At 67.9% G+C, this 54,326-nt stretch carries 55 protein-coding genes and 4 pseudogenes (1 of these 59 only partly in view); 20 read left to right on the forward strand and 39 right to left on the reverse strand.

Annotation, left to right across the window (positions count from 1 at the left end; all coding sequences use genetic code 11):
• From AQJ27_RS26560 to AQJ27_RS26625, 14 genes are all read right to left on the reverse strand, one after another.
• On the reverse strand, positions 1-893 hold the 5' portion of the coding sequence (locus AQJ27_RS26560; protein ID WP_067373905.1) for a tyrosine-type recombinase/integrase. It extends 613 nt beyond the left edge of the window; the window shows 893 of its 1,506 coding nt (coding positions 1-893); the start codon lies at positions 891-893; its stop codon lies beyond the left edge, outside the window.
• A 692-nt stretch (positions 894-1,585) separates the two neighbouring features.
• A complete protein-coding gene (locus AQJ27_RS26565) occupies positions 1,586-3,133 on the reverse strand; it encodes a YfjI family protein (protein WP_067373908.1) in 1,548 nt (515 codons plus the stop codon).
• Positions 3,130-3,492 (reverse strand): hypothetical protein, encoded by a 363-nt coding sequence (locus tag AQJ27_RS57415; RefSeq protein ID WP_067373909.1) that lies wholly within the window; start codon positions 3,490-3,492, stop codon positions 3,130-3,132. Before AQJ27_RS57415 ends, AQJ27_RS26565 begins: the two co-directional genes overlap by 4 nt.
• A complete protein-coding gene (locus AQJ27_RS26575; RefSeq protein ID WP_067373912.1) occupies positions 3,489-4,403 on the reverse strand; it encodes a bifunctional DNA primase/polymerase in 915 nt (304 codons plus the stop codon). The genes AQJ27_RS57415 and AQJ27_RS26575 overlap by 4 nt, the downstream gene beginning before the upstream one ends.
• A 90-nt stretch (positions 4,404-4,493) precedes the next feature.
• Positions 4,494-5,054, reverse strand: a complete 561-nt coding sequence (locus AQJ27_RS26580) for a hypothetical protein (RefSeq protein ID WP_067373915.1) — start codon at positions 5,052-5,054, stop codon at positions 4,494-4,496.
• A gap of 19 nt (positions 5,055-5,073) precedes the next feature.
• The gene (locus tag AQJ27_RS26585) at positions 5,074-5,541 is read right to left on the reverse strand and encodes a hypothetical protein (protein WP_067373918.1); all 468 of its coding nucleotides are present in this window, start codon (positions 5,539-5,541) and stop codon (positions 5,074-5,076) included.
• Between the two features lie 204 nt (positions 5,542-5,745).
• On the reverse strand, positions 5,746-7,875 hold the full coding sequence (locus AQJ27_RS26590; RefSeq protein WP_067373921.1) for a cell division protein FtsK: 2,130 nt from the start codon (positions 7,873-7,875) through the stop codon (positions 5,746-5,748).
• A 106-nt stretch (positions 7,876-7,981) separates the two neighbouring features.
• Positions 7,982-8,299 carry a hypothetical protein gene (locus AQJ27_RS26595; protein ID WP_067373925.1) on the reverse strand — a complete coding sequence of 106 codons (318 nt, stop codon included), beginning with the start codon at positions 8,297-8,299 and terminating at the stop codon, positions 7,982-7,984.
• 2 nt (positions 8,300-8,301) lie between these two features.
• A complete protein-coding gene (locus AQJ27_RS26600; RefSeq protein ID WP_067373928.1) occupies positions 8,302-8,487 on the reverse strand; it encodes a hypothetical protein in 186 nt (61 codons plus the stop codon).
• Positions 8,487-8,888, reverse strand: a complete 402-nt coding sequence (locus AQJ27_RS26605; protein WP_067373931.1) for an RRQRL motif-containing zinc-binding protein — start codon at positions 8,886-8,888, stop codon at positions 8,487-8,489. The genes AQJ27_RS26600 and AQJ27_RS26605 overlap by 1 nt, the downstream gene beginning before the upstream one ends.
• On the reverse strand, positions 8,888-9,751 hold the full coding sequence (locus AQJ27_RS26610) for a protein spdB (protein WP_067373934.1): 864 nt from the start codon (positions 9,749-9,751) through the stop codon (positions 8,888-8,890). Before AQJ27_RS26610 ends, AQJ27_RS26605 begins: the two co-directional genes overlap by 1 nt.
• Positions 9,748-10,014 (reverse strand): DUF6284 family protein, encoded by a 267-nt coding sequence (locus AQJ27_RS26615; protein ID WP_067373936.1) that lies wholly within the window; start codon positions 10,012-10,014, stop codon positions 9,748-9,750. Before AQJ27_RS26615 ends, AQJ27_RS26610 begins: the two co-directional genes overlap by 4 nt.
• A 186-nt stretch (positions 10,015-10,200) precedes the next feature.
• Positions 10,201-10,419, reverse strand: a complete 219-nt coding sequence (locus tag AQJ27_RS26620; protein ID WP_067373939.1) for a hypothetical protein — start codon at positions 10,417-10,419, stop codon at positions 10,201-10,203.
• 115 nt (positions 10,420-10,534) lie between these two features.
• Positions 10,535-10,918 (reverse strand): RapZ C-terminal domain-containing protein, encoded by a 384-nt coding sequence (locus AQJ27_RS26625; protein WP_067373942.1) that lies wholly within the window; start codon positions 10,916-10,918, stop codon positions 10,535-10,537.
• Positions 10,919-11,416: 498 nt separating this feature from the next.
• Between AQJ27_RS26625 and AQJ27_RS26630 the strand changes: the two genes are divergently transcribed.
• Together AQJ27_RS26630 and AQJ27_RS26635 are read left to right on the forward strand one after the other, a co-directional pair.
• The gene (locus tag AQJ27_RS26630) at positions 11,417-12,184 is read left to right on the forward strand and encodes a GntR family transcriptional regulator (protein ID WP_067373945.1); all 768 of its coding nucleotides are present in this window, start codon (positions 11,417-11,419) and stop codon (positions 12,182-12,184) included.
• Positions 12,181-12,750 carry a GNAT family N-acetyltransferase gene (locus AQJ27_RS26635; protein WP_067373948.1) on the forward strand — a complete coding sequence of 190 codons (570 nt, stop codon included), beginning with the start codon at positions 12,181-12,183 and terminating at the stop codon, positions 12,748-12,750. The genes AQJ27_RS26630 and AQJ27_RS26635 overlap by 4 nt, the downstream gene beginning before the upstream one ends.
• Positions 12,751-12,868: 118 nt before the next feature.
• Here AQJ27_RS26635 and AQJ27_RS52540 read toward each other — a convergent pair whose 3' ends face one another.
• From AQJ27_RS52540 to AQJ27_RS26675, 10 genes and pseudogenes are all read right to left on the reverse strand, one after another.
• A complete protein-coding gene (locus AQJ27_RS52540) occupies positions 12,869-14,749 on the reverse strand; it encodes a S8 family peptidase (protein WP_159064397.1) in 1,881 nt (626 codons plus the stop codon).
• Between the two features lie 351 nt (positions 14,750-15,100).
• Positions 15,101-16,237 (reverse strand): AAA family ATPase, encoded by a 1,137-nt coding sequence (locus AQJ27_RS26640; RefSeq protein ID WP_201264351.1) that lies wholly within the window; start codon positions 16,235-16,237, stop codon positions 15,101-15,103.
• Positions 16,238-16,774: 537 nt separating this feature from the next.
• Entirely contained in the window at positions 16,775-18,451 is a 1,677-nt protein-coding gene (locus tag AQJ27_RS26645; protein ID WP_067374388.1) for an HNH endonuclease, read from the reverse strand.
• Positions 18,452-18,666: 215 nt separating this feature from the next.
• A complete protein-coding gene (locus AQJ27_RS26650; protein WP_067373951.1) occupies positions 18,667-19,959 on the reverse strand; it encodes a hypothetical protein in 1,293 nt (430 codons plus the stop codon).
• A gap of 392 nt (positions 19,960-20,351) precedes the next feature.
• Entirely contained in the window at positions 20,352-21,533 is a 1,182-nt protein-coding gene (locus AQJ27_RS26655) for a site-specific integrase (RefSeq protein WP_067373955.1), read from the reverse strand.
• A 73-nt stretch (positions 21,534-21,606) separates the two neighbouring features.
• On the reverse strand, positions 21,607-21,816 hold the full coding sequence (locus tag AQJ27_RS26660; RefSeq protein ID WP_067373957.1) for a helix-turn-helix domain-containing protein: 210 nt from the start codon (positions 21,814-21,816) through the stop codon (positions 21,607-21,609).
• Between the two features lie 181 nt (positions 21,817-21,997).
• A complete protein-coding gene (locus tag AQJ27_RS26665) occupies positions 21,998-23,152 on the reverse strand; it encodes a DUF3631 domain-containing protein (protein ID WP_067373960.1) in 1,155 nt (384 codons plus the stop codon).
• A complete protein-coding gene (locus AQJ27_RS58825; RefSeq protein ID WP_235613628.1) occupies positions 23,149-23,502 on the reverse strand; it encodes a hypothetical protein in 354 nt (117 codons plus the stop codon). Before AQJ27_RS58825 ends, AQJ27_RS26665 begins: the two co-directional genes overlap by 4 nt.
• Positions 23,499-24,392: a bifunctional DNA primase/polymerase gene (locus AQJ27_RS26670; RefSeq protein WP_067374390.1), complete on the reverse strand. Its 894-nt coding sequence runs from the start codon at positions 24,390-24,392 to the stop codon at positions 23,499-23,501. Before AQJ27_RS26670 ends, AQJ27_RS58825 begins: the two co-directional genes overlap by 4 nt.
• Positions 24,389-25,207: pseudogene (locus tag AQJ27_RS26675) on the reverse strand (DNA cytosine methyltransferase); the annotation flags it as partial. The pseudogene AQJ27_RS26675 and the gene AQJ27_RS26670, both read right to left, overlap by 4 nt.
• Before the next feature lie 550 nt (positions 25,208-25,757).
• On the opposite strand from AQJ27_RS26675, the gene AQJ27_RS26680 reads away from it, so the two are divergent.
• A complete protein-coding gene (locus tag AQJ27_RS26680) occupies positions 25,758-26,360 on the forward strand; it encodes a hypothetical protein (RefSeq protein WP_208948607.1) in 603 nt (200 codons plus the stop codon).
• Between the two features lie 15 nt (positions 26,361-26,375).
• Positions 26,376-26,873 (forward strand): hypothetical protein, encoded by a 498-nt coding sequence (locus tag AQJ27_RS56475; protein ID WP_159064398.1) that lies wholly within the window; start codon positions 26,376-26,378, stop codon positions 26,871-26,873.
• A gap of 468 nt (positions 26,874-27,341) precedes the next feature.
• On the opposite strand, the pseudogene AQJ27_RS58830 reads toward AQJ27_RS56475, so the two are convergent.
• From AQJ27_RS58830 to AQJ27_RS26695, 4 genes and pseudogenes are all read right to left on the reverse strand, one after another.
• A pseudogene (locus AQJ27_RS58830) lies at positions 27,342-28,394 on the reverse strand (site-specific integrase).
• Positions 28,394-28,546 (reverse strand): annotated as a pseudogene (locus tag AQJ27_RS58835) (helix-turn-helix domain-containing protein). The pseudogenes AQJ27_RS58830 and AQJ27_RS58835 overlap by 1 nt, the downstream one beginning before the upstream one ends.
• A gap of 50 nt (positions 28,547-28,596) precedes the next feature.
• Positions 28,597-28,893 (reverse strand): annotated as a pseudogene (locus AQJ27_RS26690) (replication initiator); the annotation flags it as partial.
• A gap of 28 nt (positions 28,894-28,921) precedes the next feature.
• Positions 28,922-29,200 (reverse strand): hypothetical protein, encoded by a 279-nt coding sequence (locus AQJ27_RS26695; RefSeq protein ID WP_067373969.1) that lies wholly within the window; start codon positions 29,198-29,200, stop codon positions 28,922-28,924.
• A gap of 152 nt (positions 29,201-29,352) precedes the next feature.
• Between AQJ27_RS26695 and AQJ27_RS26700 the strand changes: the two genes are divergently transcribed.
• Complete coding sequence (locus tag AQJ27_RS26700; protein WP_096240036.1) at positions 29,353-29,601, forward strand: hypothetical protein; 249 nt, start codon at positions 29,353-29,355, stop codon at positions 29,599-29,601.
• Positions 29,602-29,785: 184 nt separating this feature from the next.
• Here AQJ27_RS26700 and AQJ27_RS26705 read toward each other — a convergent pair whose 3' ends face one another.
• Positions 29,786-30,010 carry a hypothetical protein gene (locus AQJ27_RS26705; RefSeq protein WP_067373976.1) on the reverse strand — a complete coding sequence of 75 codons (225 nt, stop codon included), beginning with the start codon at positions 30,008-30,010 and terminating at the stop codon, positions 29,786-29,788.
• A 350-nt stretch (positions 30,011-30,360) separates the two neighbouring features.
• Here AQJ27_RS26705 and AQJ27_RS26710 point away from each other — a divergent pair, with 350 nt between their 5' ends.
• From AQJ27_RS26710 to AQJ27_RS26720, 3 genes are all read left to right on the forward strand, one after another.
• Positions 30,361-30,651 (forward strand): hypothetical protein, encoded by a 291-nt coding sequence (locus AQJ27_RS26710; RefSeq protein ID WP_067373979.1) that lies wholly within the window; start codon positions 30,361-30,363, stop codon positions 30,649-30,651.
• A 303-nt stretch (positions 30,652-30,954) separates the two neighbouring features.
• Positions 30,955-31,515 (forward strand): hypothetical protein, encoded by a 561-nt coding sequence (locus AQJ27_RS26715; protein ID WP_067373982.1) that lies wholly within the window; start codon positions 30,955-30,957, stop codon positions 31,513-31,515.
• A complete protein-coding gene (locus tag AQJ27_RS26720; protein WP_067374392.1) occupies positions 31,512-31,715 on the forward strand; it encodes a DUF4291 family protein in 204 nt (67 codons plus the stop codon). The genes AQJ27_RS26715 and AQJ27_RS26720 overlap by 4 nt, the downstream gene beginning before the upstream one ends.
• Before the next feature lie 27 nt (positions 31,716-31,742).
• Here the strand turns inward: AQJ27_RS26720 and AQJ27_RS26725 are convergent, their stop codons facing one another.
• Positions 31,743-31,952, reverse strand: coding sequence for a hypothetical protein (locus tag AQJ27_RS26725; protein ID WP_159064399.1), 210 nt, complete (start codon positions 31,950-31,952; stop codon positions 31,743-31,745).
• 62 nt (positions 31,953-32,014) lie between these two features.
• Positions 32,015-32,638, reverse strand: a complete 624-nt coding sequence (locus AQJ27_RS26730; RefSeq protein WP_067373987.1) for a TetR/AcrR family transcriptional regulator — start codon at positions 32,636-32,638, stop codon at positions 32,015-32,017.
• Positions 32,639-32,771: 133 nt separating this feature from the next.
• Between AQJ27_RS26730 and AQJ27_RS26735 the strand changes: the two genes are divergently transcribed.
• The 4 genes from AQJ27_RS26735 to AQJ27_RS26750 all read left to right on the forward strand — a co-directional run bounded on the left by AQJ27_RS26735 (position 32,772) and on the right by AQJ27_RS26750 (position 35,921).
• A complete protein-coding gene (locus AQJ27_RS26735; RefSeq protein ID WP_067373990.1) occupies positions 32,772-33,680 on the forward strand; it encodes an alpha/beta fold hydrolase in 909 nt (302 codons plus the stop codon).
• A gap of 160 nt (positions 33,681-33,840) precedes the next feature.
• Positions 33,841-34,161, forward strand: a complete 321-nt coding sequence (locus AQJ27_RS58840; RefSeq protein ID WP_235613633.1) for a DUF4291 family protein — start codon at positions 33,841-33,843, stop codon at positions 34,159-34,161.
• Between the two features lie 798 nt (positions 34,162-34,959).
• Positions 34,960-35,229: a hypothetical protein gene (locus AQJ27_RS26745; protein ID WP_067373996.1), complete on the forward strand. Its 270-nt coding sequence runs from the start codon at positions 34,960-34,962 to the stop codon at positions 35,227-35,229.
• A 311-nt stretch (positions 35,230-35,540) separates the two neighbouring features.
• The gene (locus AQJ27_RS26750) at positions 35,541-35,921 is read left to right on the forward strand and encodes a hypothetical protein (protein ID WP_067373999.1); all 381 of its coding nucleotides are present in this window, start codon (positions 35,541-35,543) and stop codon (positions 35,919-35,921) included.
• 116 nt (positions 35,922-36,037) lie between these two features.
• Here the strand turns inward: AQJ27_RS26750 and AQJ27_RS26755 are convergent, their stop codons facing one another.
• Together AQJ27_RS26755 and AQJ27_RS26760 are read right to left on the reverse strand one after the other, a co-directional pair.
• Positions 36,038-37,312 carry a glycoside hydrolase family 3 N-terminal domain-containing protein gene (locus tag AQJ27_RS26755; protein WP_159064400.1) on the reverse strand — a complete coding sequence of 425 codons (1,275 nt, stop codon included), beginning with the start codon at positions 37,310-37,312 and terminating at the stop codon, positions 36,038-36,040.
• A gap of 457 nt (positions 37,313-37,769) precedes the next feature.
• Positions 37,770-37,958 carry an MBL fold metallo-hydrolase gene (locus AQJ27_RS26760; RefSeq protein ID WP_067374005.1) on the reverse strand — a complete coding sequence of 63 codons (189 nt, stop codon included), beginning with the start codon at positions 37,956-37,958 and terminating at the stop codon, positions 37,770-37,772.
• 438 nt (positions 37,959-38,396) lie between these two features.
• Here AQJ27_RS26760 and AQJ27_RS26765 point away from each other — a divergent pair, with 438 nt between their 5' ends.
• The 3 genes from AQJ27_RS26765 (at position 38,397) to AQJ27_RS26775 (ending at position 41,421) form a co-directional block, all read left to right on the forward strand.
• Positions 38,397-38,804, forward strand: a complete 408-nt coding sequence (locus AQJ27_RS26765) for an SCO4402 family protein (protein WP_201264350.1) — start codon at positions 38,397-38,399, stop codon at positions 38,802-38,804.
• 118 nt (positions 38,805-38,922) lie between these two features.
• The gene (locus AQJ27_RS26770) at positions 38,923-39,354 is read left to right on the forward strand and encodes a (2Fe-2S) ferredoxin domain-containing protein (RefSeq protein WP_235613627.1); all 432 of its coding nucleotides are present in this window, start codon (positions 38,923-38,925) and stop codon (positions 39,352-39,354) included.
• Between the two features lie 111 nt (positions 39,355-39,465).
• Positions 39,466-41,421, forward strand: a complete 1,956-nt coding sequence (locus tag AQJ27_RS26775) for an NAD(P)-binding protein (RefSeq protein ID WP_067374395.1) — start codon at positions 39,466-39,468, stop codon at positions 41,419-41,421.
• A gap of 467 nt (positions 41,422-41,888) precedes the next feature.
• Here the strand turns inward: AQJ27_RS26775 and AQJ27_RS26780 are convergent, their stop codons facing one another.
• Positions 41,889-43,769: a S9 family peptidase gene (locus tag AQJ27_RS26780; protein WP_067374014.1), complete on the reverse strand. Its 1,881-nt coding sequence runs from the start codon at positions 43,767-43,769 to the stop codon at positions 41,889-41,891.
• A 152-nt stretch (positions 43,770-43,921) separates the two neighbouring features.
• On the opposite strand from AQJ27_RS26780, the gene AQJ27_RS26785 reads away from it, so the two are divergent.
• Entirely contained in the window at positions 43,922-44,830 is a 909-nt protein-coding gene (locus tag AQJ27_RS26785; protein ID WP_079065271.1) for an SURF1 family protein, read from the forward strand.
• Here the strand turns inward: AQJ27_RS26785 and AQJ27_RS26790 are convergent.
• Both AQJ27_RS26790 and AQJ27_RS26795 read right to left on the reverse strand, forming a co-directional pair.
• A complete protein-coding gene (locus AQJ27_RS26790) occupies positions 44,800-46,098 on the reverse strand; it encodes a hypothetical protein (protein WP_341866097.1) in 1,299 nt (432 codons plus the stop codon). The genes AQJ27_RS26785 and AQJ27_RS26790 overlap by 31 nt on opposite strands.
• Positions 46,095-46,763, reverse strand: coding sequence for a SigE family RNA polymerase sigma factor (locus AQJ27_RS26795; protein ID WP_079065272.1), 669 nt, complete (start codon positions 46,761-46,763; stop codon positions 46,095-46,097). The genes AQJ27_RS26790 and AQJ27_RS26795 overlap by 4 nt, the downstream gene beginning before the upstream one ends.
• Positions 46,764-47,372: 609 nt before the next feature.
• Between AQJ27_RS26795 and AQJ27_RS26800 the strand changes: the two genes are divergently transcribed.
• A complete protein-coding gene (locus AQJ27_RS26800) occupies positions 47,373-47,897 on the forward strand; it encodes a cytidine/deoxycytidylate deaminase family protein (RefSeq protein WP_235613626.1) in 525 nt (174 codons plus the stop codon).
• Between the two features lie 50 nt (positions 47,898-47,947).
• Here the strand turns inward: AQJ27_RS26800 and AQJ27_RS26805 are convergent, their stop codons facing one another.
• Together AQJ27_RS26805 and AQJ27_RS26810 are read right to left on the reverse strand one after the other, a co-directional pair.
• Entirely contained in the window at positions 47,948-49,006 is a 1,059-nt protein-coding gene (locus AQJ27_RS26805) for an aspartate-semialdehyde dehydrogenase (protein ID WP_067374016.1), read from the reverse strand.
• A 34-nt stretch (positions 49,007-49,040) separates the two neighbouring features.
• Positions 49,041-50,318, reverse strand: a complete 1,278-nt coding sequence (locus AQJ27_RS26810) for an aspartate kinase (RefSeq protein WP_067374019.1) — start codon at positions 50,316-50,318, stop codon at positions 49,041-49,043.
• 310 nt (positions 50,319-50,628) lie between these two features.
• On the opposite strand from AQJ27_RS26810, the gene AQJ27_RS26815 reads away from it, so the two are divergent.
• Positions 50,629-51,486 carry a response regulator transcription factor gene (locus tag AQJ27_RS26815; protein WP_067374022.1) on the forward strand — a complete coding sequence of 286 codons (858 nt, stop codon included), beginning with the start codon at positions 50,629-50,631 and terminating at the stop codon, positions 51,484-51,486.
• Positions 51,483-52,778, forward strand: a complete 1,296-nt coding sequence (locus AQJ27_RS26820) for a sensor histidine kinase (protein ID WP_067374025.1) — start codon at positions 51,483-51,485, stop codon at positions 52,776-52,778. Before AQJ27_RS26815 ends, AQJ27_RS26820 begins: the two co-directional genes overlap by 4 nt.
• Here the strand turns inward: AQJ27_RS26820 and AQJ27_RS26825 are convergent.
• Positions 52,744-53,244, reverse strand: a complete 501-nt coding sequence (locus tag AQJ27_RS26825; protein WP_067374028.1) for an SgcJ/EcaC family oxidoreductase — start codon at positions 53,242-53,244, stop codon at positions 52,744-52,746. The two genes, AQJ27_RS26820 and AQJ27_RS26825, sit on opposite strands and share 35 nt — an antisense overlap.
• A 223-nt stretch (positions 53,245-53,467) precedes the next feature.
• Here AQJ27_RS26825 and AQJ27_RS26830 point away from each other — a divergent pair, with 223 nt between their 5' ends.
• Positions 53,468-54,178 (forward strand): sulfite exporter TauE/SafE family protein, encoded by a 711-nt coding sequence (locus AQJ27_RS26830; protein ID WP_067374403.1) that lies wholly within the window; start codon positions 53,468-53,470, stop codon positions 54,176-54,178.
• The last annotated feature ends 148 nt before the right edge of the window (positions 54,179-54,326 follow it).

Raw genomic sequence — 54,326 nt, forward strand, 5'->3', positions numbered from 1 at the left:
CGACTTACGGACCCGTTGGCGGTTCCATGTCCGCGGAAGACGTAGGCCAGTCCGTGGCACTCGCAAGGCTTTGATCTCGTCCGGGCGATGTGGCTGGCAAGGAGCGAGGCGAGGAAGTCCGGAGTGTCGATGTCACGGTAGGAGTCGTCCTTGGGCGGGCAGCGGTGCAGTTCACCGGTGTCCAGTTCGTAGAGCTGCCACTCCACGCGGATGCTCTTCGGCCGGACGAACTCGGGCTCAAGGCCAACGATCTCCCCCCAGCGCATACCGGTGTAGCCCTTGACGATGCCGGCAACAAACTCGTCGTCGCGGCCGGACAGCAGCGCCATTCTCTCGGCGAGCAGCAGAATGCCGAGTGCGGTCGTGACCGCCTTCTCCGGGCCACGGTTACGTGAGCGCCCAGCACGCTTACCTCGTCCGCGGCGCTTGGTTGCCGGATTGGAGTCGCGCAGCCCCTCGTCAACAGCGTCAGCAAGGATCAGGTGCAGTGTCGCCCGCCACGTCTTGACGCTGGATGCCGCATAAGGCACCGCGCGTTCGTGCTTCTCCCAGGCGGCAATGTCGGTGCTCAGGATGTCAGCAACGGCGGAATCCTCGAATGCGGGGAGCAAGTGCTCTTCGATGTGCCGCCGGTAGTTCTGCATGGTGGATGCCGCCAAGTCCTGTGCGGCATACCAGCGGTTGACGTAGGCACCGAAGGTGATCCGCTCGCGAGGCGCCTTCTTCGTTCCGGCCAACAGCTTCGCTTCTTCGGCGTCAGCCGCCTTCTTTGCCGCAGCCTTGGTCCGGAAGCGGATGGCATCGCCATCGGCATCGCGGACAGTGGCGTACTTGCCAGGCGCGAGCTTGTACCTGCCGCGCCAGTAGCTGCCGAGGCTCTCGGCATAACCCACCTTGTTCTCCTATGAACGGGCGTGCCGCCCGGCTGGAGGGCCGAGCGGCACACGGAATCAGGCTGCGCTGGCCTGCGATTGGGCGCCTAGCGCCCTGCGCGGGGTCCTTGCCTTCAAGGAAGTGACGGACGCCGCCGTTGTGGTCGCCCTGCGGCGTGGTGCTTGTTTTGCTGGGGCAGGAGCGTCACGGCTTTCGGCGGGACGGCTCTCGAAGATGCGCATGATCTCGGCGAAATGCTCGGCCGTGAACCGGTAGCTCCCAGCCGGCTTGGTGAAGGGGATGCGTCCCCTTCGAGCTTGCTCCTTCACCCACCACTCCGAGCAGTGGAGGGCCTTGGCGATGTCGCTCGGGAGGTAGACAGGAGGAAGAGCCGGGGGTTCCAGTCGCGGAGCAGTGCTCATGTGGCGGTGACTCCTCACGAGGAAGCGGGATCCGCTGACAGAACTGACAGAACCTCGCCGGTAAGCCGTTGACCTGCGGTTTTGATGGGTTCTGGATCTTTGACAGAACTGAATTAAAACCTGACAGAACCTCGGCGGACGGGGTTCTGTCACAGGACGCCCGGCGGTGCTGTCGGGGGTTCTGTCGAGTTTTAATTCAGTTCTGTCAAAACCGCGCTCACGGTCGTTCGTGCAGGTCAACGGCTTGCACGGGGGGTTGTGTCAGTTCTGTCAGCGGTCTGGGGGTTGTGTCAGGCTCCGCGCGCGATGCGGGGGTGGGTCTCGTAGCGGGGCGAGGGCGGTCGACCGCCGCGACCGGTGCGCGGGGGCGGTGGCTGCTGACGGATCCAGCCGTGTTCTTCGAGCAGAGACAGGGCGGGGTCCAGGTCGCCGATGGCGGGGAACTCTGCCCGGCGCAGCATCCGGAACAGCTCGCGCTTGGTGAACTGCGCGGGGTTGCTGGAGACGAGCTGCGCGAGGACGGTCACCGCGGATTCGTGGGCGGGGTCGGCGCTCATGACGCTGAACACGTCCAGGGCGTGCGCGGTGAAGTAGACGCCCAGCTCGGTAGCGGCGGCCATGGTCGACGCCTCGATGGGCTTGTGCCACCCGTCCTCGGGGTGAGCGGCGAGGTGCAGCAGTCCGGCGATGCGGGCCACGGCGCCGTCCCGCTTGGACGCCCATTTCACGATCGGCGCGAAACTCCCGTCCGGACCAAGACGCGACTCGGTGACCTTCTGAAAGGCCAGGAGGACCGCGTCGGCTTCCGGGGTGAGCTGGATGAGGGCGGGGTCGGTCCAGTCCGCCAGAGCGAGCGTCAGACCCGCCAAGTGCTTGGCGTAGGTGGCGGCCACCTGCTCGTCCAGCAGGGCGGGTGTCAGGCTGCGGTAACCGACCAAGGACAGGGGCTTGGAGTAGAGGAAGCGTGCGAGGAGCCCGCGGCCGTCGGCTCCGTCGATGCGGCTGAGTGCGTCCAGGACTTCCGGCTGGACCGCCAGGCCGATCGTGACCGCCGGTGAGTCGACGTGCTGGGCACTGCGGCCCTGCCGGTTGACCCGGAGCATGTCTCCCGCGTGGCCCTTGAGGAACATGCCCATGTTGGGCTTGCCGGTGTAGCGCCCGGCGATGATGTCGAACAGCTCCCCCTCGGCACTCAGGCAGGAGATGCGCCCGCCCTGCTCGTCCAGGAGCGTCCCGACGTTTTCCGGCGTCACGTCGTCCGCGACGAGTTGCGGTTCGGCGGGAACCCTCATCTTGTCCGCGTCCTGGGCCAGTTGGACGGCTTCGGCGGTAAGGGTGTCGCGGTGTTCGGGCTCCGCGCTGGCCGCCTTGCCTGCGGCTTTCTCTGCTGCGGACTTGGCCAGCCGTGCCAGGGTCTCCGCCTCCGCCCTCACGGGTCCGGAGAGTTCGATGAGGGCCTTCTCCGCATCGAGCAGCGGTTGAACCATGAGGTCGAAGACGGCGGACTTGCGGTTGCCGGGGGGCAGAGCGATGGCGGTGTAGATGTTCACGGGCTCCCGCCAGTGACCGCGTACGCACACCTTGACCCGCCCGCCGGCGGCGGTGGCGAGGACCGCCAGGGCCAGGCATCCGGCGAGGTCCGCCGGGGTCTGGGTCTCCTCGGCGACACCGCGCACCATGTTGCCCAGCCAGGCGGGAAAAACTTCCACGGGGAACTCCGGGAGGGGTGGGCGGGTCCGGAGGGGTACGGGCTCGTCCCAGGCAGGGCCGGTGATCTGCTCGGGTTCGATGTGCTCGAACCCTTCCCACAGATCCGCGCCTGCGTCGTTGGTCGTCATGCGACGGTCCTGCCTTCCGACGTGGAGTTCAACAGCGGGCATGCGGTGCGGTGTTCGCCATGAGCGGCGATCAGTTGCAGGACGGCGGCACGGCCGATGGCCTGGCGCTCGTAGCCGCAGGTGCACCAGGAACGTGCGGAGGGGGTGATGCCCCAGGACGGCGGCGCGACGATGTGGAGCCAGGCCACGGGGCGGCGCCCGTCGCCCGGGTGCGGGTCAGGGCGAACAGCAATGGGGACGCCTTCGGCGACGCCCTTCGGCTCGCCCGCGGCCGGTGTGTCCACAGGCTGTGGAGCGGCGTGCGGCGTGGCGGCGGTGGGGGTGATGCTCTTCAGAGGGGGGCGGGAGGGGGCGGTCATGCCGCATCCCGCCGGCGCTGGTTGTGGGCGATGGACCAGTCCAGTGCGCTGCGGAGGGTGGCGCGGCACTGGGACCGCGGCAGTCCCACCGCCTCGCCTGCCTCCTGAAGAGCCTGCTCTACCTCGTGCCGGGGGAGATCGCCCCACGCGATGAAGCGCCCCATGGCTCGCGCCGCCCGGAACAACCTCGCTTCGCGCTGGCCGAGTTGGGCCCCGGAGACGTTGCGGACTTCATTGCCGAGCGCGGTGTCTGCATATCGGAGGGATTGTGCCGTTACGGGCATTGAGGGCGTCTGTACGGGCTTGGGGGCCGGTTTCAGGATGCTCAGCAGCCACGAGGGCAGAGAGGCCAACACAGGGCCGCTGATGGCTTCGTAGGGTCCGGCGGGGGTGGTGCTGCCCGCGGCGACGACGTAGCCGCCCCACGATCGGGTGTCGACCAACGAGGCAATGGTTCCTGCTGTGTTGGCGAGTCGCACCCCGGACGGCGCAGCGAAGTACAGATGGTGGCCGCCGCTCGCGGTCCGGGTGCGATAGGTGTCGGGGACTGCGTGACCGGTGCGCTCGCAGAGCGCCCCAAAGGTCGCCGCGCCGTCAGGCGCGTCCCCATTGCTGTGGTCCTTGGGCATGTCGAGGTCGACGACCAGCAGCCCAGAAGGACCAGTGGCGATACCGACGTTGAACGCGCCCGTGGCCCAGGTGGCGCGGATGCGGTCCGGGTCGGTCGTGGCCCGCTGTTCCCACTTGCGGTGGCCTCCCGCGCACGCTCCGGTGCGCGGGCAGGTGGCTTCCCCGTGGAGGGCCGGGCGCTTGGTGCCGGGGCGGAGCGGGAAGACGTGCCAGCCGCGGCCGGCGGCGTTCAGGGCAGCGGCGAGTAAGGCCTCTCGCCGATTGTCGGTCGGTTGCGTCATGCTGGAGACCTCCAACAGGTCTGTAGTGGGCTGGTTGGCAAGGGCGACCCCGAGTTCTTTGGCGAGAGGTGGGGGTCGCCCTTGGCGTAGCTACTGGTTGTCGGACCAGCGGGCGTATTCCTGGCGGACGTAGCCGCGCGGGTGGGCGAGCGTGGCCGGGTGCTCCGGCCCGTACGGGGCGCCGCTGTAGTCGCCCTCGGTGTCCTGGTCGATCTCGATGAGCTGGCGAGCGGCATGGGCCGCGATCTCGTCCGTTCCGTTGCGGACGCCGTCAGCCTCGTGCTCCAGCGCAATGCGGTCCAGCAGGGCGGCTTTGCGGAGCCAGTACTCACGGTCCACGTCGTCCCCGTGCGGGCTCTCGGTCGCCGTCCTGGCCGTGGAAGCGGTCCACGCGATCTCGTAGGTGATGCCGGGGGCGGTGGCGTAGGCGTCTTCCGGCGCTGGCCATGCCGTCGGCCCTGCCTCGGTCGTCTCGGGGGTGTCGTTGAGCAGTGCGGCGGGGTCGGGGTGGAAGGCTTTGGTGTAGAGGCGGACGCGGTGGCCGTTGTGGGCGGGGCGGCGCTGGATGGGGTCGCATTCGAACGCGGCGGTCAACGCGCGGGTGATGTCCTGCTCGTCGGCGGGGTCGCAGATGATGCGGATGTCGAACACGGTTCTCCTCTGGGGGTGTTCAGCCGTGGAAGTGGTTGCGCTTGATGACGGCTTTGCGGATGTTGACCGTGGTGGCGCCTCGGTGGCCGCTCGCGCCGAAGACCTGCACGGCGACCCAGCCGCCGAAGATGACCGCGGCGAGAACGATGAGCTGGTGGATCAGCGCGGCGAGTGCGGCGATGAACGTGGTCAGCAGGACCAGCCCGCCGCACACGGCGCCGAACCCGATGCCCCCGAGCGCGATGTTCACCGCCGCGCGGGAGATGGTCGGCTTGGCGGCGACCGGTTCGGGCTTGGCGGGCTCGATGGCGTAGCCGGTGACGACGCGTCCGTCCGGGAGGACGACGGACGCGACCGCCGGCACGGTGTGCGGCTGGACGGGGGTGAGGGGCGCTGCGTACGGCGCCACGGTGGGGGCGATCGGGGTGGGATGGTGGACTTCCGGGGCCCGTACGGCGGGCGTCCGGTCGGTGGGTTCGGGGTACATGCGGAATCCCTTCCGGTGCTCGGTTGGGGAGGCAGGGACACCCCCTACCGGGGTGGGTGTGGAGGGGGTTTTCGGGGGGTGACCTGGGGCGCCTCCCCGCCTCCCCGAAACGGTGTTTTCGCTGATCAACGTAGGGGAGGCGGTCCGGGGAGGGGGTTGGGGAGTTCTCCCCGCCTCCCCGGGCCGGACGGCCTTGCCTCCCCGCTACTCGGCGGCGGAAGCGGAACCCTCGGCGTCGCGGTTGGCGAGCGCTCGCAGGACGTGATCGCGGTGGACGACCATGACCCCGTGCGACTTTTTCGGCTCCTCGCCGTGCTCCTCCAACAGGCTCTTGAGCCGGTCGTTGGTCCACTGGTCGCCGTAGGTGCTCGGGTCCAGGGCGTGCAGCCGCTTCAGTACCTCGTTGGTCCGCAGCCGGGGCGCGTCGCCGAGGACGGCGGCGACGTCGGCGAGCGCGTCGCGCTCCTCGCCCCGGTCGACCGCGCGCAGGGTGGCGACGCCGTCGCGCAGGGCCTTGGCCCGTGCGGCGATCTCGGCGGCCGGCTCGTCGTCGATGAAGTGGGTCCGCACCGTGATGGACGCCTGCCCCGCCGGAATGGCGATCCCGTCGGAGGCGACCACAAGGGTTCCCTTGTCCAGACCCTGACGCAGCAGGTGCGGAGCGGCGCCGGCGTTGACGGCCTTGGCACCGAGCGCCATCTCAGCTTGAGACTCGGTTCCCACCACGAGGGAGGCGCGGGTGTGGGCACCCTCGCGGACCAGCTTGGGAAGGTTCTGGTCGGTGGGGTCCTGCGTTCCCTGCCACATCAGCACGTCGACCGCACGGCCCTGGTTGTGGATCTCACGGACGGCCATGAAGTACCGGGACGTCGCCTTGGACCCGCCGTAGGGGCGGCCGTCCTCGCCCTTGGCCGGGCACATGAACGCCTTCTGTGCTTCGTCCACCAACACGATCAGCGGCGGGAAGACGATGCTCGGGTCCTTGCGGCGCGCCTCGATCCGCCGGTTCATCTCCTCCACCGCGTCCTCGGCCATCTCGGTCGCCTGGATGCAGTGGTTGTCGGCAGGGCCCTCGATCAGGACTTCGGCGATGCCGTCGAACGGGGCCCAGTCGCCGATGCCCTTCAGGTCGGCGATCCAGAACTGCACGGAGCGGTCCAGTGCCAGCCACAGGGCGAGCGCGCGCAGGGCGGCGGTCTTGCCCTGGTTGGACAGGCCCGTGACCAGCAGGTGCCGCTGATACAGGCTGATCGCGGCGGCGTCGCCGCGCAGGTCCTGCCCCCACGGGGCCTTACCGGTCTTGTAGTTCGCGGTCATCGTCTCGTCGGTGACCAGCGGAGAGGGGCCGATCGGCTCATCCAGCGCCCCGGAATCGGCGATCCACAGCCGGACCGTGCGGGCGGCCTCAGGGATGGTGATGAACACCTCGTGCTCGTGCCGGGTGAGGTTCTCGGCGAGCTTGCGGCGCTTGGCCTGCACCTCGTTCGTCGCCACCCCGGAGGGCAGCGTGACGTCGACTTCCACGCCGCATCCGGCGATCCGGATCGGGCCCAGCATGGAGGCGCCGGCGTCGCCCATCTCCTTGATGGCGTTGCGCAGCGCGGGCACCCCGAGGTCGCGCAGGGCCTTGACGACGATCGAGGGGGTGATCGGCTCGCCCTCGCCGTTGCGGACGTTGGCAGGCAGCGCCCATTGGGGGGCGGCTTGCTGCTTGCTGCCGACGGTCCACAGGGCGAGCAGGGCGAGGAACGGGCCGATCGTGAGCGCAGGCCCCCATACGACCTGCACGATCCAGATGAGCAGGGCAATGAAGTCGATGGTCGCCCGGAGCGGGGTGATGACGTCGGTGACGTCGTGGTTGTTGATGGCCATCACCACTCCGAGCGCGACCAGCACTCCGATGCTCACCCCGGTGCCGACGGCAATGCCCTTGGCGGCCTCTACGGGCGAGTGCAGCAGGTCCATGCGGCGGTGGTGGCGGGCGGCGCGGAAGCGCTGCAACCGCTCCTCCCACTCCTCGGCCGCTTCCAGGTTCCCCGCGACTTCCGCCGTACGGATCATGCGCTCGTAGCGGGCACCGGTCTTGCCGTCCCAGGCGCGGCGGGCCACGATCCGGCCCCCGTTGAACGTGTAGAGGCCATGCCGTGCCACCGCCCGAACCGTCGTCTTCGTGGTCTCGTGCGTGACCGCGCTCTTGACCTTCCGGCCGGAGCGCACCCACAGCGGGACCGGGGGCGCCGGCGGGGCGTCGGGCACGACGGTCAGCACCGTGGGCGCCGCGGGGTCGGTCGGGGGGTCGGTGGGCTTGTGGAGGTGAACGACGTTCTCAGACATGCTGAGGGTGCTCCTGACTGCCCCTTTGGGGCGGGAGTTGTGGAGGGCGCCGGGGTGGCCGTGTCCGTGGCAGGGGGCGGTCACCCCGGCGGGTTGTGCGGGCTGGTCAGAACCAGCGGGAAGACTTCTTGGTGGCCTTGGCGCGGGCGGCCTCGGTGATGAGGCGCTGGCGCTCGCCGTGCAGGGCGGTCAGTTCCGCGTTCAGCCGCATCTCGGCGGCGGACCCGGTGGTGTCCATCTGCTCCTCGGCGTGGCTGGTGCTGCGGCCGCGGGAGGCGCGGTAGGCGCCGCCGGCCAGGGCGCGGGCCATGGCGCGGCGTTCCGAGCCGTTCAGCGGCCACCACTCGCCCCGGCGGACGGCTTCCAGCTTCTTCTGGGTCTGCTGGATCTCGCGGTCCAGACGGCGGATGTCGGAGTTGGCCATGGTCATCCCTTCCGGGGGTAGGTGTGGCCGGCGGGCGGCTGGTCGCACCGGTTGGCGTACAGGGCGCGGGCAACGGTCTGTTCGAACTGGTCCGGCTCGCGGTCGGGGGGCAGGGAGTCACCGAGGGCGGTCATCAGGCCTACGGTGCGGGCGCAGTCGTCGGTGGCGGTCTCACGGCGGACGCTCATCAGGCCCCCGTCCGGGCGGAGTCGTGGCTGTCGGGGTGGGCGCACAGCACGCACATGCCGAGCGAGCGCGGCATGCAGTAGCTGTAGGTGAGGCGGCATTTGGGGCAGGTGCGGCGGGCGAGCATCGCCAGCGCGAGCGCGCCCCATTTGCGGGAGGTCATCGGGCGCACGGGCTTGGCGAGGTCGATGCGGTAGAGGTAGGCGACCCGGACGTTTCCGGCGCGCCGGTTGATGCGCATGACCTGCGCCGCGATCGGCTGACCGCCCGGACGCAGCCCCCGGGCCCGTAACTGTCGGCGGGTGGCCAACTGGTCGTCGTCGGGGGCGAACTTCCAGGGGTAGGTGGGGATGCCGTAGCGGGCGCCGGACGGGTCGAAGCACTTGCCGAACGCGGCGGACATCAGGCGACCACGCGCTTCCACGCGGCCCGCAGGCGGACCTCGGATGCGGAGTGGCCGGATGCGCGGAAGCGGGTGGCCATCTCGCGGTAGGACAGGGCGGGGGTTTCGCTGTGGCGGATCTCGTCGACGAGCGCGTCGAGTGCTTCGTCGGTGAGGGCGGGCGCCGCGTCCAGGCTGAACGCGGATACCGGGTCGGTGGGTCCCCAGACGGGCAGTTGCCAGCGGGGTGTGACGTCGGGTGTGACGCGGTTCGTCACGCTGGTCAGTGCCCTGCCGGTGTCCTCACCGTCCCGTGCCGTCTCCAGCGTCGACCACGCGTCGGCGAGCGTGTTCGCGGTCTTTGCCTGGACGCGTGCGACGCGGGCGCCAGCCTCCGTCACGGCCGTCAGCCGGGTCTCTTCGGTGGTGGCTTCGGCTCGCAGTCGGGCGCGGGCCACGGCGGCTTCGTCGCGGGCTTCCTGCTGGATTCCGCGGATCGCTCCGAGGGCGTTGGGGGTGAGTGCGGTCCGTTCCCACAGTCCGTGGACCAGCCAGAGGGCCTTGGCTGCGATGGGCAGCCAGGCCACGGCCAGCCATGCGCCGGCGGACGCCTCTGCGGTGAGTGCGTGCGCTACGAGGACGCCGGCGGCGATCAGGCCGAAGGACCAGCCGACTCCGGTGACGGCGTGGCTGTGGTCGCCTTGGGCTGCGAGGCGGCGTTCGTAGGCGAGGGTGGCCAGCCATCCGCCGTCGATGCCGAGACCGACGACCAGGGCGACGGGCCACGGCATCGCCGTGCCCAGCCACATCACCACCACGGCCAGGGTGAGGACCATGGACACGGCCGTCATCGCGACGGCGGGCAGCACGGTCTTGGCTTTCACGCCGCGCCCCCGAGCGTCTCGTCGGTGGTGCGGTTGGCGAGGATGCGGTACTCGGTGAGCACCCGGGCGAGGGCGCGGCGCACACGGCGGGTGTCGACCTCGTTCGGGGTGTGGTCCATGGCGATGATCTGCGCGTCGATCAGGTCGACGTCCGCCAGGATCAGCGGCATCTCCGACTCGATCGCGGCAAGCTCAGCGTCCGTCGGATCGTTCCAGTCGGCGAACGCGGTAACAGCTTCCTGAACAGTGACGATGTGGTCCATTGGGTCGTGTTCTCCCTAGTCGGTGGTACGGCCCGAAAGCGGCTCCGGTGTTCCAGCACCGGAGCCGCGCGCCGTTAAGGGTGAGAGCCGCACCCGAATGGTGCGGCGGGCCGCAGAGTTGCGGCCGGCGCCCCGGGCCGGATTCGATCCGACGCCCTTCACGGCAGGTGGCCGGGGCTGCCCGCGTCAGAAGCGGCGGGAGATGGTGCCGTGGTTGTCGCCCTCGACGACGGTCATGCCCTTGCCGGAGAACGTGCGCCGGCCGGTGTCCTTGCTGTCCGTGCCGGTGTCGCCATCGTGGATGTCGCCGTTCATCGCCACCGGGCCCGTATTGCCCGAGATGACCGTGCCGCCGATGTCGCCGGTGTGGTCGTCGTTGACGATGATCGTGTTCTTGCGGGCCATGTCTGCTCCTTGGATGAGAGCGGCCGGTGATGACCGCAGTGCCCCGGGCCGGATTCGATCCGGCACCCTCGCGGCCCCCGTCGCAGCGCGGCGGGTCCGAGGCGAGAGCGGGCGGTCAGCGCTGGACGACGTCCTTGCCGAGGTCGCGGTGCCGGACGGTGACGTCATGGCCCGCGTCGCGCAGCAGTTCGGCGAGTGCGCGGGCGAAGGTCGGAGCCCGGTGCCGGCCTCCCGCACAGCCATCGGCGACCGTGACGGTTCCGGCGGACGGGCCGGACGCGAACGCGTCCACCGCCGCGGCGGTGGCCAGCACGAGGGCGGCGATGCCCGGGGTGGATAGCACCGCCGCGCGTACCGGCTCGTCGTCCGCGGTCATGTACCGCAGTTCCGGGGAAACGTGCGGGTCGCGGAAGTGGTGGCGCAGGTCGACGGTCAGGTGCGCGGCGGGCGGCTCGTCGTGCAGGTAGCCGAACGAAACGATCTCAATAGCAGCAGTCATGAGGGGCTCCTAGGGGGCGAAGGGGGCAGTTCCGGGCTCCCCTCACCCGCCCCGACAGTTCGGCGGGGCGGGATCGGGCAACCGGCAGCGGCGTTCGGCCGCTGAGCCGATGGAGACGAGGGGTGGGCCCTCGTGAAGGTGCTGCGGACTTCAGATCACTCAATGCCAGTCACCGACCCGGAGGGCGGATCCGGGCGGGCCACCCGACCCGACGTGGGCGGTCGGGGTGGTGACCCGCACCCATCGACCACCCGTGTTCGGGTGGCTGGGTCGGCACTCTGTTGAGTTCTCAACCAACGGGCGTTTCCTTCGTACTCGCCTCTACGGGCTTTCCTCTGGGCGCTGTCGGAGCAAGTGGGCGCACTTGAAGGTGTTGCACCACTTGCTCAGCTTGTTGGTACAAGCTGATAGGTGATGCTGCACCCACGGACAGTGAGACGTCAAGGGGTTAGCAGCTACATGTACCAACAAGTGGTGCGAGTGCGTCATGATGGGGTCATGAACAAGCAGCCGAAGTACCGGCAAGTCGCCGACGTCCTGCGCCGCGAGATCGACAACGGCATCTACGCGCCGGGTGCGCGGCTGCCCTCTGAGAACGACTTGCAGCAGCGCTTCGACGCGTCCAGGAACACGATCCGCAACGGGCTAAGCCTGCTGGTCAGCGAAGGCCTGATCACGTCCAGCCAGGGGCTTGGATACGAGGTCAAGTCGCACGAGGTATTCGAGCTGAACGCGACGCGGTTCGAGAATCTGACCTTCCCGCAGAACGGCGACGCCTACAGCACCGACGTGACGAACGCTGGGCGGCGGCCTCACCAGACATTCCGCGTGGAGATGCTCCCGGCTTCGAAGGACGTCGCTGAGCGACTCAAGGTCCCGGCAGGTACGAAGGCGGTATTGCGGTTTTGTCATCGCTATGTGGACGACGTTCCGTGGTCCACGCAGGCGACCTACTATCCGTCCTGGCTCGTCGAGGCGTCGCCGCGACTGGCTGAGCCGGGAGACATTGAGGAAGGCACGACTCGATACCTTGCCTCGCGAGGCATCGAGCAGGTCGGGTACTTCGATGAGATTGCCGCTCGGATGCCGACACCGGAGGAAGCCCGACTACTGGAGATCGGAGCTGGCGTGCCAGTGATGCTCTGGACGCGTACCGGCTACTCGGTAGACCGTCCGATTCGGTGCACGATCACGACGTTCCGAGGGGACCTGAACCGCATGAACTACGAGATTGGCGAGCTGTCCGCCCGAGGCGAGAACGCGTGATCATCACTCCTGCCGAACCGCACGATGTGACCAAGCTGCTCGACTTTCGCGAGGAGGCGGCAGCCTGGTTGCGGGGTCTAGGGTCTGACCAGTGGAGCCGTCCGTACCCCGCCGACAAGCTGTTGGCCACGATCGAAGCGGGCACTGTGTTCATGCTCCGGGACGGGCATACGACCGCTGGCACGATCACACTCACCCCGGACGCCGAAGAAGGGCTGTGGACGGACGACGAACTAACCGAGCCGTCGATGTTCGTCAACAAGCTCACTATCGCTCGGGAGTACGCCGGCCAGGACCTCGGTGGCCGGCTGCTCGACTGGGCCGGCGACCGTGCGCATCGCGCAGGCGCGCAGTGGCTCCGCCTGGATGCCTGGACGACGAACGAGGCGCTACAGCGGTACTACGTCGCACACGGCTTCAGTCACATTCGTACCGTCCACGAGGGCGCGGCAGTGAATGGTGGGCCCCGCGTATCCGGGTGGCTCGCGCAGCGTGCGGCACGGTCAGCCGATCACGGTTTCTCAGACCGGTCACCTACTCCCGAACGACTCCGATTTGCTGCGTGATTCGAGCGCCAGCGAGACCCCAGACTCATTTGCCTGGGGTCTCGGGGCCTCACGTCACATCAGACGGTTAGAGCCTGCGGGAGTGCGAGGTAGTAGGGCTCGCTCCCGGTAGGGCAGGCTACGGCTGCACTGAGATAGGGATATCAACCTGCGGCTGCAAAATTTCTAGCTGACCGCTATAGGCACGTACAACCTTGTTGTAAATGTCCGCATCTGCGGATGTTGTGAGAGTGATCACAAGGGCGTACTCGACCTTCTCCGTATGGATTGCGGCGAGCTGTTCAAGTCTTGACAGATACCTGACGTCAAAAACTGGCCGAAGGAGTGAAGATGCCCTCTTGGTTAGGATCTTATGCTTTGTTGTCTCCCACTTGTGCGCCCCCTTCCGCAAATCGTTCTCCGGCAGGAAGTCGCTCGACCTGAAGAATGGTGCAGTCGCAGGATGCATGCTGTCTTCGTTGTTGAATTTCTCCGCGTGAGGTCGAAAAACGGGTTCGATGGCACTCCCCGTGTATGTACTCGGGCTGCGTGAGTCTGTCGGAGAGTTGATGCAGTAGGTGGCACTGATTATGACATTGCCCGTCCGTGCATCCTCGGGCAGCGGGATAGGCATGCGCATCGTCTGCCCCGGCTCGATGGTTCCCTGATACAAGACTCGAACGGAGTTTGGAGGGCAAACTACGAAGGCTTCGATTTGGTCAGGGACCCTTCCCCAGCCAGCCTCATCAATAGGGACATCTCCGCGCTCGGTGCAGTGTACGAGAAGGGCCCGAAGGGCAAGGGGTTTAATGTGTCCGCCGAAGTGCGCTCGGATACCCGCGGCCATCCTGAGTGCAGCAGGGGCTGCAAAACTCGTACCCATCGCCGACAGCGGAGCATCTCCATTTCGCGGCAGGAAGATGAAGGGTTCGTACTGGGATCCTCCGAAACTTAGAACGTCCGGCTTCACCAGGCCAGGTGAGCGTCCTGGACCGATTGCGCTGTATCCGGCTCGATCCCAGTTCTTTAGCTTACTATTGGCGGATCCCACAGCAAGGGCGTTCACGCAGTCGGATGGAACCTGAACTCGCGCGTTGCCCGAAGCCCAATCATTGTTCCCATTATTTCCGGCTGCCAAGGTCATGAAGGTCTGGCCATGGGAGAGATACTCGTCCAGCACCGCTGTCCAAGGGTGCACTTCGTCATCCTCAATGGGGAGTTCTGGTCCGAGGCTGAGGTTAACGAAGTCATAGTTCTTTTCCTCCAATACATCGCGAATGCGATTTAGCGCCGTATAGAGGGCGTAAGAGTCCTCTTCCTCGTCGTCGAGAATCCGATAGTGATCCACGCTATTGAAGGGGCGGGGCGCGATTTCTCCAGGATTCAAGCAACCAAAGAGGGCGGCCGAAGTCACCATGTGGCCGTGATCAACACACTCTTCCACTACCGGCCCGACCCCGGGGGCGTCGAAGGACTGAGTCCATTGGCTCATAGGGCCACTGGAGGGCAGTCCGCCGTCGAAGATGGCCATACGGATAGAGCCGTCGATTACGGGCTCATCCGGCACTTCAATCGGCGGCAGTTCGCCGACCGAGAGGCTTCGCTCGACGGGGTGCAGGGTGCGCAGCCTCGGCATCGGGCGAACGACTCGAAGGAAAGAGAACCTGCTCAGCTCATCGAGTTCTTCTGTATGGGCAGCGATGGGCATGAAAATAAGCCCCGAGACCGGGATGCTTCTGTCGAGGTCGGCTGACACTCCACAGGCGCGAGCCCATCGCTGGAAAGAACGAAGGATGGCATCACGGTCCACGCTTGGAATGTGCAGACCTACCTCGAAAAGTGACGAGGTTTGAGGGAGCGGCATTGTGCCGCGCTTCTTATCTGAAGCGCCAGGGGCACGGAATGCTTCCATTTTCTGAAGGGGAGACCCCTCCGGGAATGCACCGGGTGACTGCAATAGATCGGCCAGATGCGTAAATGACTCCCGTCGCCCCGAGACGAATATCTCGGTCGTGTCCATGGCTACGGGCTCACCCTGACGCGTCCACTTTTCCGGGGTGATCTTGGCGCCTCGCGACCCGATGTAGGAAAGTCCATTATCCCGAAGAAAGTCGCCTGGATGGTAGGTCTTGGCGATGAACTGGGGGTGCAACGTAACGAGCCCTACCGTCTTTCCTGACGGGCAGGCCTCGGCCGGCAACGAATCGAATGCCCGCACCGCTGCCTCGACTTGAGGGAGAAGTCGTTGCCGAGCTTCCTCTGCCGTGTATGGCAGTTCGGGCGTTGCGCCGCCCGGAGGTGTTGCCACTGGAGCGACGAGACGCTCGCCGTGCCCGAGTAAGAAGTTGCGCTCTCCAGCCATGTTCTCCCCCTACGCGTGCTGCTCTTGGTCCGCTCGCTGCTTGCGGCGAATCGTGTCGCGACTGACTCCCGTCAGCTCGCTAGCCCCCCTCTGCGAGAGACTTCCATCTTGCACTAGATCAAGTGCTACCTGAAGACGTTCGGCGTGGTTCATTTGCGTCATGCGTTCCTGCCCCATACTCAACAGGATGTCGAACGTGTGTTCGTTACTCAAGGCTGCCTTCCTGCGAGCCGTCATAACGAAACGCTCTGCATCGGCAAATGAGGAACCCTTCAAGATTCTCACGAGGAACGCAGTATTTCTAAGTGCCTCATTCCCGCAATAGTGGAGAAGGGCCTCCTCAAGTTCGACTGGGCCGGGAAGGGGGAATTTGACCGCTAGATCAAATCGCCTCCAAACCGCCGGGTCCAAGAGATCGGCGTGATTTGTGGCAGCCAACAGGAGTGAACTGGCAGGCCAGTCATCAATTTCCTGAAGTAGAACCGTTACCAGCCTCTTCAGCTCCCCGACTTCAGCCATGTCATCGCGCCGCTTGGCCACTGTGTCAAGTTCGTCCAGGAGTAGGACCGAAGGGCTTGATTTTGCGTAATCAAGCACCTTGCGAATGTTGCTTCCAGTTCGCCCGAGGTAGCTACTCATCACGGAAGAAAGGTCTAGGACGAGCAGAGGGAGCTTCAGTTCGTCTGCCAACCAGCGGGCGGCCAGGGTCTTACCCACGCCAGGAGGCCCGGTGAATAGCCCGGTGCGACTTGGCGTCAGGCCCTGTCGGGCGAGCCGGTCGGTGTTCCGATGCTCGTCACGGAGCTGCTCAAGCACTGCCCTCACCGATGGAGTCAAGACGAGTGGGACCGACGGCCCGAGTTGCTCTGCCCGGATCAGAGGAAGACGGCTGTCACTGTCGAGGGGTAGGGAGGCTGCGTTCCCGACCCCGCGCAGGGGTGTCTGCGCCGTTGGGGCGGATCGCAGCAACTCACGAAGGGAGTCGCCAAGTGATGCGTTCGTTCGTTGGTAGCGGCGGGCCATGCGTTGGACCAGGGTTTGCACGTCCTGTGCCCGCCCTGCCATCGCAACCCTCGCAAGGTGGACTATATCTCGCTCATATGTTTCAAGTTCGTCCACAGGGCTCATCACGGTCCTCTCCACCATGGGCATCAGACTAGCGCCTGGTGGGCTAGTTTTTAGGGATCAGGGAGCAACTAGTCCAGTGCGCGTCGCTAGCATCAGTCTCTCGTATGGCACTGACAGTCGCGAGTCGCCTACCCCGTGTTCGAAGCACAGGTGTTGGATTCGGCTGTGGCTGGGCATACGTGATTGCCGCCTGTGGTGCTCAGCGAGCGGCAAGAAGGCTCGCCCTCGCGGTGCCTCACGCCGAGGCGGACGGTGCGGCCAGCGGACCACGGATCTGCGGACCAGACACCGGCTCCTGCATCGCGCGCAGTGAGCGTGAGCGAGGCTTGGAGAATTCCTGGAGATGATCTTGCGACGGGATCCCTGATGCGCCAACGGAGAGCGATGCTCCCCAACGCCCTGACCTGCATATTTGACCTAGAGAGGTCGTCGTAGCTGTCGTGACACGTGGGCCGTCAGGCGTCTGGCTGCCAGAACCCGATTGGTCTTGATGCCGGTCTCGTCGTGCCTCGGTGCCTGTCCCGGAGTGCACGGGCAGGCACCGAAGCAGGTGTGTCACTTGAGCTTCGCTTCATGCAGGCGGCGCGCAGTAACTGCAAGGAGGCGTCGAAGCTTCTCCTTGTTCTCGCCGTAGGTCTTGAGGGCGTGGCAATTTGGGCACAGAGCGATCATGTTCCAGGGGACGTCAGGTCCGCCTTTGGCCAGGTCCTTGACGTGGTCAACCTGAAGGATGGGCAAACCAGCGGTGGTCCGCTCGGTGGGATGACCAGCGCACTCAGGGCTTTCGCACCTGTTTCGGCAGCGCTTGATGACCGCCGCTCTCGCGCTGGGGTCACGCAGGTACTTGTCGACCAGCGTGGGCTTCTTCATCTGGCCCCGACGCTCGGCCTTCTCCTCTGCCTTCTGCGCCAACCGCCGGTACGCGTCCTCGTCGCTCTCCCCCGTGCTGGGCACGTCTGGATCGACGTCGCTGGGGCGGTAGTCGCCCGTTTCGTCGTACAGCTCCCCCGTATCAATCTCCAGTGCCTCAACAACCTCAAGAGGCCAGGTCTCACGCTCCGGGGAGGGGACAGGTGCCAGGACCCAGAGGAACTCGCGGCGAGGCTGCTTGTCAGCTCCGGTGCCCCAGCGAAGCCGGCGTTGCACGATCACAGCCCAGGTTTCGAAGCTGAACTCCCCCTGAAACGGTTTGTGCCAGTAGCGCAGCGGGCGACCAGCGCTCTGATGCTCGGCCATGAGCTCGTTGCCGTCAGTGAGCTTCTGGTCGCCCGAGAGGCCATCGCCGACGTAGGCGATCCAGTTGGTATCCGGGATGCGTCCGTCGGCGTAGGGGCCCTTGTCGTCCGAGAAGGCGCTCAGGATGCCGTCGGCAAGGCAGCCGATCCCCGCCATCTTCTGTCCACCGTAGGTGGACCAGATGGCCTCGCGGTCTTTGAAGGATTCCCCGAGTAGAGGCCGTAGAGCATCGGGCCACCTGCCGGCGAGCAGCTCGTGGAGACCGAAGTCTTCCAACAAGCCTGTCGGCAGAGGGTGGAAGTAGCGAAGGATCAGCCCCGCCGCCGCTGAGGCTGCGGCATCAGGGTGTGAGCGGAGCAGATCGTAATCGTCCTCGCGCAGGCCGCCAGAGGGGTTGGCCTCGTTCAGGGATTCTAGAGTGGGGCGCCGTCCCCGGCTGGTCAGAGTGAGTCCCTGTCCCTGCTCAATGGTCCAGAGCTCATCGCGGGTGAGAGCCCAGAACGGGTAACGGGCCCCATCCGAACCGTCTTCGACCTGGCCGTACTTCACCATGAGCGGAGCGACGGCATCACGGATGGCCGACCACGACTGCATTCGGGGAGCTCCCGCCACGGCCTGCCCGATCGCCCACAGGAGAAGAACCGGGCGGTGCAGAGCAGGGCCCGTCGCACGACGGGCCGGCCGGACATCTCCCACTCGCCGGTGGAAGGACTTGGGGAGCTCTACGACAGCGAAGCCCTCTCGTCGCAACCAAGCCACTGCGTGCTTGAGGCCGCCACTGAGCCCTGGGGCAGAGGGCTTGAGCGCTACGCCGAAGTCGTACTTGTGGGCGACGCCGGCTATCGCTTTCGAGTCGTACAGTTTCCCCTCGTACTCAAGGAGGTACGCAGCCGCGGCGCGGTAGCCGTAGGTTTCCCGGAACGCCTCCCTGCCAAGCCGGTCATGCTCTGCAATCGCCCACAGGATGCCTGCGCGAGTGATCTCCGACGGTGCCATGAGCGACACCGTAGACCAGAGCACTGACAGCGCTTCTCGGTTCAGGAGCCCGCAGCTCGGGCGGGCGATCCGCACGGACGGCGAGGCGCCCGCTTCGCGGCCGGATCTATGAGCCCGACGGCATGTGCCTCGTGCTCATCGCCGCTCCTGAGGAGGTAACGGGGCGTGATACGCAGTTGGTCCGTGCCGGCTCCGATCGGCACGGACCAAACCCCCTACTGGTCCAAGAGGAAGTCGACGGCGCAATTGATGCGCTTGGCGAGATCACCGAGGGTGTATGGGGCACTAGGGTTCAGCCCGGAGAGGTCGGACAGGCCGTACTGAACGCGGCGGTGGTGAGCGCCGATTCCCTGGAAAATCCACGGCACCATCTTGACCATGCGGACGTCCGTCCTCCCTGCAGTTACGAACCAGCCGCCGGGAATAGGGAAGAAGCGGTCGAACGCCTCAAGAGCCATCGGGATCTCGTCAGCTGGGATGCCGGAGTACCTCGACATCCACTCGAACTCTTGCTGTTCCCGGTCGTCAAGGTAGAACCCTCCCCAACCCCAGAGAAGTTGCTGCCAGAAGGTTGCGTAGCGGCGGAAGTTCGGCTGCTCGCGCAACCAAGCGATGCCACTGTGGAACGTCGCTGGCAGGGCGTGGTACGTCAGTCCCTCAAAGAACCACGTCTTCCCGTCTTCCGACATCCCGAGCTCGGGGGCCCCGTCAGGGTGCGCAAGCGCGTAGTCGACCGCCGACTTCAATATCGAAAGCCGGGCGCGGTGCTCAAGGTAGGAGCAGGCTTGAAGCTCCGGGGACTTCCCCTCCAGCATGGCCTTGTAGCTTGCGCTGCTGGGATTCACCGACTGCGGATCGAACGCTCCTCCGTCCAGTTCGTGCGCATAGCCGCGCGTCAACTTCGGATGCTCGCTGTACGCCTCGTACAGCATCGCCAAAGACTCTTCCGGGGCCCGCGCGAAGAAGGTGCCGTTGTTGATCTGGCGATGATAGATCTTCGCAGCCTTGGCCCCTTCCTCTTTCTGCTTCCTCGCCCGCTGATGGAGAAGCTTCACGAATCGGCGCTCCACACCGTAGGAGTGCTGCCACAGTTCGATGAGCCCCGGCTCTACGAAGGTTCCGAAGCCCTTCTGCGTGAAGTGCGCTGGGGCGGCCTTGAAGTCCTTGAAGCAGACGACGTTTAGCCCCAACGGCCCCATCCGGCTCGGAGCAGTCTCACGCTTGTCCCACTTGGTGATGAAGAAGGCGCCACGATCGATCTTCAGGTACGTCATCAAACCAATGACCTTGAACAGATCGGTGTAGCCCCAGCCGCCCCCCTTGACTTCGATCAGCTGCCGTACGGCTTCTTCATGCGTGTAGTCCGTGGAGACGATGTCGAGCTCAAGAAGGTCCGCAGGATCGGACTCCACAAGTTGCTTCTCCACAAAGTGGCCCGACGCCTGGAACAGCGCGGCGACGTAGTCCTCAAGTTCCTCGCCGGCACCTGGGATATCCGGCAGTTCCACGACCCGTCTACTCATCAACAACCCCCCCTGTACAGCGGGGATTGTACCTACGAGGCAGACAGCAGGGGAGTGGACTCTCCCACGTCGTCGCCCAGTCGAGTCCGCACAATGGCACCCGCACGAGCCCATGACGCAGCCTGCCCTGGAGAAATCCTGGAGACGATCTTGAGCTAGGGACCCCCAAGCGCCAACCGATACCGACACAGCCCGACGCTCTGACCTGCATCTCTGGCATGAGAACCAGGTCGGCGATCTTCCAGGGCCTAATTCGGGACGAAGAGGTCGTGGGTTCAAATCCCGCCACCCCGACGCTGGTCAGAGGCCACTGGGTAAATTTACCCAGTGGCCTCTTTCATGCCCGGGGGGCCAAACAGGGGGCCAACGGGTTCGGGTCAAGCCCCGAGCGCGTCCGCCACTCCGTCGTCATCGGCGAAGATCTCGTCCATCGCTTCGGCCCCCTCAGTGATCACCGGGCGAAGTTGCTTCCAGTAGACCGCTTCCGTCGTCGCCTGGCTGCTGTGACCGACCAGGAGCGCGATCCGCTCCAGCGGGATCCCATGATCCGAGAGCAGGGACACGAAGCTGTGCCGGAGCTCCCGCGGCGTCCACTCCGGCTCTAGTCCAGCCTTCTTCACGATGGCCTTGAAGTCGCGTCTGACGTTGGCGGCGTCGAGCGGCTCGCCGCTCCGGGTCGTGAAGACTCGGCCGGCCGGACTCCACTCCATCCCCTTCGACGCTCGCTCCTGCTTCTGCCACCTCAGATGCTCTTCGAGGACCTCGACGACCTGCTTCGGCAGTGCGATGGTCCGGCGGCTCTTCCTGGTCTTGGTTTCGCCGTGCTTGCGCACCGAGCGCCACACCGCGACGTGGGGCGGCACGCCCTCCTGCGGCGACAGGTAGACGTGATCCCAGGTGAGCGGTCGCGCTTCCTCCGTGCGAACGCCGCTGAGAAGCGAGACCACGAGATAGGCGTACAGCCGTGATCCGCGCGCGGCGGCCAGTACAGCCTTCGCCTGCTCCAAATTCAGAGCTTTGCTCGGACGACCGGGTCGCCCCTCCGGCACGGTCACCAGAAGCGCCACGTTCCGCACGGCCTTGTCCCTACGCTGAGCATGCTGGATGGAACGGCGCAGGACAGCGAGCAGGTCCCGGAGGCTCCGAGTCGCAAGCCATTCGGCCCTGTCGTCCAACCAGTCGTCGACGTCGTCCGCGCTTAGGTCCTTCAGCTTGGCCTTGCCGATCAGCGGAATCAGGTGCTTGTTCGCCAGCGTGCGGTTCTTACTGACGGTCTGGTCATCGCGCCCCTTCAGGCCGCGTTCGAGCCAATCGTTCACCGCTTCCGCCACGGTGTAATTGGCGGGCGACTTAACGCCGGTCTGCATCTCCTTCTTCAAGTCCCGGATCTTCGTCCGGACTTCGGTCTTCGTCTTGCCGTACACCTTCGGTCGGCGGCGCTTGCCATTCGGGGCGTGTCCCAGAGAGACAGCCCCCACGAATCGGTTCTTCGCCGGGTCCCAATAGATCGTGTCCTCACCGTGGCCTGCCCTGCGGGCGCGCTTCGGGGTCTCGGTCATGCTGCGGTGCGCCTCCAAGAAGCAGGGCCGCACCCTGAAGGGTGCGGCCCTGCTGAGATGGGTGGTGGGGAGTTCAAGCGGTGGCTTCTGCCTCGCGCTTGAGGAGTTCGACGTACTTCGCGATGTACTCAGGCGGCACGAGTCGGCGACGACCGATGCGAACGGTCTGGAGTCGTCCGAGACGTATTTCCTCGTAGACCATCGAGCGGCCGATCCTGAGAGCTTTCGCGGCCTCTTCGGGCCGGTAGAGGAGTTGTTCAGCCAGTGCAGTGGCGGTGCTCATGCGGTGGTGTGCCTCCTCGGCGGGGAGTCGGGGGCTCGTGACCCCCTCCCGTCAGGTCCGCTACATCCGCTACCGCCGCTACCGCGCAGGTCAGGGGCCTGTTCGAGGTAGCGGGAAGGGGTAGCGGTAGCGGCGGGGTAGCGGGTGGCGATGCCGGTTGCCGCTACCCCGTCGCTGCTGGTCAGGCGGTGTTTTCCATGCCGGGTAGCGGAGGTAGCGGACTTTCCGGGGGTGGGGGGCAGTAGCGGGCCCATGCGTCCCAGAGATCTGCGGCGTAGTAGCCCTTGAGGACGCTTCCGGCGGTCTTGATGTTGCGGGAGGCGATGGGCTCGGTGTCGCCGGTCATGTACTCCGAGAGCATCTTCGACAGGCGCCGGCTGTCGAGCGGCTTGCCCTGGAGATCGGCCCATGGAGCGTCATCGAGGGCGTTGAGGCGGTCGAGGATGGCGATGGTGGGCAGGCGGTCGATGCCCACCATGACGTGGTCGCGCAGGTCGGTCAGCAGTCGGATGCCGAGACTGCCTTTGTCGTTGGCCCTGGATGCGGTCACCAGCGCGACGCATGCCTCGCGTGCCCGTTCGGGCCAGTCGCCGCTGGCTGCGTCGGCGATGGCGAGCAGGGATTCCCACACGTCGGCGGGCCGGTCGGTGACGCCGTCGGGCATGTCCGGCCAGGCGCCCATGACGAACCCGCGGGCGTGTTCGGCCCATTGGGCGAGGCGGTCACGCAACTTGTGTCCCTCCGCCTCGTGGATGCGGGCCCGGAAGGCTTCCACACGTTCGTTGCGGGCCCGCCGGCGCATGCGGATGACGATGGAGCGGGTCATGATCGTGTCGGGCAGGTTGCCGAGTCCGGCGACCGCGACCCCGCAGTACGAGGGGAAGGCCTGGACGGTCTGGTTGCCGCCGTCGCCGATGCACCGGTAGGTGACGCCGGTGCGGCGGTGTCCGGCGTTGAGGAACCCGCGCAGTTCCTCGTTGTCGCCTGCCTTGGGGCCGAAGACGGTGTCGATCTCGTCGAACAGGATCGTGGGCCGACCGTTCGGGTTGGACACGGACCGGAACAAGGCGGCGGCGGACGCGTTGACGGCCGTCATGGGCTCGGGAACGAGGGTTTCCACGACTTCCAGCGCCCGGGACTTGCCCGATCCCGGCTCCGGGGAGAGGAACGCGAGGCGGGGGGTGGAGTCGAAGCAGTCGAGCAGGTGGGCGTGCGCGTCCCACAGCGCGACGGCGACGTAGGCGGCCTCGTGCGGGAAGACGTTGAAGCGGCGGTGGAAGGCTTCCACCTCGTTGAGCAGGGCCGCTCCGTCGATGGACGGTTCGGGGGTGGTCATGCGGCGGTCCTCCCTTCCTGGGGAGTGCGGAGCGGGCATTCGTCGCGGTGGGTGGTGTGGTCGCCGATCAGGGCGAGCACGCGGGCTTTGCCTACGGCGCTGCGGTCCCAGCCGCACGCACACCTTGAGGTGGCGGTCGGGACGGCGCCGCGCGGGACGCAGATGTGCAGCCACGCGATGGGGTAGCGGCCGTCTCCGGTCTGCGGGTCAGGGCGAACGGCAATGGGGACGCCTTCGGCGACGCCCTTCGGCTCGCCCACCGCCGGTGTGTCCACAGGCTGTGGAGCGGCGTGCGGCGTGACCGCAGTGGGGGTGATGCTCTTCAGAGGGGGACGGGAAGGGGCGGTCATGCCGCGTCCCGCCGGCGCTGGTTATGGGCGATGGACCAGTCCAGCGCGCTGCGGAGGGTGGCGCGGCACTGGGACGGCGGCAGTCCCACCGCCTCGCCTGCCTTCTGAAGAGCCTGCTCTACCTCGTGTCGGGGGAGGTTGCCCCACGCGATGAAGCGCCCCATGGCTCGCGCTGCCCGGAACAACCTCGCCTCGCGCTGGCCGAGTTGGGCCCCGGAGACGTTGCGGACTTCATTGCCGAGTGCGGTGTCCGCGTATCGGCGGGATTGCACCGTTACGGGCACTGAGGGGGCCTGTACGGGCCTGGGGGCCGGTTTCAGGATGCTCAGCAGCCACGAGGGCAGAGAAGCCGCCACGGGGCCGCTGACGGTTTCGTAGGGTCCGGCGGGGGTGATGCTGCCCGCGGCGACGACGTAGCCACCCCACGCCCGGGTATCGACCAACGGGGCAACAGTTCCTGCCGTGTTGGCCAGCCGCACCCCCGACGGCGCCGCGAAGTACAGGTGCTGGCCGCCGCTCGCGGTCCGGGTCCGGTAGGTGTCGGGGACGGCGTGACCGGTGCGCTCGCAGAGCGCCGCAAAGGTCGCCGCGCCGTCAGGCGCCTCCCCATTGATGTTGTCTTTGGGCATGTCGAGGTCGACGACCAGCAGCCCGGAAGGACCGGTGGCGATACCGACGTTGAACGCGTCCGTACCCCATGTGGTGCGGATGCGGTCCGGGTCGGTCGTCGCGCGCTGCTCCCACTTGCGGTGGCCTGTCTCGCACGCCCCGGTGCGCGGGCAGGCGGCTTCCCCGTGGAGGGCGGGGCGCTTGGTGCCGGGACGGAGCGGGAACACGTGCCAGCCGCGGACGGCGGCGGCCAGCGCCGCGTTCAACAGATGACTGTTCATGCGGCGGTCCTCCATTCGAGCCGCGCGGTGGTGTGGGCTCCGAGGAGCAGGCCGTAGGCGTGGTGGGCTTGTCGGGGCACGACGCCGTTGCCGAGGATCTTGAGTTGTTCCTTGCGGGGGATGTTCGGCACGTCGGTGACCCAGCCAGCGGGGATGCCCATGAGCCATTCCACGAACGCCGGGGACAGTCGGCGGTTGCCGCGGGCGCCGGGCTCGGTCGGGCACGGTGCGGCGCGTCCGGTGATGTGCTCCCACCGTCGGATCGCGGGCCCGTAGTCGGTACCGTCGCTCGCGATCCATCGGGCGTCGAGCCGTACGGCCTGGCCGGGGAAGTAGTAACGGCCCTGGGTGTCGCGCTGGTTGGGTCCGCCGTGCCGCCCGTCCGACGCCGCCGGGGTGGGCAGCAGGTTCACCACGAACTCGTTCAGCGGGCGCGCGTTCCTGCCGAGCAGGTTCGACGCACCCGACTTCCAGTCCCGTGCCGCCGGGGTGGGCAGCAGGCTGCGGACGGCGTCCGTCAGGGTGCTCCCGTACCCGTTTCCGTATGGCGTCCCGTCCACGCGGAAATTTGCGGTCCCGGTGGAGTCGGACGCCTTCGGCGTGGGGAGCAGGCTCACCCCTCCGGAGGTGCCGGCAGCCTGGTCACGGTGGTGCGCAGGTTCATCCCGCCCTTGCGCTTCGGGGACGTGCCGGGGCCGCCAGTGCCGTCCGAGGTGGTGGGGGTCGGCATCAGCGGGATGGGCAATTGCAAACCAGCGGTCCCGCGGGTGCGGGGCGCCGACTTCGGGGTCACCAGCTCGTAGACATGTCCACCGTGTTTTCACGTGAGAGTGGGGCCGTACGAGGGCACCAAACCGGGGGCGCATGGCTGGCCGACCACCGCTCCATCAACCTCGCGTCCAGCAGCACCCGCAGATGCCTCCCCACCGGTCGCTGCCGGTCATAGTGACTGACCAGCTGCATCATGCTCGCGGGAGTCCCGAGCGGCGCCGGCAGCACGGCCCATACAGTCCCGATTAGTTGCCCCGAGCCCGTCGCCCGACCAACCAAAGTGGTCCATCGGGCTGTCCGGCGAACTGTCATGAAAGATCGAGGATAGTTTAAAGGATCAATCCTTTAAACTCATTGATTAGGCAAAGAGGTTGTCAAAGGGGCAACGTTCTCGCGCTCGCGGGGTCGATTCGCGCTGACGGAGCACGAGATTCCGCTTGCTTGCCTACAAGGCCAATCTATAGCCAATGGCCCATATTCAATCGTCATGCTCAAGTCTCGCTCAGATCAGTCGAGTTTCCTTGACGATCACTCAGGCAGTCCGCGATTGTTCTGTTCATGCCGTTCCCGGGGGGAGCGACAACGGAGGGAACAATGAACGCCATAACTCGCGCATGCACAGCCGCTGCGCTGACCGCTTTTCTCGCTGTGGGATCCGGGGGCGTGGGCACTGCATTTGCGGAAGACGCCCCGACGCCGGTCAATGCCGACCAGGACGGGAACCCGATCCCTCAGGCACCGGACGAGGCCGACGCCGTCACCAACGGTCCGGTGCACCCGGACGGCTGCCCGCCCGACCCGAGCATCTCCATCACCAACGCCAAGAGCGTATTCGTCGGTGACAAGTCCAAGACCGTCTACGGACAGTCCGGCGTCACGCTCTCGGTCTCGGTTGCCAAGGGCCACACCTGGACCGGCACCGTCACCTATGCGGCAAAACTCAGCGAGTCGATCATCGTCGCTTCCGCCGAGGAGACCTTCGGCGGCTCGGTTTCCTACGCGAAGACCACCACCGTCACCCTTGGCGGCTCGTGGAAGGTTCCGGCGAGCCAGCGGGACGGATGGCTCGCCCTTGGCTCGAAGGGATATTCCTTCAACTGGGAGAAGGGTTCCTACAACGGTGGCTGTAAGTGGATCGTCTCGAACCACGGGACCGCCAAGCTTCCGGCACTCTCGCCCTACATCGCCCACTCGTGAGTTGAGGACGATCTGATGAAGCTGCCCCTGCTGGCCGTCGGCCTGTCGGCCCTGGTGCTTGTGTCGGCCTGTTCCGGGGGGGCTCACTCCCAGGCGACCGCCACCCACGGGGCGACGCGGCCTCCGGCAAAAGCGACGACGGGGACCGGCGCGACCCCCTCTCCGATACAGACCCCAACGAGCCCGGACCGCCTTCCCAATCCGATCCAGTCGTCACTCCCTGTCGGATCGAAGACGCTGTACACGAAAACGGGTCACGGTAAGGGTGGTGTCACGCTTCCCGCGTCAGCGGGGAAGGCCTCATCCATCACGGTGATGTGGACATGCGCCGGTCCCTCCAATTTCGACGTCATCGCCACCGGAAAGCGTCTCGCCGGGTCTCAGTGCGGTGACGGGACCGGCGTATTCACCGCAGAGATACCGCACACCAAAATGCACGAACTGGCGTGGAAGTTCTCAGCCGCCGATTCGGTGATCTGGCGAATCGTCGTCACCCAGCCACCCGGGAAATAGAAACGAGCGCACTGACGCCCGACAGAATCCGTCGCGTTCTTCGGCCGAGCTATGCGACGCGTTCTCGCGCCGGGCCACGCTCGTCAACGAGAAGGTCGGTGGAGACGTGAGCCGCCAGAAGAAGGCCACAGTGTCCACGGCGACCAAGCGGGCCGAATTTTAGTGGGTGCCGGCCAGCCCACCCCCGCCGGAGATATGGATGGCCGGGGGCCAAACGGGGGGCCAAACCCGGCAACCAAGCCGGGACTGACCCGGACAGCAATGGACGGCGCTGGAGCCGAACGAGAAGGTCAGTGACCACGAATCAGGGTCACGAACGCGCCTGATCGCGTTCGGGACGAAGAGGTCGTGGGTTCAAATCCCGCCACCCCGACAGCTAAATAGCAGTTCAGAGGGCCCTTACCGGATCGGTAGGGGCCCTCTGGTGTTGCTGCGTGTCTATCTGCGTGTCTATCGATTCCTGTGCGCCTACTGCCGCTGCTGGACGGTGCCGAAGATGCCGTCCATGACCACGGCGGCGGTCTGGATCACGGGCCGGATCTGCTTCCGGTAGATCTCGTCGGTCACGGCCGTGCCGGAGCGACCGACGAGTCGGGAGATCTCCTCCGGCGGGACGCCCCTGTCGGGGAGCAGGGACACGAAGCTGTGCCGGAGCTCCCGGGGCGTCCACTCGTCAGCGTTGATCCCGTCGGCGTCCTTGAGCGCCTGGCGGAAGGCGCGACGGACGTTGGTCGCGTCGAGCGGCTTGCCCACGGCCGAGGAGGAGACGAGCCCGTGTTCCTCCCACCTGTCGTCAGCGGCGATCCGTTCCCAGCCCTGATCTTCGAATTGCTGCCAGAGCGCTTCGACGCAGCGCGCCGGCGTCCCAGGTGAGCGCCCGGAGTTCCTCGGTGCGAGCTCCAGTCAGCAGGGCTACGACGATGTACGCGTGCATCGAGGTCCCCTCAGCGCCCTTGAGCACGGCTTCAGCCTGAGCGAAGGTGAGCGCCTTGGAGGGGCGCCCGGCTTGACCCTGGGGCACTGAGCACAGCTCAACGACGTTGCGCTTGACCTTGTTCCGGGCCATTGCGCGCTTGACCGCACGGTTCAGGCAGGAGTGGACGGCCTGAAGCGAGCGTGCACTGAGGGTCGTTGCCTTGGCAGCGAGCCAGCGGTCGACGTCTTCCGCGCTGAGGTCACGGAGCTTCCGAGCACCGAGAGACGGCATGACGTGCTTCTGGCTCAGGAGCATGCAGGTCTCGACAGTGCCGGGAACACGGCCCGACAGGCCGTACGCAAGCCAATCTGCGACTGTGTCCTTGACCATGTAGCCAGGGGGGTGGGTGCGATCGCGAGGGCGTCCTCGTGGTCCCGTAACACCTCCTTGAGCTTGTTCTTCGCCTCCGTCTCGGTCTTGCCACTCCCCCGCTTCACGATCCGTCTCCCGCTCGGATCGAAGCCGAGATTCGCCGTGGCGATCCAACGCTGTCTCTTCTCGTCCCAGTGCGGACCGCCGTCACCACGACTGCGTCGCTTGGGCATCAGGCGGCCTCCCCCAACTCCATCTGGCTCCGTATGAAGTCGCGTACGGCGTCGTCCGATATGCGGCGGCAGCCGTCGACCTACATGGAGGCCAAGCGCTGCGTGCGGATCAGGTCGTACGCCTTGGAGCGGCCGACCTTGAGTCGCGCCATGACCTCGGGGACGGTGAGCAGTTCGGGCGCGGCGGTCGCTCGGGGGTTCCTTCCAGGTGGAGCAGGGCGGGGAGTTCTTCGCGGGCGGTCTCGCGGTTCTGGCGGATGTCTCGGGCGATGGAGGCCTCGAGCCAGGATTCGCCGGGGGAATGCCCGTGCCCGGCGTAGGCCCTGTGAGCGAGCACGAGCGTGGAGCCCTCCGCGTCATCCAGGTCTTCAGGCAGCCCCCTCTCCCGGCGCTCCTGACGGGCGCGGAAGTCGGCGCGGACCTGGCGGCGCTCGGCGAAGGTCGAGGAGTTGTGGCGGGACTTGGTGAGGAAGTGCCCGCGGAAGCCGAGCATGTGGGCTGGGGTGAGTGGTGGGTGAGGCAGAGAATCAGCGGCGCCGCGGTTCCCACTCAGCCACGCTGAACAACCAAGAGCCGAACAGCATCACAACGATGCCGACCACCTTCAGCGTCAAGCTGAGGTGTGGCGCGTTGGTCAGAGAGTCGCTGACCAGATAGGTGATGAGCGCGGCAGCCAAGGCCAGTTGTGCCCAACCGAACACGACCGGGCGGCGGACATCGCTACGTTCCCACGCCGGCAGCCAGCCCCAGCCAAGGGTGGCGACTCCTCCGACGAGCAGCACCGGCGTGCCGACCACCTCGATCAAGCGCCAAATCATGATCGGCCTCCACTTCGGAGCGGGATCCTGGCACACTCTCTGCGGATTGCCTAGCCGACCGCGTAGGCCAGCCCGGGCGGCGTTGTCCCATGGTCACAAGAGCTGTAGGGATATAGGCATGCGGCCTGATCGCACTCATCATGAGCGCCATGCAGAGTGTCCAAGTGGGAGCAAGAACCGGCAAGACACGGGGATCGCTTGGTAGCGCCTCGGTCTGCCTCTTCGTGCTGGGGAGCTTTGACGCGGGGATTTACGTTGCCGAGTTGATCATGGATGGGGACCGCTACGTCGCCATGCTCGAGTCCGCATCTGGCCTGCTGTTCGCCAGCTGGATTGCCGGAGCCGTGCACCTTCGCCGGATCAGGAAGGTAGAGAGACAGAACGGGTAGGGGTCACAGGCCTGCGGCGCCTAAGCAGTACAGCAGCGAAGTACAGCAACTCTGCCGGACAACGCCAACCGCCCACGCCCCCGACAGGCCGTCTGACCAGCCCACCAGACCTCAGCGGCCTCCGCGCCCGTAGTTCGCATCGAGCGTCGCACAGGTCGGCCCCCACCCGATTTCGCGATCTCCGTTACTTGTCCGCTCGGTAGAGCTTGATGTCCTTGTTGACGAACAAGTGGACGTAGCCGCACCGCCAGCAGATCAGGCCCGTGGCGTTCTCGCCGGCCAACTTTCCGAGCATGAACTCCATGCCGGCGCTGTTGAGCAGGACACGCCGCTCTCGGAACAGATCCCCTTGGCAGACCTGGCAGTTGAGCCAGGCTTCCCCCAGTGCTGCACGTACCGGCTTCGCCATCCCGCGAACTCCCCCGTTCTTGCCGAGTGGTCGGAACCGAGACTACGGGGCAGTGCGAGCCGCCCACAGCCCGGGTGAGCGCGCAATAGGGCCGTCTGCACGGGGCTCGCCATCTGGCGGCCAAGAGTGCGGCAGAGGGGCACACGCGTGCCCTCCGCGTACCCGGTCGAACAGCGACCAGCGGGGAGCAGCGGGGATCCTCGGCGAGTCCCCCGAGAACCCGCAACTCGGCGTCTCGCCAGCTCAGCCCGCATCCGGTTACGCGATCTTTCAAACCGGTGCTCTACGGCACGACTACCACAGACCAAAGCCGTTCCGCCCGTGCAGTAGCCTCCCCATGGAGGGGTGCCATGTCCGTGTGGATCATGTTGGGTTCGGGCTGCGTTTTCGTCATTCTGGGCGTGTTGACCTTGAACGGCCGGGGAACCGCGGCGTATGCACCGTCACCTAGGGCTGGTTGGGGTTGGATAGCGATGGCTGGCGCCCCCGTCCTGGACGGAGGCCCCAAACTCCTCGGCTTCTCTTCCGGGGCGGCGATGGTTCTTTCCACCGTAGCTCTGGGGTTCGTCGTGCTCGGTGCGGTGCTTCTGCTCCGGGGCGGAGCATTCGCCAAGGCTCGTCGTGCCGGCGACGGCGACTGAGTGCCGCCCCTAACCCCCCTAACCCCCTATCTAGGACGACCGTCAAGTGGGCGACTGATGTCTGACACCAGCGGCTGACACCAACAGCAGCGGACGAAGGCGGATCAGGGCGAACCCTAGCGACCACTCTCACGCCGCATGGCGGCCAAGATCCAGTGTCCAGAGCTCGCGATGATCGACCTGATAAGGACGAGACCAGACCTCAAAGCCTGTGCCCGTAACGGCCCCAAGCTTTTCCCCGGCTTGCGCGACGAGATCATCCGCAACTCCGGGCGCATCGTGCAGGAAGGACAGGATCGAACAATGATCCACAGCGAGGAGAGCGTCGCCGCTGAACTGGATCGCGTACGGCAGCTTCGCCCTGCCGAGTCGGCTCCGCCGGTTCTGGCCGCCTTCACTGTCGATGTCGCCGAGGGCTCCCCCGAGGCGTACGCGCAGCGGGTACGTCATGTCCTCTCGACCGCGCTCCATCTGGCCTGCACGGCGGAGTTCGACGACGAGGACCTGCCGGCCGACGAATTCCCGGACTGGTTCACGGCGGTCAGCGCCCGGGACGGTGAGACGCACCAGGAATTCGCCCGGGGCGGCCGCACCGCGTACATGAACCGGAGTGGTGGAACTCCCTGGTCCCTGCAGACCTGGATCTACCGGTTCGACCCGGACGAGGATTCTCGAGGCTGGGAGTTCTGGGACGTCGTCCCGGTGGGTCCGCAGCAGGTTCGCGTCTGGGTGGACAGTTGGGGGGAATCCTTCTTCGGATCCCTCGACCTGCTGTGGCTGCTGTACACGGCCGGTGCCGCACACGTCGAGGGGCCGGAGATCCACAAGGCGAGCACGTGGGCGTCCGAGGCACGCGGTCGGTGACGGACGCAGAGCACGGTCGCGTCGTACGAGCGGCCCACACCGATTCAACGATCACTGTCTATCAGGCATACCCGCAGGAGATCGCCGAACCGGCGCTGCGCGCCCGGACGTTCGTGGCACCGCTCAAGCGCGAACGCATGACGTGGATCATCAAGCCGCGTTCACAGCCTTATGACGGTCTCTTGTCCCCTGCCTGGTGACGGAGGCAAGCGGGCTGGGACGCGATGTCAGCCGTCGAACTGGGTCCACTCCACTGCGGCGTCAGCCAGCGGGGCGAGAGCGCCGCGGTGGGTGGCGCCGGCCCAGATGCTGAAGCTGTTGTCACCTTCGTCCGAGACGTGCAGGACAAGCCCTGGGGCGACGTAGAAGCGTGTGGGAGCCCACGGCCAGAAGGGGCGCAGCGGCACGGGCTGAAGTCCTTCGGTGAACCGGTCCACCTGCTGTGCGGTAAGTCGGCCAGGCAGCGCCACATAGTCGGACCATCAAGCCGCGTTCACAGTCACATGCGCGAACTGTGATCACTTTCCTGGAAGATCCGGTCCAGTTGGTGGTGCAGGACCTCGGCGGCCGCCTCCGGGCCGCGCTGGCCGACGAGGACGCTGGTGCCGAGTCCCGCCGACATGGCGAGGAGGGTGACTGCTTCCAGCCGAGGGTTCGCACCGGGACTCAGAAGACCCGCTCCCTGCGCCTGTCGGAGGAGTTTGGTCAGCGCGTCCTCGGCGGCATCGGGGTCCCTGACGAAGGGCTGGGCGGCGAGCGCCTGGTCGGTCACCGCCAGAACGGCGTACGAGGTGTAGAGCAGGTGGAAGGTGCGGCTCTCCTCGTCGGTCGGCAACGCCGCCATCAGTAGCGCCTCCACCGTCGCGCGCGGGCTCGGGTCGGCTTCTGCTGCCGTGACTCGGGCGGCGACCCGCTCCCCGAATCTCTCCGCCAGCAGCTGAAGGCCGAAGAGCAGCAGCTTCTCCTTGGTCTCGAAGTAGTACTGGACCAGCCGCAGTGACACGTCGGCCTCGGCTGCCACATCACGCATTCCCACGGCGTGCAGTCCGCGCCGCCCGGCGACCCGGATGAGGGCCTCGGCAATCTCGATACGTCGCTGTGTGTGATCCACACGCTTCGGCATGGGTCCTTGCCTCCACCATCGGTTCTGCTGAGCGGCCCTCTCGTCGAGCCCCGCCCTTTTCATGGTACAGCCGTATCAAATTGATGATACGGTCGTATCACGAACAGCCGATCACTTCCGGAGGTGGCCACCCGTGTCCGAGACCACGACCCGTAGCAGTGTCCGGCCCGATGTCGGGCGGTACGCCAACGATGCCCTTCGCGACCGCTACTTCGCCGCCTGCGACGCCGTATACGCCTTGGGAGCAACGGCTGTCGCCGAGGTGGACGTGGAAACCAGCTTCGGGACGACACACGTCTACCGGTACGGCCCGGCCGACGGGTCCCGGACCCCCGTCGTGCTGGTGCACGGCGCCGGCAGCTGCTCCGCCATGTGGTACCCGAACACCCCGGCGCTCAGCGCCGAACGTCCCGTCTATGCGATCGACACCCCGGGCGACCCGGGCCGCAGTGTGCCGCGTGAGGCCATCCACCAGCCCGAACGCGCTGCGCAGTGGCTCGACGAGACACTGGCCGAACTAGGCCTTGACCACGTCCATCTCGTCGGTTCCTCGTACGGCGGATGGCTCGCCCTGAATCAGGCGCACCGAAGGCCTGGCCGCCTCGCCTCCGTCACTCTGCTCGACCCCGGTGGTCTGGAGAAGGTCGGTCTGCGCTTTTTTGTCTGGATCTTCGCCAGCCTCTTCGCGACCTTCGCACCCAAGGCGCTACGCCCGCGACTGGCCGCCTGGCTGGAGCAGCCGGTCCTCATCGAGCCGGAGCTGCGCACGATGATCAGGCTGGGTGTCCGCGCCTACCGGATACGCCGCCCGGCTCCACTGCCCCTGTCGGAGGACGAACTGTCCACCATCCGCACCCCGCTCTACCTGGTACTCGGCAAGCGAAGCCTTCTGGTGCACCCGCAGCGGCAAGTGGAGAGGGTTCCGCGCCTGGTGCCGGGCGCCCTTGCCGAGATCGTCTCGGGCACCGGACACGGACCGCAGATCGACCATGCGGACGAGATCAACCGGCGGATGCTGAAGTTCATGGAGTCGGTCGGCTGACACTGGCGAGGGGAGACAGGCCTCGGACGCGCTGCTCCAAGCCCGCCGGAACAGGTCTGCGAACGAGGCTTGACGTGGATCAAACCGTCGTTCCTGTGGATGACGTACCGCTCCGGCTGGGCCCGGAAGCCGAAACCAGGAACGAATCCTCCGCATCGAAATCGACCGGGCGGGGTTCGAGTGGGCGCCGGCGCACGCGGCCCTCAGTCACTTCCGGCCCGGTGTGCAAGCGGACCGGGACCAGTGGCGCGCGGAGGTCGCCGATTGCCCGGTGCGCGTGCGGTGGGATCCGGACCGGTCGATCCGTCTGGAAGCACAACCGTGGCGTGCCATTCAGGTCGGCCTGTCCGGCGAAGCCGTGGACCGTTACGTGGACCATTGGATCGTGGACATGGCGGACGTCACCGAACTGGCACGGTCGACCCACTCCGCCGTACTCGACGGAAGGACCGAGGAAGCCCTGCGTCAGCTGCCGGCCTAGCGCCCTTACCCGCTTCCGGAGCACGTTCGCCGGCGATTGGGAGCGGACGGCTGACCGGTTCATCAACTCCTGTGCAGGCCACTCATGGCGTTCACGCAGTCGACCAGTTCGACGCCCTCGGGTCCGGATCCAGCGTCCTGCTGGTACGCGTGCCCGCCTGGGGCGTGCCGAGCCGATGGTGACGAACCCCGGCTGCTCAGCTTGAGGAGTGGTGCTGCCCCCACTCATGCCGGTGTTCCAGGCGGCCCTTCGGGGAGCCGTTTGGGAGCCGACCCGCTCCCGAAAACCCTTCCACCCCACGCGAGACCAACCGGAAACAGGTCTCTGACCAGGAGAAACACCATCCGCCCTGGCAAGATCAGAGAGCGAACCTCATTCGGGAACGAACCTCATTCGGGAACGAAGAGGTCGTGGGTTTCCGCTGCCCCGACAGCCAAATAGCGGTTCAGAGGGTCCTTACCGGATCGGTAAGGGCCCTCGGGCGTTGCTGCGTACCTATCTGCGCCTGCATGCGCGTCTTGGTCGTGTGGCGCAGTCCGCGAGGTGCGAGTTCCTTCGCGGGCTTTCCGCCGACGCGGCAATCCAAAAAGGCGCCGTCAACGTACTCATAACAGAGCCGCAACCCGGGGATACGCCCCGGTCGGCTGGTTCCCGTACAGAGGGGATCTTGGCTCCAAGACGTGCTCCTCGTCTGTGCGAGGTGACGCCTGCGACCGTGCCGCTCCTCCCTTTCGGCTGCGGCTATCCATCTCGTGCCTGAGAGCTGCGCGAGACGATGGAGGAAAAGGTGCATCCATCATGCGAGCACAACACGCGAGGCGTCTCGCCGCGGTGTCCGCGGCCGGCATTCTGATGGCCGGCGGCGCTGCGATCGGCACAGCGGGCACGGCCGCCGCAGCAGCCCCTGCCGTGCACACCCAGGTGACCACCAACTGGTGTGGCGGCCACGATGGTTGGGGCGGACGGTGCTTCGACCACCGCTTCGACCACCACGGGTTCCGCTTCGACCACCGTTTCGACCGCCACCGCTTCTTCAACCACGGAGGTGTCGTGATCATCGTGCTCTAGTACTCTCTTAGTACTCCCTTGTCGAGTCAGTGCGCCCCGGAATGTCGCGATCGGTTCGCCGGGTGTGCGCCCCACGGCTGGCGATCCGACCCGAGCGAGGAGGAGCGTTCTGCCCGGAGGGCTCCCATCCCGTCTGCCATCACCCCGGGGAGGGATGTGGGTGCAGGACACCCGCCCAACTTCCGTCAGTCCGGGCGAGGATCGCGCTAACAATCGCCGCTGTCCATTCCCGTCGTATGACTGGCCTGACATGCTCTCTACGCTGCTGGAACGAGTCGCAGAGCCGACGTGGTGAGGGGTGGTTTTCGTTCATGGACACCTTTGATTGGGTAGTGGCGATCTTGGCCGCAACGATCTGCTTCGTCCCCGGCCTGGCTGCCGTGACAACGGCCTGGCTGTTCCCCTGGCTCAGAGCGTCGATTGCACGGCCACGCCTTTGGGGCTGGGGCGAGCTGATGCTCGGCCTCTTCTTCGCCATGCAGCTCATGGACCAAACGATCATTTTCACCCCCCACAGCGGCGACGTGCTCTTCTACGGAGGATTGGCATTCGGCGTCGTCGGCCTGTATCTGATGATGCTCGCCCGGAGTCCGGGCGGAACTCCCGAGGCGCCGGCGCCGCCGTACGGCAGCGAAGTACAGCTGCCTGCCTCCCAGTCCGTAGCCGACCCGAGCCATCCGTCAGCGACCTAGCGGCGGCCGGTACAACCGCCGGCGACCGCTTCCTGTAGAGCTACGGATCAGAAGGGTGCCCGCGCCCCTGCCGACCGCAGTCGCCCCCGCAGAGCGGCCCCGGTGTGTGTGTCTGGTCAGGAGCAGAGATTCACGTGCCGGACGGCCAGGACGTGCCCCGCCGCGTCGATGAGCCGGCTGCGGGAGAGATGTCCGCCGGTCACCGCGTTGGTGATCGCCGTGGCGATCGAGGACGTCTGGGAGCTGACGTTGCTGCCCAGGTCGAACATGACCATGTCGGCGCCGGAGCGCAGGGCCTGGACGGCGGCCGCGGGGATGCTGAAGCCGGCGGCGGAGATCGCCTTGGCGCTGAGCGAGTCGGTGACCACCAGTCCCTTGAATCCCATCTTGCCGCGCAGCTCGGAGCTGATGGCGGTGGGTGACAGGCTCGCCGGATTGGTGCCCAGGCCCGGCACGATGTTGTTGGAGACCATGATGGCCGGGGCGCCGGCCTTGATGGCCGCTGTGAACGGCGGGATGCCCACCTTCTGCAGGGTGGACCAGGGCAGGGTGCGGGCGGGGCCGAAGTCGGAGTTGTAATTGGAGCCGCCGAGGCCCGGGAAGTGCTTGACGACGGGTATGACGCCTCCGGCGCGCAACCCGTTCATGTACGCGACACCGGCCTTGGAGACCACCGTGGTGTTGCCGCTGAAGGACCGCCATCCGTCGGGATTGGTCTTGCTGGGTGCCACGTTCCTGCCGTCGACGTCGACCACCGGCGCGAGGTCCATGTTCACCTGGGCGGCAGCCATCTTTTTGGCGACCTTCGTGACGTTCTGCTGGATCTGGGCCGGAGTCCAGTGCGCGCCCATGTACGCGGGCCAGGGCAGGGACCCGACGAGGTTCGACATGCGCTGGATGCCGCCGCCCTCCTCGTCGGTCATCACCAACAGGCCCAGATGGCCGGGTACATGGGACTTCAGGGTGGTCAGCCGGGAGCCGAGGTCGGACGGCGCCTTGCTGCCGAACAGCAGCACACCGCCCGCACCGGCGCTCACCTCGGACGTGGCGTCGGACACCGAGGTCTCCGACACCGGGACGGCGATGGTCAGCATGGCCAGTCGGCGGTTCGACCACCCGGCCAGCTTCGTGCTGTTGGTGCACGCGGCGGCGGCGGAGGTGAGGGCCGGAGCGAAGGTCGAACGGGAGTGGGAAGACGTGGCGGACGGGGCGAGGGACACGCCGGGACCACTGGAGTGCGGGGACGCCTTGGACGTGCCCGTGTCACAGCCCGCCAGGAGCATCGCCGCCACGGCGGCGGCAGCGCTCAGTCTTCGTGCGTTCCTGGCCCGGCCGGGGAGCCGCGGCGGTGCTGTCGCTCTTCTGCGGTCACGGTATGACGGGAGATTCATCGCCCGGCCTCCTTCTGGAAGGCGCGACGGTACCCGTCGCGCTGAGGGCCGTATGACCATGAGGTGGGCTTTACGACGCGTGAGAGGCGCACCAGCCCGCACTTGTTCGCTGGTCCACGGTCGGAGTACCAGGATCTCGCGCCTGGGAGCCGGACGAAAGTCCAGCCGACGTATGTCAGGGCTTGCCTTCGAGCGCGCTTCACCCAGGTCGCAGCGCGGTTCACCGTGGGACGGGTGTGGGGCGAGGGCGCCCTCGGGCCGGGAAACGGCAGGTCAGGGCGAGGCTCTGAGTGCGGCTTCCGGCGACCGGCGAGCCGGTGGATCTTGTCCAGCGGGGCGCCTCGGTCGGAGCTCCGGTCGTGGTGTGAGGGGACGTCCCGCTGAACGGTGACACGCCCAAAGGGCTGGTCACCGAAGTGGAATGCGAAACCGATGCTGCCCGACGTCTCCAGCTCGTTCAGTAGCCGCTGCCTCGCCGCGTGTGACCGGGGCTGTGTCCGGGTGTCACCACGTAGCGAGCTTTCGGGAACGTTTGTGCGAGCTTCCCGTCGGCGTCACGAACGTGGCCCCAGCCGGTGTGCAGGTGGGTGGAGGCGAGCGCCTCGACGTCCCGCGGAACGTGCCCCAGCGCGGTCAGGGTGTCCATCAGCGCGCCATATTGCTTACGGCGACGCCAAGGTCGCCATCAGCAACACCAAGCCCGACACACGGCTCGGGATGATCCGCCCAGTAGCCGGCCGGGGCGTCGGGAAAGAAGCCCTCGACACGGAGCTCCATGGCGCCGTCGACAACGTACGTCGCCCATACATGGGAACGTGGTGCGCGGTCGGCGCTGGCAGGTTGCCTCCTGGCCATCGACGAAGCCCGACCGTCGGTTGGGTCCCGGACGAATCTCCGGGCCGCCCCCAGACAGGCCGGGGATGCAACCATTCCTTTCAGAGCTGGAACCCCCGGAAGCCGACCGCGCGTTGGAGACCATAGCCGCGGGCACTGACAACGGACCCGCACGGTGCTCCTGAAAGCGTCGGCACCGTCTGGAGCGGTGGTCGCTAGGCTCGGACTTGTGAGCGAAGAGGCCCAAGTCATGGCGAATCACCGTGTCCACGTCGTACCTGTGGTCCTGGCTCTGGCCAATCCCCCGTGGCAGCGGGACGTGTGGCTCGACCCTTCGAGGTTCGAGAACGTGGACCACGTCTTCCATACGCTCTTCGACGACTTCTGTGACGCCGACGAGCCCGAACGGTACCTCGGCGTCAGCTTGCGAACCGAGGAAGAGGTGACTCTCATGCGGGCCCTCGGTGTCGCGCTCAACGCCGCGGCGGCCGAGGCGCCCCACGACACCGACGCCGAGCATCTTCAGGCAGCGGCCTGGCCCGAGGTCGTGGCCATAGCCGGACGCCTCGCTCGGGTCATGGTCTCGAACGACCTGAGCGAGCTTGCTGAGCTGTGCGATCCCGAATCGAGAGCACCGGCCGGGCGCTCACGGCCGTAACAGCTGGTCGGCCCGGCCTTCGCCGTCGCGCCGCCGTCCGTCTCGAACCACTCGCGGTGGGGATCGTCAACTATCGTCTGCGATTGTAGACATACGTTCGACAAGGAGAGCCGATCCGTTGAACCGAGCCTCGGCCGACAGGTCTCGTACGGTGGCGATCGGTGCCGCCGCGTCGCGGCCCTGCACGCTGGTCGTCTGCCGCGGGTGTTGTTGTGGCGATCCGCGGAAGTATCCCGACGACGATCACGCCTGGCAGCTGGAGCGGTTGCGGGCCGGGGCCGAGGCGTCCGGGGGACGGTTCGTGGTGCGGACCGTGGACTGTCTCGGACCCTGCGACCAGGCCAATGTCGTGGTCGTGCAGCCCTCGGGGGACGCGCGGCGCCGGGGTGCGCGGGCGATCTGGATCGGGTTCGCGATGGGAGACGACTGCACCGAGGAGCTGGTGAGTTGGGCGTCCGCCGGAGGGCCGGGGGTCGCCGAACCCCCGGTCGCGCTGGAGTTGCAGTTCGTCCGGCCGCCGCGCGAGGCACGGGCCCGTACGCGTCGCTGAGGCGATGCCGGCCGCCCGCCGCCCTCTGGAACCACACCTCCCAGTACGGCACTCTTCTCCCTCGTGGCGACCCTTCCGTATCAAAGCCCGTCGACCGACACGACCGCGCACATGGTGGTGGCCGGTGACGACGCCCTGGCGCACCGGCTGGCCGCCGAACTGCGGGGTGTCTACGGCGAACGGGTGACCCTCGTCGTGCCGCCCACCCAGCGCAGTGTGCGACCGCCGGTGGTCGGGCGGGCGCGGGCCTCGACTCTGTTCGACCGGATGTCCGCGGCGGTGAACCGGGCCGCGGGCAACGGGGAGGGGCCGCCCAACCGGACGGCCGAACCCGCCGGTTCCGAACGGGTGTTGGAGGCCGCCGAACTCACCGAGTCCGTACTCGCCGAGGCCGGTGTGGAACGGGCCGCCGCCCTCGCGCTCGTCCATGACGACGACGAGACCAACATCCGGGCCGCGCTCACCGCGCGCCGCCTCAATCCGCGGCTGCGGCTCGTCATACGGCTCTACAACCGACGCCTCGGGCAGCACATCGAGGAACTCCTCGATCAGGCTTCGGCGTTGGCCATGGCCGTGGCCGATGGTGAGGGAGACGGCGGCGCGGGGAGTGGGGGGCTCGGGTTCGATGCGTCCACCACCGTGTTGTCCGATGCCGACACCGCCGCGCCCGCACTCGCCGCGACCGCCGTCGCCGGGACCAGCAAGGTCGTCCAGACCGATGGGTTGATGCTGCGCGCGGTGGAGCGGCCGCCGCCGGGGCCCGGCGAGGTCGCCGATCCCGGGCTGTGCACGCTCGCGCTGCTGTCCGCCACCACCAACGACCCCGCCGGCGCGGACGGTTCCGAGAGCAGCGGGTCGCAGGGGCCTCGGCTGCTGCCCGACGAACGGGCCGTGGCGGCGGCCACCGGGCGCGGGACCGTCGTCCTGGAGACGGTGTCGTACGCCGCGTCCGCGCCGTCCGCCGGGCGCAGTGTCGTGCCCTTCGGCTCGCTGCTGTCGCGTCGGCTGCGCTGGTCGTTCGCCGGGCTGGTGGGGTGTGTGGTGGGGCTGGCGGTCGCGTCGATGGTCGTCACCGGGGAACCCCCGCTGCAGGCGACCTATCTGACGCTGCTCGATCTCTTCGCCATCAACAACCCCGCCATCGGTGAGCCCATCGGGCGGCAGATTCTTCAGCTCTTCTCCGGGCTCGTCGGGTTGTTGCTGCTGCCTGTGCTGCTCGCCGCCGTGCTGGAGGCGCTCGGTACGTTCCGGAGCGGGTCCGCGTTGCGCAAACCGCCGCGGGGGCTGTCCGGGCATGTGGTGCTGCTCGGGGTCGGGAAGATCGGGACGCGGGTGCTGACGCGACTGCGGGAGCTGAACATTCCGGTGGTGTGCGTCGAGGCCGATCCGGAGGCGCGGGGGCTGGCGCTGGCGCGGCGGTTGCGGGTGCCGGTGGTGTTGGGGGATGTGACTCAGGAGGGTGTGCTCGAAGCCGCGAAGATTCATCGGGCGCATGCGCTGCTCGCGCTGACCAGCGCGGACACGACGAATCTGGAGGCCGCGTTGTACGCCCGTGGCGTGCGGCCCGATCTTCGGGTCGTGCTGCGGTTGTACGACGACGACTTCGCCACCGCCGTGTATCGGACCCTGCGGGCCGCGCATCCGCAGGCGCTGACCCGGAGTCGTAGCGTGTCGCACCTCGCGGCGCCCGCGTTTGCCGGGGCCATGATGGGGCGGCAGATCCTCGGGGCGATTCCGGTGGAGCGGCGGGTGTTGCTGTTCGCGGCCATCGTGGTGGGTGGGCATCCACAGTTGGAGGGGCGGACTGTGGGGGAGGCGTTTCGGGCGGGGGCGTGGCGGGTGCTTGCGTTGGATACGGCTGCGTCGGGGGGACGGCGGGGTGGGGAACCGGTGTCCGCCGTGGGGGGTGCTGGGAGCGGTGCGGGCGAGCGGGGTGGTTCCGGGCTGGTCTGGGATCTTCCCTCTACGTATGTGCTTCGGGCGGAGGATCGGGTGGTGTTGGCTGCGACTCGGAGGGGGCTGGCGGAGTTGTTGGGGCGGCGGCGACGGGAATCGGCGGGCACGTAGGTTTTTGGTGTCGGGGGTGTCTGGTGCCGGTGCTGGTTCCGGTGGCGGTGCCGGTGCTGGTTCCGGTGCGGGGAGTGGGGTGGGGGGATCTTCTTCGCCCCCGCCGCCCCTACCCGTCCCATCCCTCTGGGGCTCCGCCCCAGCCCCCGCGAGGGGGCTCCGCCCCCACACCCCCTGCGGGGCTGCGCCCCAGACCCCGCCACACGACGCCGCCTCCAGACTCCCTCGGGGCTGCGCCCCAAACCCCGCCGGGGGGCGCCACCCCCGGACTCCCTCGGGGCTCTGCCCCTGCACCCCGCCGCACAACGCGGCCCCGCGGGGCTCCGCCCCTGGAGCCCGTTGAAGGGGGGTGCTGTCCCCGGATCTCTGTGGGCTCCGCCCCTGCCCCCCGGGGCTTCGCCTCTGTCGTTTGCGTGGGTTCTTTGGTTGTGGGGCGCGTAGGTCCTCGCGCCCCCTGTCGAGGTCGATTACTGGGGCAGGTGTCTGGTTGCGAAGTCGAGTTCGAGCTTTACCTGTTTGATGCGTTCGTCGACGACCAGGGAGCCGTGGCCCGCGTCGTAGCGGTAGACCTCGTGGATGGCGCTGCGGGCGGTGAGGCGGGCTACGTAGTTGTCGATCTGGCGGATGGGGCAGCGGGGGTCGTTGACGCCGGCCGAGATGTAGACGGGGGCCTTGACCTCGTCGACGTAGGTGAGGGGGGAGGACGCCTCGAAGCGTTCGGGGACCTCCTCGGGGGTGCCGCCGAGGAGGGTGCGGTCCATCGCCTTCAGGGCTTCCATCTCGTCGTGGTACGCCGTCACGTAGTCGGCGACCGGGACGGCGGCGATGCCGAGGGTCCACGCGTCCGGCTGCGTGCCGAGGCCCAGGAGGGTGAGGTAGCCGCCCCAGGAGCCGCCGGTGAGGATCAGGCGGGCGGGGTCGGCGAGGCCCGACGTCACCGCCCATTCCCGGACCACCGCGATGTCCTCGAGTTCGATCAGGCCGACTCGGTGCTTGAGGGCGTCCGTCCACTCGCGGCCGTAGCCCGTGGAGCCTCGGTAGTTGATCCGGACCACCGCGTACCCGTGGTCCACCCAGGCAGCCGGGCCCGCCGCGAAGGAGTCGCTGTCGTGCCAGGTCGGGCCGCCGTGGATGTCGAAGACGGTGGGCAGAGGACCCGTCGTGCCCGCCGGCTTCTGGATGAGCGCGTGGACACGGCCGCCTGGGCCCTCCACCCACACGTCCTCCACGGGAACCGAGCCAGGGGACTTCAGGCCGGGGGGATCGAGGACGATCTCGCCCGTCGTCGAGCGGACCACGGACGGCTCGGCCGCCGAGGACCACAGGTACTCCACGGTTCCGTCGGGGCGGGCCGTCGCCCCGGAGACGGTGCCCTGCGGGGTGGGCACCTGGACCAGCTCGCGGGACGCCAGGTCGTAGCGCCACAGGTCGCTGCGGGCCTCGAAGCTGTGGGCGATGAGGAGGGCCGAACCGTCGGGGTACCACTCGGCCGCCACGTCGCCCGGGAGGTCCAGGACCAGGTCCGTCTCCTCCCCCGTCGCCACGTCCCACACCAGCGGCTCCCAACGGCCGCGCCGCTGATGGCCGATGAGGAGGCGGGTGTCGCCATCGACGGGGGCGAAGCCGAGCACTTCCAGGCCCAGCTCGACCGTGCCGCCCTTGGTGTCGTCCAGCTCGGTGACCGTCGAGCCGTCCGGGCGCAGCACCCGCAGCGCCGAGTGCATCGCGTCGCCGTGCTCGGTGTGCTCGACCGCGATCAGGGAGCCGTCGTGCGAGAGGTCGCCGACGCCCGCCGACTCCCGGTGACGGTAGATCTCCACCGGCTCCTCGCCGAGGCGGACCACGTGGATCGTCGAGCCGTCCTCGTCCGTCGAGCGGCCCACGACCGCCGTCCGGCCGTCCCTGCCGATGGCCAGGCCCCCGGGGTAGGAAGGCTCCAGGCCCGGAGCGGCGGGGGCGTCGGCCTCAGCAACACCGGCACCGGCACCGAGGCCGCCGCCGCTGTCGCCGTCGCCGGTATCCGTGCTCTTGGGAGCGGTGAAGCGCTGGCGGCGCCAGATGCCGAACTCGTCCCCGTCCTTGTCGTCGAACCACCAGATCCACTCGCCGTCCGGGGAGAGCACCCCGTCCGTCGTACCGTTCGCCCGGTTCGTGACCTGGCGCTGCTGCCCCGTCCCGCGGTCCCACGCGTACAACTCGTACGTCCCCGTCGCGTTGGAGACGAACAGCGCGCGGTGCGGGGCGTCCTCCGCCCAGTCGGGCAGCGACACCCGCGGCGCCCGGAAGCGCTTCTCCCAGTCGGGCATGGCTGCCTGCTGCTGCTCGATGGACCCGTTGCTCTCAGTCATGGCCCCATAGTGCCTGGCCCGACCGACCCCGCGCTGGCGAGGTCCCCAGCCTGTGGATAACTTCGCCGATCGCGCCGAACGAACTTCGAAAGAGCACCGGCAGGAGGGGCCCCGAAGCCTCGGCGTCGAGCTCGGCACCGTACCTTTAAGTCGTGTACCGGTTCCTGCTGACGCCCCGCTGGTGGGGGATCAACGTCTTCGTGCTGTTGGCCATCCCCTTCTGCATCTTCATGGGGTCGTGGCAGTTGAGCCGGTTCGAGGCTCGGGTACAGGACCACCGCGCGGCCGGTGAGCAGGCCGCCGCGGCCAGGACGGAGGCGGCCCGTCCGCTCGCCCGGCTGCTGCCCGTGAGCACGGAGACCTCCGGAAAGCAGGCCACCGCGACCGGCCGGTACGGCAAGCAGCTCCTCGTCCCGGGCCGCGAGCTCGACGGCGAGCGCGGGTTCTACGTGCTGACGCTGCTGCGCATCGACGGCGGCAAGGCACTGCCCGTCGTGCGGGGCTGGCTGCCCGGAAACGCCGACCCGGCGAAGGCGCCCGCCGCCCCGACCGGTGAGGTCACCGTCACGGGTGCGCTCCAGGCGTCCGAGAGCCCGGGGTCGAACGGCGTCACCGCCGCCGGGGGTCTGCCCGCAGGACAGACCGGCGCGATCAGCTCGGCATCACTGGTGAACCTGGTGCCGTACGAGGTGTACGACGCCTGGATCACCCTCGCGAAGGCCGACAGCGGGATGCGTGCGGTGCCCGCGACCGCGCCTCAGGGCACCGGCCTGGACCTGAAGGCGTTCCAGAACCTCGGTTACACCGGTGAGTGGTTCGTCTTCGCGGGCTTCGTGGTCTTCATGTGGTTCCGGCTGCTGCGCCGCGAGGCGGAGTTCGCCCGGGACGCGGAGCTGGGACTCGTCCCGGACCATGACGAAGAAGAAGCCACGGTCACCGAAGCCACCGCCGAAGCCGAAGCCACCATCGAAGCCGAAGCCACCACCGAAGCCACCGACCAAACCGGTGCCGCCGGCGCCGCCGACGCCCCTCAGGACGCCGGCAACATCCCCGTCCGGTAGATCGTCCCGGCGCACGCGTTGGACACGGTCGTCGTGGCCGTCGCCGCGCCCGTCTCCGCCGTGTACGACACGGTGACGCTGCCGTCGGCCAGTCCGCCGTCCTCCGTCACCATCTGGGTCGAGGTGCCGGTGCCACCGGTGTCCGTGGCGGTGCCGCCCGTGCTGGTGGCGCCGTCCGTGGTGGTGGTCGGGGTCGGCGTGGGCTGACTGCCGCCGGTGGTCGGACAGGTCTCCGAGGGCACCCAGGCGAACTTCACGACGTACGAGGCGCTCGGCTTCAGCACCACCAAGGCGACCTCCGTGGTGGGGTCGGGCAGCCCGGTGGCCGCGTCGCCCGCCACATGCGTCACCACGCTGATCTTGGCCGAGTCCGCGGCGCCCTGCGCGAGGGTGCCGAGCGTGCCCACGCCGCTGACGGTGCAGCTGGTGGCGGAGATGTTCGAGAGGGTGAAGGAGCCGTAGACCGCGCCGGTGGCGTCCGGGGTGCCGACGGTACTGGTGGCTCCGCCGAGCTGCGCCGGTGTGCACGCGGGCGAGATCTCGACCGAGGCAGAGGGATCGGGGGCACCCGTGGCCGCACCGGTGTTCGTCCCCTTCCCCTTGTCGGGCGTGCCGGTCTGGCTGCCCTTGCCCTTGTCCTTGGAGGTGCCTGAGGTGCCGCCCACGGAGCTCTCGCCGCCGTCGGGGTTCTTGCCCTGGCTGGTGCCGCCCTGGGCCTGTGAGCTGTTGCCCGCTATGGACGGGTCGGCGTTCGACCCGGAGGCGTTCGAGACATGCACGAGGGCGGGGACTGCGGTGCCGATGAAGAGCGCGGCGGCGGCCACGCCGACGATGGCCTGACGCTTGCGGGCCCGTCGTGCGGGGACCGCGCGGCGCAGGTGCTCCAGCGTGCCGTCGGTGGGTTCGATCTCCTGGACGGCCTGGTGCAGCAGCCGGCGCAGCGCCAGTTCGTCCGAGCCGAACCCGTCGGAGCCCAGCTTGTCCGAACCGGACCCGTCCGAACCGGACCCGTCCGAGCCCGGTGCGTCCGAGCCCAGTGCGTGCGAGCCCAGTGCGTGCGAGCCCAGTGCGTGCGGCCCCTGCGCGTCCGGGCCCTGTGCGTCCGGGCCCTGCGGGCGGGGGCCGTTTGCGTCGGGGCCGTGGTTCAAAGTTCCGTTCCCAGCTTGCTGCTCGTGCTCGTGCTCGTCTTCGGCGGGCGTGGTCCGGGGTGTCGGCTCATGCCACTCGTAGGGCTCGTGTGGGTCGTGGTTGTCGCGTCGCTGGCTCATGCCGGGGCCTCCATGGCGACACGGAGCGCCGCGATGCCGCGCGAGCCGTACGCCTTGACCGACCCGAGCGATATCCCGAGGGTCTCGGCGACCTGGGCCTCGGTCATGTCCGCGAAGTAGCGCAGGACGAGGACCTCGCGCTGACGGCGCTGCAGGCCCTTCATCGCCTTGATCAGGGCGTCGCGCTCCAGCTGGTCGTACGCACCCTCCTCCGCGCTCGCCATGTCGGGCATCGGCTTCGAGAGGAGCTTGAGGCCGAGGATGCGCCGGCGCAGCGCGGAACGCGAGAGGTTGACGACGGTCTGACGCAGGTACGCGAGCGTCTTCTCGGGGTCACGGACACGTTTGCGCGCCGAGTGCACGCGGATGAAGGCCTCCTGGACGACGTCCTCGCAGGAGGCGGTGTCGTCGAGCAGGAGAGCCGCGAGGCCCAGCAGCGACCGGTAGTGGGCGCGGTAGGTCTCGGTGAGATGGTCGACCGTGGTGCCGGCGGCCATGCTGTCTTCAGCGCCGTCGCGCTGACTCGGTATGCGGGCGGGCCGCGCTGCGGGCATGGGCGCGATCACCGGCATGCCGCCGGGCACGCCGGGGCTGCGGAGTCGGCGGGGTGGACGCAGGGGCGTGCCCCTGGTCTGTACCGCGGTGAATTCGAGAACCTCTGCCACGCCAGTTGGACACGCCTACCCCCGTCAGGGTTGTACGCGACAGGCATCACATTCGCTCCAGGGTTCACACCGGCCGAAGCGCCCGCTCCCACGCACCCCACGACACGCGTCCCTACGCACCCCACGACACCCGTCCCCACCCACCGCACAACGCCCGCCCCCACGCGCTCCACAAGACCCGCCCCCACGCACCTCACAACGCCCGCCGGACCATGTGCCCGAACGCCTGCCGACGCGACCGGTACCGCGCCTGGCAGTGCATTGAATGCCCTCATGCGTACTAGCTCATCCCCTATGCCCCGTTATGCCGTGCCGCCCCCGGACACCCCTTTAGGGCGACCGCAAAGACGCTCCCCGCCCTCCGCGCGGTTGCGGAGAACGGGGAGGGAAATCTTCGAACGCCAAGCGGGTCCTGTACAAGTGGTCCGGACCATTATTCCGGCCACACAACTGACACAGATCCTACAAACGAATCCGGTCATGGCCAGGGAGATTTTGCCCCCTGGACACCCTGGGCAGGGAAACCCACCGACCGGGCCGGAGGACGCTCAGAGCCGCGCCACCGAAATCGGTTCGCGGCTACGGCCGTTGCCTCTCTAGCCTTCGACCATGAGCATCCCCCCAGCCGAAGACCTGGCCGAAGCCCCGGCCGAAGCCCCGGCCGAAGCCCTGGACATCCCCCTGGCCGAACTGACCGACGCCGATCGGGAGCTCATCGCCTTCGCCAGGGACGTCGTCGACGCCAACACCGACGGGGAGGAGGGCATCCACACCATGGGAGCCGCCGTCCGTGCCGTCGACGGCACGCTGCACGCGGGCATCAACGTCTACCACTTCACCGGCGGCCCCTGCGCCGAACTCGTCGCGCTGGGCGCGGCGCGGGCCGCCGGTGCCCGGGAGCTCGACGCGATCGTCGCCGTCGGGAACATGGGGCGGGGGGTCGTCGGGCCCTGTGGGAGGGATCGGCAGGTGCTTCTCGACTACCACCCGGGTATCCGCGTCATCCTTCCCACCACGCGCGGCGTCAGGAGCGTACGGATCGAGGGTCTGATGCCGTACGCCTTCGCGTGGAGCCCCGGTGTCGGGGCGACGGCGTACCCGAGTGATCCCGTTGATCCTGTCGAATCCTGTTGATCCTGTCGAATCCCGTTGATCCCGCGCACGCCGCCCCCTGACGCGGCTGTCTAGAACAGCTCCGCCGCCACCAGTTCCGCGATCTGGGCCGTGTTGAGGGCGGCGCCCTTGCGGAGGTTGTCGCCGCAGACGAAGAGTTCGAGGGCGGTCGGGTCGTCGAGGGCCCGGCGGACGCGGCCCACCCAGGTCGGGTCGGTGCCGACGACGTCCGCGGGGGTGGGGAACTCACCGGCGGCCGGGTTGTCGAACAGGACGACTCCGGGCGCGGTGGCCAGGATCTCGCGGGCCTTGGTCACGGTGACCCTGCCCTCGAAACGGGCGTGCACGGTGAGGGAGTGCGTGGTCACGACCGGGACGCGGACGCAGGTCACGGCCACCGGCAGGTCCGGCAGCCCGAGGATCTTGCGGGACTCGTCCCGCACCTTCATCTCCTCCGAGGACCAGCCGTCCTCGCGCAGCGACCCGGCCCACGGGACGACGTTCAGCGCCACCGGCTCCGGGAAGGGGCCCGTGTTGTCGCCCACGGCCCGGCGTACGTCACCGGGGCTGGTCCCCAGTTCCGTACCGGCGACGAGGGACAGCTGCTGGCGCAGGGTGTCGACGCCCGCGCGCCCGGCGCCGCTCACCGCCTGGTACGAGGAGACGACCAGCTCGCGCAGGCCGAACTCGGCGTGCAGCGCGCCGAGCGCCACGATCATGGAGAGGGTGGTGCAGTTCGGGTTGGAGATGATCCCGCGCGGGCGTACGCGCGCGGCGTGCGGATTCACCTCGGGGACGACCAGCGGTACGTCCGGGTCCATCCGGAACGCGCCCGAGTTGTCGACCACGATGACGCCCTTGGCCGCGGCGATCGGCGCCCACTGCGCGGCCACCTCGTCGGGGACGTCGAACATCGCGACGTCGACCCCGTCGAAGGCGGCCTCACTGAGCGCCGCCACCTCGACCTCCTCGCCGCGCACGGCCAGCTTGCGGCCGGCCGAGCGCGGGGAGGCGAGCAGACGGATCTCGCCCCAGATGTCCGCGTGCTGGGACAGGATCTGGAGCATGACCGTGCCGACGGCCCCGGTCGCACCCACGACCGCCAGCGTCGGTCCTGCCGGCCTGGTCATCAGCGGCGGCCAGTGCCGCCGTACGAGAGGACAGTCATCGTCCGGTGCCTCCGTAGACGACGGCCTCGTCGCTGTCGGAGTCGAGTCCGAAGGCGGTGTGCACCGCGCGGACGGCCTCGGGGACGTCGTCGGCGCGCGTGACCACCGAGATGCGGATCTCGGAGGTGGAGATCAGCTCGATGTTCACCCCCGCGTCGGACAGCGCCTCGAAGAAGCCGGCCGTGACACCCGGGTTCGTCTTCATGCCCGCGCCGACGAGCGAGATCTTGCCGATCTGGTCGTCGTAGCGCAGCGAGTCGAAGCCGATGACGTTCTTCGCCTTCTCCAGGGCGTCGATGGCCTTGCGGCCCTCGGTCTTGGGGAGGGTGAAGGAGATGTCCGTCAGACCGGTGGAGGCGGCGGACACGTTCTGCACGACCATGTCGATGTTGATCTCGGCGTCGGCGATGGCGCGGAAGATCGAGGCGGCCTCGCCCGGCTTGTCCGGGACACCGACGACCGTGACCTTGGCCTCGGAGGTGTCGTGAGCGACACCGGAAATGATGGCCTGCTCCACCTTCTGGTCCCCTTGCTTGATCGGTGCACTGCTGACCCAGGTGCCCTGGAGTCCGCTGAAGGACGAGCGCACGTGGATCGGGATGTTGTAGCGGCGGGCGTACTCCACACAGCGGTGGAGCAGCACCTTGGAGCCGGACGCGGCGAGCTCCAGCATGTCCTCGAAGGAGATCCAGTCGATCTTCTTCGCCTTCTTCACCACGCGCGGGTCGGCGGTGAACACGCCGTCCACGTCGGTGTAGATCTCGCAGACCTCGGCGTCCAGCGCCGCGGCGAGCGCGACGGCCGTGGTGTCGGACCCGCCACGCCCGAGCGTGGTGATGTCCTTCTTGTCCTGCGAGACGCCCTGGAAGCCGGCGACGATGGCGATGTTGCCCTCGTCGAGCGCCGTCCGGATACGGCCCGGCGTGACGTCGATGATCCGCGCTTTGTTGTGGACCGAGTCGGTGATGACGCCTGCCTGGCTGCCGGTGAAGCTCTGGGCGCTGTGGCCCAGGTTTTTGATCGCCATCGCCAGCAGGGCCATGGAGATCCGCTCTCCGGCGGTCAGCAGCATGTCGAACTCTCGTCCGCTGGGCATCGGAGATACCTGCTCGGCGAGATCGATCAGCTCGTCCGTCGTGTCGCCCATCGCGGAAACGACCACGACCACCTGGTGGCCGTTCTTCTTCGCTTCCACGATTCGCTTGGCGACGCGCTTGATGCCCTCGGCATCGGCTACGGAGGAACCTCCGTACTTCTGCACGACAAGGCCCACGTGCGCTCCTCGCTCAATCCGTCTCTGTACCGCACAACTGCGGTCGGCTCAGTCTAACGAGCGGCCGGATTTCCCTTCCGGAGTATCGCATCATGAGATGTCCCGCTCACGACGTGATCACTCCGGACCGTCAAGGTCCACCGGGAGTCCACCGGAGTCGTCAGATCCACCGGTTTCGGCAGGGTTCCTCCGGCCGCTCCGAGCGGCACCTGCCCGCCCACACGCCCCGCCACTCCGGAAAGTGCCCCGTGTCACACGACACCGCCGTGTCTTAACTCTCAAGCACTAAGGTTCGGCCGTTCGCGTACTCCTGGTGGAAGACGATGAGCCGGTCGCCGAGTCGCTTCGTCGGGGACTGCTGCGCTACGGCTTCCAGGTCGAGTGGGTGACGACCGGCCACGCGGCGCTGGCCCACCAGGGCCCGTACGACCTCGTCCTCCTCGATCTCGGTCTGCCCGACACCGACGGCCTCGACGTCTGCAAGGCGCTGCGGGCCCGCGGGGACGTGCCGATCATCGTGATCAGCGCGCGCAGCGACGAGACCGACCGGGTGGTGGGCCTGGAGATAGGCGCCGACGACTACGTCTCCAAGCCCTTCGGCGTACGGGAGGTCATCGCGCGGATAAGAGCGGTGATGCGGCGCGTCCGGCCCCTTACGGAGAAGTCGGCGGGCCCCGACCGGTACGGGCCCCGGCTCACCGTCGACCGCAAGGCCGCCCGGGTCCGCCTCGACGGCGTCGAGGCGGCGCTCGCGCCCAAGGAGTACGACCTGCTCGCGTTCCTCACCGAGGAGCCCGGCGCGCTGATGTCACGCGAACAGATCATGGAAGCGGTCTGGGACGCGAACTGGTTCGGCCCGACGAAGACGCTCGACGTCCATGTCGCCGCACTGCGGCGCAAGCTCGCGGGGGCGATCACCATCGAGGCGGTACGGGGGGTCGGGTTCCGTCTGGAGGTCGTACGGGATCCGGTGCCGCACTTGAAGACGGCCTCGACCTCGAAGACGGCCTCGACCTCCGACTCGGCCTCCGACTCGGTCTCCGACTGCGGGTCCGACTCGACCTCCGGCTCGGCCTCCGACTGCGGGTCCGGCTCGGCCTCCGGCTCGATCTCCGGCTCGGACCCGCGGTCGGTCCCCGCTCCGGATCAGGGCGCGCCAGGCTCATGATCCGGCAGCTCATCGTCAGTTACGTGCTGCTGGTGGCCGTCGCGCTGACCGCGTTCACCGTGCCGGTGGCCTTCACGCTGACCTCGCAGCTGCGCGGCGACACCGAGGCCTCGGTGCGCCGGGAAGCGAACACGATGGCGCTGATGCTGGCGCAGGGCGACCCCGCCTCACGGGCCGCGCTGAACCGGCTGGCGACCGCGTACGCCGACCGGACGCCCGGCCACGTGGACGTGCTCCCGGCCTCCAGGACGGACGGGACGGACACGGCGCGCTGGGGCGACGGCGCGCTGCGGGTGACGGTTCCGGCGATCAGGGACAACCACATCGTGGGCGCGGTGCGCGTCACGTACCCGACCTCCGATCTGACCGCCCGGCTGTGGCGGATCTGGGGTTTCCGGGCGATCCTCGCCGTCGGTGTGCTGGCGGTGGCCGCCGGGCTCGGCGCGCTGGTGGCGCGCCGGCTGACCCGGCCGCTGCGCCAGCTCAACGAGATGGCCAGCAAGTTCGGCGACGGGGATCTGACCGCGCGCTCGCCGGTGACCGGACCGCCGGAGACCCAGCGCCTGGCCCGCACCCTCAACTCGGGCGCGGAACGCCTGGACACCCTCATCGACTCCCAGCGGATCTTCGTCGCCGACGCTTCCCACCAGCTCCGTACCCCGCTCACGGCGTTGCGCCTGTCCCTCGACAACATCGCGGACGGGGTCGAGGAGGCGTTCGTGCGCGAGGACGTGGACCAGGCCACCGCCGAGGTCGTCCGGATGAGCCGACTGGTGAACGGACTGCTCGTGCTCGCCCGCGCCGAGGCGAAGGTCTCGGCGGCCGAGGCGCTGCCGCTGCGGGAGCTGGTGGAGAACCGGCTCGCGGTGTGGCGGCCGGCCGCCGAGGAGCGCGGGGTGAGCATCGCGCAGGACGGGGAGCTGGGCGGCCGGTCGCTGGTGCTGGCCAGTCCCGGTCACCTCGACCAGGTGCTGGACAACATCCTGTCGAACGCCCTGGAGGTCTCCCCGGACGGTTCGGTGATCTCCGTGAAGGTGGCGGTCCGCCCCGACGAGGTGGTGCTCTCGGTGCTGGACCAGGGTCCCGGCATGTCCGACGCGGACAAGGCCCGCGCCTTCGACCGCTTCTGGCGCGGCCAGGGCCTGACCGGGCGCTCCGGCTCCGGGCTCGGCCTCGCCATCGTCAAACAGCTGGTGGCGGACGACGGCGGGACCGTGGCCCTGCGCGACGCGCCCGGCGGCGGACTGTGGGTGGCCGTCAGCCTTCGGGTATCACCGAGGAGTGGTGGTTGACGATCAGCCACTTGCCGCCGCGCTTCTCGTACTCGTACGTGTAGCGGGCCTCGACGGTGCGTTTGGCGCCGGTGTCCGGGTCGGTGAGCGTGAACTCGTACAGGCCGGTGTCGACGGCGGAGTTCTCGTCGAGGACGTTGACGATCGTCTCTATCTTCTTGCCGGCCGGCTTGTTCTCGAGGAAATGCTCGAAGTAGTCGACGATCTCGGCGTGCGTGTCGCGGATCTTGTTGGAGACGGTGGGCAGCAGGACGGCGTCGGAGGCGTAGCGGTCGGCCACCTTCTCCGGGTCGCCGGTCGTCAGCGCGGCGTTCCAGCCGTCGAACAGCGCGGCGATCCGTGCCTTGGTGGGCGGCTTCTGCGGGGCCGCGCCGGCCGACGTGCCGAGCCCGATGCCCACGGCGCCCGCCGCGACGAGGGTGGCGACGGTGATGACGGCGGTGCGCTCGCGTATCCGGCGCTTCATGAGAACTCCAGTGCGGTGGGGGTAGTTGCGGTGGAGGTACTTGCGGTGGGGGTGCTCCGCTTGCTGTGGGAGCGACTCCAGCCTCTCTTCGCGCTGGTTAGGGGCCATCCAGCGGACGTGCAGGGCTGATCCAACTCCTGGCCAACTCACGCTGCGCGAGGGGATGGTGGCGGGCGTGTGGGAGTGCCGGGTGGGGTAAGGGGCTTGGGTGACGGGCGAGTTGATGCTGGGCGGGATCGTGCTGTTGGGGTCCTGTGTGCAGTGGCTGACCGGGATGGGCTTCGCGCTCGTCGCCGTGCCGGCGCTGGTGCTGCTGCTCGGGCCGGCCCAGGGTGTCGTCCTCGCGAACTGCGTCGCCGGGGCGATCTGTGTCGTGGGGCTGGTCGGCGGGTGGCGGCGGGTGCGGCTGCGCGCGATGGTGCCGTTGTGTCTGGCGGCCGCGCTCCTCACCGTGCCGGTGGGCAGCTGGGTCGCGCGGCGGCTGCCGCCCGCCGAGCTATTGGTCTTCATGGGCGCGCTGGTGACGGTCGCCGTGGTCGTGGTCATGCGGGGCGCCCGGCTGCCCGCGCTGCGGGGCACGCGGGGCGCCGTGGCCGCGGGGGCGGCGGGCGGGTTCATGAACTCCGCGGCGGGGGTGGGGGGTCCGCCGGTCTCGCTGTACGCCCTCAACGCGGGATGGACGGTACGGGAGTTCGTGCCGAACGCGCTGTTCTACGGGGTGGTGGTGAACGCCTTCTCGGTGGCCTCGAACGGCGTGCCGCATCTTGGGTCGGCGCGGTGGGGGGCCGTGGTGACGGGGATGGTGGTGGGGGCCTCGGTCGGGAGGGTGCTTGCCGAGCGGGTGCCGGAGCGGCGGGCGCGGATGCTGGTGCTGTTGCTGGCGTTGACCGGTGGGCTCACCACGTTGGGGAAGGGGTTGTGGGGGCTGGGGTGACGTGGGACGCCGATGCCGGTGGTGGGGTGCCCATGCCGGTGGTGGGGTGCCCATGCCGGTGGTGGGTCGGGGCCGTGTCGGTACGTCGAGCCCGTCGCCGCTGGATCAGACGTGGGCCGGGCAAGGGAGCCGCTGCTCGATCCGGGCG

Source organism: Streptomyces olivochromogenes, assembly GCF_001514115.1.
Lineage (GTDB): Bacteria > Actinomycetota > Actinomycetes > Streptomycetales > Streptomycetaceae > Streptomyces > Streptomyces olivochromogenes.

Coding starts and splice junctions, on each gene's coding strand:
- AQJ27_RS57415 (WP_067373909.1), bottom strand. CDS start 3,492: ATGACCGCCCCCTCCCGCCCCCCTCTGAAGAGCATCACCCCCACCGCC.
- AQJ27_RS26605 (WP_067373931.1), bottom strand. CDS start 8,888: ATGTCCGCCGCGTTCGGCAAGTGCTTCGACCCGTCCGGCGCCCGCTAC.
- AQJ27_RS26590 (WP_067373921.1), bottom strand. CDS start 7,875: ATGTCTGAGAACGTCGTTCACCTCCACAAGCCCACCGACCCCCCGACC.
- AQJ27_RS26830 (WP_067374403.1), top strand. CDS start 53,468: ATGCTGGGCGGGATCGTGCTGTTGGGGTCCTGTGTGCAGTGGCTGACC.
- AQJ27_RS26750 (WP_067373999.1), top strand. CDS start 35,541: ATGGACACCTTTGATTGGGTAGTGGCGATCTTGGCCGCAACGATCTGC.
- AQJ27_RS26615 (WP_067373936.1), bottom strand. CDS start 10,014: ATGGACCACATCGTCACTGTTCAGGAAGCTGTTACCGCGTTCGCCGAC.
- AQJ27_RS56475 (WP_159064398.1), top strand. CDS start 26,376: ATGAAGCTGCCCCTGCTGGCCGTCGGCCTGTCGGCCCTGGTGCTTGTG.
- AQJ27_RS26820 (WP_067374025.1), top strand. CDS start 51,483: ATGATCCGGCAGCTCATCGTCAGTTACGTGCTGCTGGTGGCCGTCGCG.
- AQJ27_RS26625 (WP_067373942.1), bottom strand. CDS start 10,918: ATGACTGCTGCTATTGAGATCGTTTCGTTCGGCTACCTGCACGACGAG.
- AQJ27_RS26700 (WP_096240036.1), top strand. CDS start 29,353: ATGAGCGCCATGCAGAGTGTCCAAGTGGGAGCAAGAACCGGCAAGACA.
- AQJ27_RS26670 (WP_067374390.1), bottom strand. CDS start 24,392: ATGAACAGTCATCTGTTGAACGCGGCGCTGGCCGCCGCCGTCCGCGGC.
- AQJ27_RS26745 (WP_067373996.1), top strand. CDS start 34,960: ATGCGAGCACAACACGCGAGGCGTCTCGCCGCGGTGTCCGCGGCCGGC.
- AQJ27_RS26760 (WP_067374005.1), bottom strand. CDS start 37,958: ATGGACACCCTGACCGCGCTGGGGCACGTTCCGCGGGACGTCGAGGCG.
- AQJ27_RS26710 (WP_067373979.1), top strand. CDS start 30,361: ATGTCCGTGTGGATCATGTTGGGTTCGGGCTGCGTTTTCGTCATTCTG.
- AQJ27_RS26585 (WP_067373918.1), bottom strand. CDS start 5,541: ATGTACCCCGAACCCACCGACCGGACGCCCGCCGTACGGGCCCCGGAA.
- AQJ27_RS26565 (WP_067373908.1), bottom strand. CDS start 3,133: ATGACGACCAACGACGCAGGCGCGGATCTGTGGGAAGGGTTCGAGCAC.
- AQJ27_RS26800 (WP_235613626.1), top strand. CDS start 47,373: ATGAGCATCCCCCCAGCCGAAGACCTGGCCGAAGCCCCGGCCGAAGCC.
- AQJ27_RS26705 (WP_067373976.1), bottom strand. CDS start 30,010: ATGGCGAAGCCGGTACGTGCAGCACTGGGGGAAGCCTGGCTCAACTGC.
- AQJ27_RS26805 (WP_067374016.1), bottom strand. CDS start 49,006: ATGACCAGGCCGGCAGGACCGACGCTGGCGGTCGTGGGTGCGACCGGG.
- AQJ27_RS26640 (WP_201264351.1), bottom strand. CDS start 16,237: ATGGTGGAGAGGACCGTGATGAGCCCTGTGGACGAACTTGAAACATAT.
- AQJ27_RS26775 (WP_067374395.1), top strand. CDS start 39,466: ATGGTGGTGGCCGGTGACGACGCCCTGGCGCACCGGCTGGCCGCCGAA.
- AQJ27_RS26660 (WP_067373957.1), bottom strand. CDS start 21,816: ATGAGCACCGCCACTGCACTGGCTGAACAACTCCTCTACCGGCCCGAA.
- AQJ27_RS26655 (WP_067373955.1), bottom strand. CDS start 21,533: ATGACCGAGACCCCGAAGCGCGCCCGCAGGGCAGGCCACGGTGAGGAC.
- AQJ27_RS26600 (WP_067373928.1), bottom strand. CDS start 8,487: ATGAGCGTCCGCCGTGAGACCGCCACCGACGACTGCGCCCGCACCGTA.
- AQJ27_RS26680 (WP_208948607.1), top strand. CDS start 25,758: ATGAACGCCATAACTCGCGCATGCACAGCCGCTGCGCTGACCGCTTTT.
- AQJ27_RS26620 (WP_067373939.1), bottom strand. CDS start 10,419: ATGGCCCGCAAGAACACGATCATCGTCAACGACGACCACACCGGCGAC.
- AQJ27_RS26780 (WP_067374014.1), bottom strand. CDS start 43,769: ATGACTGAGAGCAACGGGTCCATCGAGCAGCAGCAGGCAGCCATGCCC.
- AQJ27_RS26755 (WP_159064400.1), bottom strand. CDS start 37,312: ATGAATCTCCCGTCATACCGTGACCGCAGAAGAGCGACAGCACCGCCG.
- AQJ27_RS26765 (WP_201264350.1), top strand. CDS start 38,397: ATGGCGAATCACCGTGTCCACGTCGTACCTGTGGTCCTGGCTCTGGCC.
- AQJ27_RS26790 (WP_341866097.1), bottom strand. CDS start 46,098: ATGAGCCAGCGACGCGACAACCACGACCCACACGAGCCCTACGAGTGG.
- AQJ27_RS26575 (WP_067373912.1), bottom strand. CDS start 4,403: ATGACGCAACCGACCGACAATCGGCGAGAGGCCTTACTCGCCGCTGCC.
- AQJ27_RS26665 (WP_067373960.1), bottom strand. CDS start 23,152: ATGACCACCCCCGAACCGTCCATCGACGGAGCGGCCCTGCTCAACGAG.
- AQJ27_RS26595 (WP_067373925.1), bottom strand. CDS start 8,299: ATGGCCAACTCCGACATCCGCCGTCTGGACCGCGAGATCCAGCAGACC.
- AQJ27_RS26730 (WP_067373987.1), bottom strand. CDS start 32,638: ATGCCGAAGCGTGTGGATCACACACAGCGACGTATCGAGATTGCCGAG.
- AQJ27_RS26645 (WP_067374388.1), bottom strand. CDS start 18,451: ATGGCACCGTCGGAGATCACTCGCGCAGGCATCCTGTGGGCGATTGCA.
- AQJ27_RS26825 (WP_067374028.1), bottom strand. CDS start 53,244: ATGAAGCGCCGGATACGCGAGCGCACCGCCGTCATCACCGTCGCCACC.
- AQJ27_RS52540 (WP_159064397.1), bottom strand. CDS start 14,749: ATGGACACGACCGAGATATTCGTCTCGGGGCGACGGGAGTCATTTACG.
- AQJ27_RS26630 (WP_067373945.1), top strand. CDS start 11,417: ATGAACAAGCAGCCGAAGTACCGGCAAGTCGCCGACGTCCTGCGCCGC.
- AQJ27_RS58825 (WP_235613628.1), bottom strand. CDS start 23,502: ATGACCGCCCCTTCCCGTCCCCCTCTGAAGAGCATCACCCCCACTGCG.
- AQJ27_RS26715 (WP_067373982.1), top strand. CDS start 30,955: ATGATCCACAGCGAGGAGAGCGTCGCCGCTGAACTGGATCGCGTACGG.